Genomic DNA, 53670 nt, shown 5'->3' on the forward strand with positions numbered 1-53670 from the left:
CCGTCGGCTCAGGGGCGAGCACCGCGCGGGCGGTCTCGGCGGTGGTCAGGCCGCCGAACAGGCGCAGCGTGAGCGCGACGCGGGCCTCGGCGGAGAGCACCGGGTGGCAACTCATGAAGACGAGGCGCAGGAGGTCGTCGTCGATGTCGTCCGGATCGGCGGCGACCGGCGCCTCGTACGCGAACTCCGTTGCCCTGCCCACCTCCTGGAGTTTGCGGGCGTAGTTCTCGCGCCGGCGCACCAGGTCGACGGCGCGGCGCCTGGCGACGGCGGTGAGCCAGCCGCCCGGGCTGTCGGGGACACCGGTCCCTGGCCACTGCTCCAGGGCGGCGACCAGCGCGTCCTGCGCCAATTCCTCCGCGATGCCGACGTCGCGCACGACGCGGGTGACGGCCGCGATGATGCGCGGCGCCTCCATGCGGAAGACCGTCTCGATGGCGCGGGTCGTGGCGGTGTCCGCTCCGCCCGCGGGGCGTTCGGCCGGGGCGGGGTGAGTGGTGCGGTGGGCTGGGGAGCGTGGCTCTGTCACAGCCCACCATCAGACACCGCCGAGGCCTCGCGGCCAAGGTCCGGAGCCCTTCGGTCGAGGTCCGGGGCATCGCGGCCGGGACCCGAAGCCACGCGGCCGGGGCCACGGTCCCACGGCCGGGGCCCTTCGGCCCTCAACTCTCAGCTCTCAGCTCTCAGCTCTCCGCTCTCAGCCCGGAACGTTCACCCCTCGGCCCCCGAACGCTCAGCCCTCGGCGATCTCGCGAACCTCGGAGGTGATGGTCCAGTGCTCCTCGTGGACCTTGAGGAACCGCTTGGTCCACTCCAGGACCTCGGCCTCGTCCTTCGCCTGGATGATCGCGTAACCGCCGACGACCTCCTTGGACTCGGTGAAGGGGCCGTCTGTGACGGTGATCTCGCCCTTGTCGTAGTGCACGCGCTTGCCCTGCGCGGTCGGGGTCAGACCCGCCGTGTCGAGCAGTACGCCGGCCTTCGTCATCTCCTCGATGAGGGCGCCCATGCGCTGCATCAGCGCGTCGCTGGGGCCTTCGGCGGGGGCGTTCGTCTCGTCGATCCGGACCATCGTCAGGTAGCGGGGCACGGTCGTCTCCTTCTTCTCCGGCGGGCCGGTGTTCCGGTTCGTTCCCGGCCTCGCACCCCTGCGTCGAACGGGCGGCGCCGGGATCGACACGGCCGCGGAGTTCTTTCCAGGTTTTTCCGCCCGTACGTTTTCCCTCCGCACGCCGAGATGACGCGCCGCCTGCGTCGTCAGCGCAGCGACTCCCAGAGCTCTCCCGCCTCCGGCTCGTCCGCCACCACCCGGTTGGCGTCCGAGGGCGCCTCGACCACCGGCATCACGACGGTCCTGACGGAGTCCGCCGACAGGCCGCCGATGCTCCGTGCCAGGCCGGTCAGTTCGGTGAGCGAGTCGAGCCCGGTGTCCGCGGTGAGGCTGCCGGTGGCCGCGTCGGCGATCTTGTAGAGGCGGGCCGGGTCGGTCAGCAGGCCGTCGGCGGAGACCTTGGCCGTCAGCGCCTTCACCAACTGCTGCTGGAGCTCGATGCGGCCCAGGTCGCTGCCGTCGCCGATGCCGTGCCGGGTGCGGGCGAAGGCGAGGGCCTGTTCGCCGTCGAGGTGGTGGTCGCCCGCCTTGAGATGGAGGTGGCTGAGGTCGTCGTCGATCTTCTCGGCCGTGGTGACGTCCACACCGCCGAGCGCGTCCACGAGCTTCGCGAACCCCGCGAAGTCGACCTCCAGGTAGTGGTCCATGCGGACCCCGGTGAGATGTTCGACGGTCTTCACCGCACAGACCGGACCGCCCACCGCATAGGCGCTGTTGAACATCACGCCGTACGCGACCGCGGTCGTGCCGCCCGACTCCGTGGGGCACGACGGGCGTTCGACGAGGGTGTCGCGGGGGATGCTCACCACCGTCGCCGCGGTGCGCCCGGCGTCGAGGTGCACGACCATCGCGGTGTCCGAGCGGGCGCCGCCGCTGCCACCGCCGCCGAGCGCCTTGTTCTCCGTGCCGGTCCGTGAATCGGAGCCCAGGACAAGGATGTTGAGGACACCCGTCTCGACCGGGCCCGCGGGCGACGACGCCGAGGGAGAGACCGAGGGCGAGGCGGCCACCGGTCTGGCCGGGCGGTCGTCGCCGAGGGCACTGTCGATGTCGACGCCGCGTATGTTGTGGTCGAGGTGCCAGTAGAGCCACCCGGCCCCCGCCCCGCCGACCACGAGGACGCAGCCGAAGGCGATCGCCACCGCCTTCACCACACGCGTGCGGAACCGTTTCTGCTCAGTCACAGAGGGAACTTAAGTCCGAATTATTACAGCGGTAAACCACTTGGCCCGCGATTTCGGAAATCTCAGTCAGTTCTCAGACGCCCGACCTCCGCGGCTGCCGAAGCCACCGGGCAGCAGGGGCGCCGCCGGGCCCGTCAGACGGCTTCGAAGCGCCACCTGTGCACGGCCCGCGTCACCAACTCGTCCCCGGGCTCCGGCAGTTCCGGCAGCTCGGCGTCGTACTCCGCCTCCCACCAGGTGATCACCAGGACCCGGTCCCCCGGCGCCCGCAACGTCTCGCGGCGCACCGGCTCCCGCTCCAGGGCCTGCGCCCGGACCCAGGTCAGCAGCTCCTCGCCGCGGCCCTCGACGGCCCGGGCCTCCCACATCAGCGCGACGCTCACGAGTACAGGTTCTCCTTGCTGACCTCGTGCACGTGATCGTGGCCCTGGTGGTGCCCGTGGTGCTCGTGGCCGGGCACGTGCGGCTCCGTCACCGGCAGCGACGAGTCCGCCGACAGGTCCCAGGACGAGGGCTGCCGGTTCCTGGCCACCATCTCGGCGCCCAGGGCGGCGACCATCGCGCCGTTGTCCGTGCACAGCTTGGGGCGCGGCACGCGCAGCGTGATCCCGGCCCGCTCGCACCGCTCCTGGGCCAGCGCCCGCAGCCGCGAGTTGGCGGCGACGCCACCGCCGATCATGAGGTGGTCGACGCCCTCGTCCTTGCAGGCGCGCACCGCCTTGCGGGTCAGCACGTCGACGACCGCCTCCTGGAACGACGCCGACACGTCGCGCACCGGCACCTCCTCGCCGGCCGCCCGCCTGGCCTCGATCCAGCGGGCGACGGCCGTCTTGAGCCCGGAGAAGGAGAAGTCGTACGCGGCGTCGCGCGGGCCGGTCAGTCCGCGCGGGAAGGCGATGGCGTTCGGGTCGCCCTCCTTCGCGTAGCGGTCGATGACGGGGCCGCCGGGGAAGCCGAGGTTCAGCACGCGCGCGATCTTGTCGAACGCCTCGCCCGCCGCGTCGTCGATGGTCGCGCCGAGCGGCCGTACGTCGGAGGTGATGTCGCTGGAGAGCAGGAGCGAGGAGTGGCCGCCGGAGACGAGCAGCGCCATCGTCGGCTCGGGCAGCGCGCCGTGTTCCAGCTGGTCGACGCAGATGTGCGAGGCCAGGTGGTTGACGCCGTAGAGGGGCTTGCCGAGGGCGTACGCGTACGCCTTCGCGGCGCTCACGCCGACGAGCAGGGCGCCCGCGAGGCCGGGGCCCGCGGTGACGGCGATCCCGTCGAGGTCCTTCGCGGTGACGCCCGCGTCCTTCAGGGCGCGCCGGATCGTCGGGACCATCGCCTCCAGGTGCGCGCGGGAGGCGACCTCGGGCACGACGCCGCCGAAGCGGGCGTGCTCGTCGACGCTGGAGGCGACGGCGTCGGCGAGCAGGGTGGTGCCGCGGACGATGCCGACGCCGGTCTCGTCGCAGGAGGTCTCGATGCCGAGGACGAGCGGTTCGTCAGCCATGGTTCTTCTCTTCAGTTCCTGATACGGGGGTGCCCGGTACGGGGTTCTCCGGTACCGGGTTTTCCAGTGGGGAGGCGCCGGGCGGCACCGGCTCCTGGGTGGTGGTCAGGCGCATCACGAGGGCGTCCACGTTGCCCGGCTGGTAGTAGCCGCGGCGGAAGCCGATCGGCTCGAACCCGAAGCGTTCGTAGAGCCGCTGGGCCCGCGTGTTGTCGACCCGGACCTCCAGCATCACCTCGGCGGCCTCGAAGGCGGTGGCGTGCCGCAGGAGTTCGGTGAGCAGCCGGGCGCCGAGACCGGTGCTCCAGTGGTCGCGGGCGACGGCGATGGTCTGCACGTCGGCGGCGTCGGCGGAGCCGCCGTCGGAGGCGCTCCCGGAGGCGGCGAGCCCGCCGTAGCCGACGAGCCGGTCACCGTCGTACGCGACGACGTAGCGCCGCGTCGAACCGGTGCCGCGCGCGTGGGCCAGCTCGGACCAGAACATGCCGCGCGACCACGCGTCGTCCGGGAAGAGGTCCTTCTCAAGGGCGAGCACGGGATCGATGTCCCACCAGCGCATCTCGCGCAGTTCGGCCGTCCCTGTCACTTGGGGGTGACCACCTTGTAGTTCTTGGGGACCTGGGCGTCGGGGCGGCGCAGGTAGAGGGGGCGCGGCTCCAGGAGCTCCTCGCCGGCCGCGAGCTTCTCGGCGGCGAGCGCGGCGAGCGCGGCGGCGGACACGTGCTCGGGGCCGCGCGGGTCCGTGAACGTGTCGGGGTAGAGCAGCGCGCCCGCGCCGACCGCGGGCAGTCCTGCGACGGCCTCGGCGATGTCGGCGGGCCGGTCGACGGCGGCGTCGGTGGCGCGGGTCCGCGGGTCCTCGTAGCGGGCCCAGTAGACCTCCTTGCGGCGCGCGTCGGTGGCCACCACGAAGGGGCCCTCGACCGCGCCCGCGGCGGCGTACGCGAGCCCGTCCAGCGTGCACAGTCCGTACACGGGGACGCCGAGCGCGAGCCCGAAGGTGTCGGCGGTCATCAGGCCGACGCGCAGTCCGGTGTACGGTCCCGGGCCCACGCCCACGACGATCCCGGTGACGGCGTCGAGCCCCGCGCCGGCCTCGGCGAGCACCCGGTCGACGGCGGGGAGCAGCAGCTCCCCGTGTCTGCGGGCGTCGACCTGGTCCGACTCGGCGACGGTGGCCGTGCCGTCGTGCAGGGCGACGGTGACGGCGGGGGTGGCGGTATCCACGGCGAGCAACAGCACGCAAACAGCCTACGGCTACCCGAGGGGAGCCACGTCCGCTCCGGCGGCAACCCGGGGCCGTGGGTCCTGGCTGCTACCGTCACGTAGAGCCGTCACCGGCGTCGTACATGCGTACATGCGTACTTGAGAGGCAGGCATCTGGTGGCACGGAGCAGCACCGGAATCGTGACCGCGCTGACCGCGGGCGCGCTCGCCGCGGTCGGCTTCCTCGCGTACCAGGCCTCGGCGAACGCGCCGGCGAAACTCGCCGCGCCGAAGGACGGTGCCTCCCCCTCCGCGACGGCGTCCCGCTCCCCCAAGGACAAGGCCGATCCCGCGGCGCTGCCCGCGCGGTCCGGCGGCGGCGAGCGCGTCGTCTACGCGCTGGGCACCGACCGGGTCTGGCTGGTCGGCGGCGACGGCAAGCCGCGGCGCACGTACCGGGTGACGCCCGGCACGGTGGATCCGGCGCCCGGCCAGTACACGGTGACGTCCCGCTCCGGGTCCGTGACCGGCACCGACGGGGTGCCGATCGAGCACGTCGTGCGGTTCGCGAACGCGGGCGGGGTGGCGGTCGGGTTCAGTGCGGCCGTCGACGGTTCCACGCCGTCGCCCGACCCGGCGAAGCAGACCGGCGGCATCCGGGAGTCGCGGGCGGACGGCGCCGCGATGTGGGAGTTCGCCACGCACGGCCGGAAGGTCGTCGTCGTCCGGTGACCCCGGGCGCCCGCGGGCCCTCCCCGGCTCTCCCCGTTGCCCCGCTCCGCGCTGCCCTCAGGCGCTCTTGGGGCACGCCTCGTCTTCGCGGTCGCGAAGAAGTACGGGCTCGCCGTGCTGACCGGCGTCCCGGCCCTGCCGGGGCGGCGGGGTCGACACCGCCCGCGCCGCCGCGCAGGACGCCAGCAGATCCCCCATCGACACCGTGTGCGCGCCGCCTTGCCCCGACGTCGGCGCGGTGCGCCGCACTACACGTTCCGAAGCCGACATGTGCGCCTCCCGAGCAGGCGTGGTTAGGTAGACCTAACTAAGTCCGGTCCCCATGTGAACACGCCGAAGACGCGCCGCGCAACATTTTGCCGACGCGTTGTCGGGATACGCCCGCGATCCACCCGTGATTCGTCCGGGATTCGTCGCGGGCGGGCGCCCCGGGTGGTCCGGAAGCGTTCGGGAAGGGCTCCGGGCAGGTGCGTCTCAGTCGGCGAGCGAGCTCAGGTCCGCCTGGGTCCAGCGCTCCCCGATGCCGTGCAGCGTCACGACGCGCACCTCGTCGGCGGTGTCCCCGGTCGCACGGTCGATGAGGACGTGCAACCGGTCGTCGGAGAGCTCCTCGACCTTGCCCTCGCCCCACTCCACGACGGTGACCGAGTCCGGCAGGGACACGTCGAGGTCGAGGTCCTCCATCTCGTCGAGGCCGCCGCCGAGCCGGTACGCGTCGACGTGCACCAGGGCCGGGCCGTCGGCGAGCGGCGGGTGCACGCGGGCGATCACGAAGGTCGGCGAGGTCACGGCGCCGCGCACGCCGAGCCCCTCCCCGAGCCCGCGGGTCAGCGTCGTCTTGCCCGCGCCCAGCTCCCCGGTGAGCATCACGAGGTCGCCGGGGCGCACTCGCTCGGCCAGGGCCAGGCCCAGCTTCCGCATGAGGTCGGGGGAGGTGACGGTGACCGTGGCGGTCGTGACGGGGGTGGCGGTCTCAGCCGCCGGGCTGTGCGGTGCTGCCGGTGTCTCCATGGCTCCCCACGGTAGCGGCTGCCGGCCCGACACCCGCGCGGGCCAGCAGTTCCACGAGGCGGTCCGTGACGACCTCGGGGTGCTCCAGCATCACCAGGTGCCCGGCGTCCGGTACGAGGACGAGCTCGGCGTCCGGCAGCAGCGCCGCGATCGCCTCGCTGTGCCCGCTCGGCGTCACCAGGTCCTGCTCCCCGGTCAGCACCAGGACGGGCAGCTCCGCGAAGCGTGTCAGGGCGGCCGTCTTGTCGTGCTCCTGGAACGCCGGGTAGAACTCGGCGACCACGTCGATCGGCGTGCCCTCGATCATCCGCTCGGCGAACCGGGCGATCGCCGGGTCGACGTCCCGCGTCGCGAACGAGTACCGCTTGATGATCCCGGCGAACAGGTCCGCGGTCGCCCGCCGCCCGCGCTCGACGAGGTCGGCCCGCTGCCCCAGCGCCTTCAGCACGCCGGGGAGCACCCGGCGCACCGCGTTCATCCCGGCCACCGGCAGTCCGTAGTTGACCTCGCCGAGCTTGCCCGACGACGTACCGACGAGGGCCACGCCCACGACGCGCTCGCGGATCAGCTCGGGGCACCGGTCGGCCAGCGCCATCACGGTCATGCCGCCCATGGAGTGGCCGACCAGCACGAGCGGGCCCTCGGGCGCGGCCGCGTCGATGACGGCCTTGAGGTCGTCGCCGAGCCGGTCGATGGAGACGGGCGTGCCGTCCCCGTCCACCGGGTTCTGCTCCACGCCGCGCCCGGAGCGGCCGTGGCTGCGCTGATCCCAGTACACACTGCGCACGACGCCGCGCAGGGCCGCGCGCTGGAAGTGCCAGGAGTCCTGGTTGAGGCAGTAGCCGTGGCTGAAGACGACGGTGACGGGGGCCTGGGCCCCGCGGCCGAACAGGCGGCGTCTGCGCGGGCCGTCGGCGCTGTCCGGCTCGACCTCGTCGACCTCGTAGTACAGCTCCGTGCCGTCGGCGGCGCGGGCCCGGCCGGGGACGCCGCGCAGCGAGCCGTAGGGTCCTGCGGCGTCGAGGGCCAGCCGCGCCTTGCGGCGCATGCCGCGGCCCACGGTCAGCCGCTCCACGGCGACCCCGGCGGCAGCGCCCGCGGCCACCACGCCTATCGCGGCGCCGGCGAACCCGGCCCGCCGCCAGTTCCCCGACGCGGCCTCGGCGGCCGCCTCGGCGACGGCCACCGTGGCCGGTGCGCTGCTCTCGCTCACGTGCCGCTCCTCCTGGGGACGCCGATCCGTTCCTGGTTCACATAGCCCGGGTGGCGCCCTCGCAACCCATGGGGAGCGTCACGCGCCGCCCTGGGCCGCTCCGTCCCCGCCACCCGCCGCTTCCGGGGTGGCCTTCTCCGCCACTCCGTCGGCCTGCTCGTCCACATAGACGCGCGGTACGCGCGAACCGATGCGCGTCACGATCTCGTATCCGATCGTCCCCGCCGCGGCCGCCCAGTCCTCGGCGGTCGGCTCGCCCGCGTCGCCCGGGCCGAAGAGCACCGCCTCGTCGCCCGCGGCCGGCTCGTCGCCCCCGAGGTCGACGACGAACTGGTCCATCGCGATCCGCCCCGCGACCGTGCGCCGCTTGCCGCCGATCAGGAGCGGGCCGGTGCCGGAGGCGTGGCGCGGGATGCCGTCCGCGTAGCCGAGCGGCACCAGGCCGAGGGTCGTCTCGCCCGGGGTGACGTAGTGGTGGCCGTAGCTGACGCCGAGTCCGCCCGGCGCGTGCTTCACCAGGGCGAGGCTCGCCTTGAGCGTCATGACGGGGCGCAGCCCGAAGTCGGCGGGCGTGCCCAGCTCGGGGCTGGGCGAGATCCCGTACATGGCGATGCCGGGGCGGACGAGGTCGAAGTGGGTCTCGGGGAGGGTGAGCGTGCCCGGCGAGTTCGCGATGTGGCGCACCTCAGGGGTGACGCCCTCCCCCTCCGCGTACGCGACCATCTCGTGGAAACGCGCCAGCTGCGCCGCGGTGGAGGGGTGTCCCGGCTCGTCGGCGCAGGCGAAGTGCGACCACAGGCCGGTGATCGTGACGAGGCCCGCCTCCTGCGCGGCGAGGGCCTCGCGGACCAGCTCGGGCCAGTCGGCGGGCAGGCATCCGTTGCGCCCGAGGCCGGTGTCGGCCTTGAGCTGGACGCGGGCCGTGCGGCCCAGCTCCCGCGCCGCGCCGGTGACCTCGCGCAGGGCCCACAGCCCGCTCAGCGACATGTCCAGATCGGCCTCGACGGCCTCGCGCCAGGGGCCGCCGGGCACCCAGAGCCAGCACATGACGCGCCCGGGCAGCCCCGCGGCGCGCAGCTCCAGGGCCTCCTCTGGGGTGGCGGTGCCGATCCATTCGGCGCCCGCCTCCTTGGCCGCGCGGGCCACGGGGATCATGCCGTGCCCGTACGCGTCCGCCTTCACGACGGCCATGAACGCGGCCCCCGGCGCGTGGGCACGCAGGGACCGCACATTGGCCCTCAGGGCGCCGAGGTCGATCTCGGCGCGGGCGCGGAGCGGGGCAGTCACGTTCTCGTTCATCGTGCGCCCAGTCTCTCAGAGCGGCCCGAGGTGCCCTGCGAGCCTGTGGAAAACCCTCAAGTGCCGGGCTTGCGGCCCCACACGTAGACGCGGTCGTTCTTCTTCAGCACGCGCCACAGCTTCTTGGCGTCGGCGAGCCGCATGTTCACACAGCCACGTGAACCCGGTGGGCTGTGCACATCGCCGTAGATGGCGTGGAAGGCCTGCCCGCGGCTGAAGAACTGGCTGTACGGCATGGAGGTGTTGTAGATCGACGACCAGTGGTTCTTGTGCTTCCAGTAGACCTTGTGCCAGCCGGTGCGGGTCCGGTACCCGGCGCGTCCGCTGCGGATCGGGACGGGGCCGAGGAGGATCTCCTTCCTTCCCTTGCTCACCCACATCCGCTGGCGCTTCAGGTCGACGCAGGCGAGGCGGTACGCGCGCGTGGGGCACTTCTTCGCCGTGTCCGGGTCGCCGGGGCTGCCCGGGACGGGTGCTCCGGCCGGGGCGGGCGCGGCGGGCCGGGGCGGGGCCGGCTCGGCGAAGACCGGTCCCGCCGACAGGACGGCGGCGAGGGCGATCAGCGCGGCGAGCGTGCCGCGCGGAGGGGGGCTGATCATGGGCGAAGGGAACCCGCCCGGGCGCGGGATCGGGGGCAGCCGCGCGGCGGGATCCACCGGAAATCGGTTGATCAGCCCAGCCGTACCTAGGTACCGTAAGTAAAAACCTAGGACCCATAGGCACGGCGGATGCCGGATCCGGGGGCGTGGCCCGGGACCACCGGCAGAGGAGTGACGGCGCACATGATGGCCAGAGCAGGGCTGACCAGGGAGCGGGTGGTGGCGGCAGCCGCCGACCTCGCGGACACCGTCGGCTTCGAGCACATCACCGTCGCGGCGCTCGCCCGCGGCTTCGGCGTGAAGGACGCGAGCCTGTACGCGCACGTGAAGAACCTGTCCGACCTGCGCCTGCGGGTGGCCGTCCTCTCCGGCCTCGACCTCGCCGACCGGATCGCGGACGCGCTCGCGGGCCGGGCGGGCCGCGACGCGCTCGTCGCCTTCGCCGACGCCTACCGCGACTTCGCCCTCGCCCACCCCGGCCGGTACGCGGCGACCCAGCAGCAGGAGCTCGACCCCTCGGTCTACGACGACCACCCGGCCCTGCGCCGCAACCTCACCTGCACGTACGCGCTGCTCCAGGGGTACGGCCTGGCCGAGCCGGACCTGACCGACGCGGGCCGGCTGCTGCGCAGCACGTTCCACGGCTTCGTCAGCCTCGAACTCGCGGGCGGCTTCCGCCACCGGCGCGAGGCGGGCGACAGCTGGACGAGCACGGTACGGGCCCTGCACATCGCCCTCACCAACTGGCCCGAAGGAGAGAGCAGTTGATCACCAGCGGCCGGCTTCGCGTGCCCGGCGCGACGCTCCACCACGAGACGCGCGGCGCGGGCCCGCTCCTCCTCCTGCTGCCCGGCGCGGGCGGCGACGCGGCGGCCCTCGACCCGGTCGCCGACGCCCTGGCCGACACGTTCACGGTGCTCACGCACGACCCGCGCGGATACTCGCGCAGCACCCTGGACGGCCCCCGCGCCGAGCAGCGGGTCGACGTCCACGCGGACGACGCCCTGCGCCTGCTGGACGCGGTCGCGCCCGGCGAACCCGCGTACGTGGCCGGCGCGTCCAGCGGCGCGATCGTCACCCTCGACCTGCTGGCCCGCCACCCGGAGCGGCTGCGCGGAGCCCTCGCGCACGAGCCGCCGTCGTGGAGCGTGCTGCCGGACGCGGCCGAGCAGCTGGCGTTCTTCCAGGAGGTGTACGACACGTTCGTCACCGAGGGGCTCGGAGCGGCGGGCGAGCGCTTCCTGCGGGGCGTCGGCCCGGTGCTGCTCCCCGCGCCCCAGGAGGACCCGCTCCCGGAGCGCACCCGGGCCGCGCGGGAGCGGCTCCTGGTGAACGCGCCCCTCGCGATCCGGTACGAGCACCGCAGTTTCGCGGCGTACGTCCCTGATCTCGCCGCCCTCTCGACGGTCGCCGACCGCCTGGTCCTGGCGGCCGGCGCGGACACCCGGGGCCACCTGCCGTACCGCCCCGCCGCACTGCTCGCCGAGCGTCTCGGGCTACCCCTGGCGGTCTTCCCCGGCGCGCACAACGGCTGGTCCACGCACCCCGCGGAGACGGCCGAGCTGCTTCGCACCCACTTCCTGGGGGAGACTCGATGACATGCGCACTGCCTATGACGTGGAGACCATCCGGGCCGCCGAACGCGCGCTGATGGCGCGACTGCCCGACGGAGCACTCATGCAGCGGGCGGCGGCCGGGCTCGCCGCGGCCTGCGCCGACCTGCTCGGCAAGGTGTACGGGAAACGGATCACCCTGCTGATCGGCTCCGGGGACAACGGCGGCGACGCCCTGTACGCCGGCGCCCGGCTGGCCCGGCGCGGCGCGGGCGTCACGGCGCTGACGCTGGCGCCGGAGCGGGCCCACGCAGGGGGCCTCGCGGCGTTGCGGGCGGCCGGTGGCACCGTGCTGGACGCGGAGTCCGACGCCGCCGCGCGGGCCGTGACCGGGGCGGACCTCGTCCTCGACGGCATCGTGGGCATCGGCGGCAAGGGCGGGCTGCGCCCGCGCGCCGCGCAACTGGCAGCCCTGGCACGGGAATCGGGGGCCCGCACGGTCGCCGTGGACCTGCCCAGCGGGGTGGACGCGGGCACCGGCGAGGTACATGGCGACGCGGTGCGGGCGGACGCGACGGTCACGTTCGGCGCGTACAAGCCGGGGCTGCTCATCGATCCGGCGCACACCTACGCGGGGGCGCTCCGCCTGGTCGACATCGGCCTCGAACCGCCCGCCGACGGGCGGGAGTTGGAGGCTCTGCAACACGGCGACGTGGCGGCGCTGCTGCCGCGTCCCACCGGGGAGAGCGACAAGTACCAGCGCGGCGTGGTCGGCGTCGTCGCGGGCTCGGCCCGCTATCCGGGCGCCGCGGTCCTGGCCACGGCCGGGGCGCTGCACGGCGGGGCGGGGGCGATCCGTTACGTGGGCGCGGCCGCGGACGCGGTGATCGCCCGTTTCCCGGAGACCCTGGTGTCGGCGGGGCCGCCTTCGCAGGCGGGCCGCGTCCAGGCGTGGGTGATCGGCCCCGGCCTGGGGGACGACAAGGGGGGCCTCGCGGACGTTCTGGCATCGGACGTCCCGGTCCTCATCGACGCGGACGGCCTCCGGCTGGCGGACGCGGAGACGGTACGGGGCCGCACGGCGCCCACGGTCCTGACCCCGCACGCCGGGGAGGCGGCGGCGCTGCTGGGCTGCGACCGGGAGCGGGTGGAGCGCGAACGCCTGGCGTCGGTACGGGAGTTGGCCGCGCGGTACCGGGCCACGGTGCTGCTGAAGGGCTCGACGACGCTGATCGCGTCGCCGGACGGGGACGCGGACGGCGTTCCGGTCCGGGTGAACCCCACGGGCACCCCCTGGCTGGCCACGGCCGGCAGCGGCGACGTCCTGTCCGGGCTGACGGGATCCCTGCTGGCGGCGGGGCTACGGCCGATGGACGCGGCATCGGTGGGCGCCTACCTCCACGGCCTGGCGGCCCGCCACGTATCCCAGGACGCCCCGATCTCGGCCCAGGACGTGGCCTCGGCGGTACGCCAGGTCTGGCAGAACATCACACACCCGTAGCCGTCCTACGGGCGGCACCACCATCGCGCCCGCCCGCGCCCCGCTGAGGTGACGCACGAAGTGCACACCTCAGGGGCGCGAGGAACTGCGCGAGAAGCCCCACCGCCCCGCAGCCACCACACGCACGGCCCACGACACCCAGCCCCCTCAGGGGCGCGAGGAACTGCGCAAGAAGCCCCACCGCCCCGCAGCCACCACACGCACGGCCCACGACACCCAGCCCCCTCAGGGGCGCGAGGAACCGCGCGAGAAGCCCCACCGACCCGCGGCCCAAACACGACCTCTAAAGCCCCGCGGCCGACACGACACCCAGCCCCCAGGGGCGCGGGGAACTGCGCACTCAGCACAACCCGGCCGCACCCACCCCGAAAGCGACGCCCCTTACCCCTCCGCCACCACCACCGCGGACGCAACCCCCGCGTCATGGCTCAGCGACACATGGAACCCGGTGACGCCGAGCTCGGCCGCCCGCGCGGCCACCGTCCCCGTCACCCGCATCCGCGGCTGCCCGCTCTCCTCGACGTAGACCTCCGCGTCGGTCCACCGCAGCCCGGCCGGCGCGCCCAGCGCCTTGGCGATCGCCTCCTTCGCCGCGAACCGGGCGGCCAGCGAGGCGACCCCGCGCCGCTCGCCGCCGGGCAGCAACAACTCGTCGCGCAGGAAGAGCCGCCCGGCCAGCCCGGGCGTCCGCTCCAGCGACGCCGCGAACCGCTCGATCTCGGCCACGTCGATACCGACCCCGATGATGCTCATGCCGAGCACCTTACGGTCGACGGCTACGCGGTGGTCAGTTCACACCACACGTACTTGCCCCGGGTCACTCCACCGTCACGGACTTCGCCAGATTCCGCGGCTGATCCACCTCGTTGCCGCGCGCGGTCGCCAGTTCGCAGGCGAAGACCTGGAGCGGCACCGTCGCGACCAGTGGCTGGAGCAGCGTCGGGGTGGCCGGCACGCGGACGAGGTGGTCGGCGTAGGGGACGACGGCCTCGTCGCCCTCCTCGGCGATCACGATGGTCAGGGCGCCGCGCGCCCGGATCTCCTGGATGTTGGAGACCATCTTGTCGTGCAGGACGGAGCGCCCGCGCGGTGAGGGCACCACGACCACCACCGGCACCCCGGCCTCGATGAGCGCGATCGGCCCGTGCTTCAGTTCACCGGCCGCGAAGCCCTCGGCGTGCATGTACGCCAGCTCCTTGAGCTTGAGGGCGCCCTCAAGAGCCACCGGGTGACCGACGTGGCGCCCGAGGAAGAGCACGGTGTCGTGCCCGGCCAGCGAACGGGCCAGTTCCCGTACCGGCTCCATGGTCTCCAGGACCCGTTCGACCTCCTCGCCCATGCGCGCGAGGTCCCGTACGACGGTGAGGATCTCGTCGCCCCACTTGGTGCCGCGCACCTGGCCGAGGTAGAGCGCGACGAGGTAACACGCCACCAACTGCGTCAGGAACGCCTTCGTCGACGCGACCGCGACCTCCGGCCCCGCGTGCGTGTACAGCACCGCGTCCGACTCGCGCGGGATCGTCGAGCCGTTCGTGTTGCAGATCGCGAGGACCGTGGCGCCCTGCTCGCGCGCGTGCCGCAGCGCCATCAGCGTGTCCATCGTCTCGCCGGACTGCGAGATCGCGATCACCAGCGAACGGGCGTCCAGGATCGGGTCCCGGTAACGGAACTCGCTCGCCAGCTCCACCTCGCACGGGATCCGCGTCCAGTGCTCGATGGCGTACTTGGCGATCAGACCCGCGTGGAACGCCGTGCCGCACGCCACGACGACGACCTTGTCGACCATCTTCAGCACCTGGGCGGGGATCCGCAGCTCGTCCAGGGTCAGCCGGCCCCCGGCGCCGATCCGCCCCAGCAGCGTGTCCGCGACGGCCTTCGGCTGCTCCGCGATCTCCTTGAGCATGAAGTAGTCGTAGCCGCCCTTCTCGGCGGCGGAGGCGTCCCAGTCGATGTGGTAGCGGCGCACCTCGGCGGGGCGCCCGTCGAAGTCGGTCACCGTCACCGCGTCCGGGCGCACCTCGACGACCTGGTCCTGGCCGAGCTCGATCGCGGAGCGGGTGTGCTCGATGAAGGCCGCGACGTCCGAGGCGAGGAACGCCTCGCCCTCCCCCACGCCCACCACCAGCGGCGAGTTCCGGCGCGCCCCCACGACCACGTCGGGCGCGTCCGCGTGCACCGCGACCAGCGTGAACGCGCCCTCAAGGCGGCGGCACACCCGGCGCATGGAGGCGGCGAGGTCCCCGCTGTCCGCGAACTCCTCGGCGAGCAGGTGCGCGACCACCTCGGTGTCCGTCTCGGAGGCCGGTTCGTGGCCGCGCTCGGCCAGTTCGGCGCGCAGGGCGGCGAAGTTCTCGATGATGCCGTTGTGGACGACGGCGACGCGGCCCGCGTTGTCCAGGTGCGGGTGGGCGTTCGCGTCCGTGGGGCCGCCGTGGGTGGCCCAGCGGGTGTGCCCGATGCCGGTCGCGCCGGTCGGCAATGGCCGCTCGACCAGCTCTTTCTCCAGGTTGGCGAGCTTGCCGGCCTTCTTCGCGGCGGCGAGCGAGCCGTCGGCGAGCACGGCCGCACCGGCGGAGTCGTAGCCCCGGTACTCCAGCCGTCGCAGCCCGGCCAGCACGACGTCAAGGGCCGACTGCGAGCCCACATATCCCACGATTCCGCACATGTGCCGCAGCCTAGGGTTTGCTCTCGCGTCCCCACAGGAGCCGGTCCCGCGCGTCCTGCACGAGCCCCAGGTACTCGACCTCCTCGCAGCGCGGCTTGCTGCCCATCTCGTAGAAGTCGAGACAGTCGTCGAGGTCCTCGCCGATGTCCTCGTCGGGCAGCTCCAGCGCCAGTTCGCTGCGGACGTGTCCGGCCCAGTCATCAGGGGGTCTCGCGGCATCGGCCAGTCGTCGTACGAAGCCGGGCAAGCGAAGTACGGCCATGACGTCCCCTTCCGCACCGCGGCTGCGGCTGCGGACCACGGGTCCCGGGAAGGTACCGCCCGCCTCCATCCGGAATCCATACCTGTGCGCAAGCTGTGACGATAGGACGGAGGCAGGGCCTCCGTTCGGCCGCGTGACGCACCCCACCCCCCGCGCCGTCCATACAGCCGTAACAATGGACTGTGATCTCTCCGGTCTCCGAGCCCCTGCACTCGACCTCCCGGAGCGCCCACCGGCACAAGCCGGAGGCGACTCCCTACGTCGACCTCACCCGAACCGAGTGGAGCGCCCTGCGTGAAAAGACGCCACTTCCGCTGACCGCCGACGAGGTGGAGCGGGTGCGCGGTCTCGGCGACGTGATCGACCTCGACGAGGTCCGCGACATCTACCTGCCGCTCTCCCGCCTCCTGAACCTGTACGTCGGCGCCACCGACGGCCTGCGCAGCGCCGTCAACACCTTCCTCGGCGACACCGGCGAGAAGGCCGCTCAGTCGGGCACGCCCTTCGTCATAGGGGTCGCGGGGTCGGTCGCGGTCGGCAAGTCGACCGTCGCCCGGCTCCTCCAGGCCCTCCTGTCGCGCTGGCCCGAGCACCCGCGCGTGGAGCGCGTCACCACCGACGGTTTCCTGCTGCCCACCAAGGAGCTCCAGGCCCGCGGCCTGATGGCGCGCAAGGGCTTCCCCGAGTCCTACGACCGCCGCGCCCTGACCCGGTTCGTCGCCGACATCAAGGCCGGCAAGGACGAGGTGACGGCCCCCGTCTACTCGCACCTCATCTACGACATCGTGCCGGACCAGAAGCTGACCGTGCGCCGCCCCGACATCCTCATCGTCGAGGGCATCAACGTGCTCCAGCCCGCCCTGCCGGGCAAGGACGGCCGCACCCGCGTCGGCCTCGCCGACTACTTCGACTTCAGCGTCTACGTGGACGCGCGCGCCGAGGACATCGAGCGGTGGTACCTCAACCGGTTCCGCAAGCTGCGCGCGACCGCCTTCCAGGACCCGTCGTCGTACTTCCGCAAGTACACGCAGGTCTCGGAGGAGGAGGCCCTGGACTACGCGCGCACGATCTGGAGCACCATCAACAAGGTCAACCTGCTGGAGAACGTGGCCCCCACGCGGGCCCGCGCGGGCCTCGTCATCCGCAAGGGGGCCGACCACAAGGTGCAGCGGCTGCGCCTGCGCAAACTCTGAGAGCGGGCCCCGGGCGGCGCCGGTTACCGTACGCGCATGCTGCATCTGCGTCTGATCACCCCGGCCGAGAAGACGGACGCCGTCGTGCGTCTGATCGAGAGCACGGTCGGCACCACGCACCTCGCGGTGCTGCCCGGCGCCGCCCGCGATCCGGCGGGCGACGTCGTGCTGTGCGATGTCGCCCGCGAGGCCGGGGACGAGCTCATCGACGGGCTGCGGAAGCTGGAGATCGACAAGGCGGGCTCGATCGCCGTCGAGAACATCGACCTGTCGCTGTCGCTCCGCGCCGACCGGGCCGAGGACGACGCGCCGGGCGAGGGCGCCGACGCGGTGCTGTGGGAGCACCTGACGGACACCACGCACGAGGAGTCGACACTCACCGTCACCTACGTGGCGTTCCTCGTCATCGCCACCATGATCGCGGCGTGCGGCGTGGTGCTCGACAACGCCATCCTGGTCGTCGGCGCCATGGCGGTCGGCCCGGAGTTCGGCCCGCTCGCCGGGGTCTGCACGGCGCTGGTGCGGCGCGCCCCGCGCCTCGCACTGCGCTCAGTGATCGCGCTGCTCGTCGGGTTCGCCGCGGCGATGGTCGTGACGGTGGGCTTCAGCTGGTTCATGGACGCGGTGGGACTGTTCACCCAGAAGCAGCTGGAGGCGGAGCGCCCCAACACCGGGTTCGTCTACGCGCCCGACTGGTTCTCGTTCGTGGTCGCCGTGCTGGCGGGCGTGGCCGGCACGCTCTCCCTCACCTCGGCGAAGTCGGGCGCGCTGGTGGGGGTGGCCATCTCGGTGACCACGGTGCCCGCGGCGGCGAACGCCGCGGTGGCCCTCAGCTACGGCGACATGGGCCAGACCCGGGGCTCCACCCAGCAGCTCCTGCTGAACCTGCTGGGCATCGTCCTGGCCGGCACGCTCACGCTCCTCGTCCAGAAGTTCCTCTGGGCCAGGCAGCGTGAGCGCGGCGCGCGCGGGGTCGCGCGCGCTTAGCCGAGCGCCGACTTCACGACGTCGGCGAGGCGCTCGGCCACGCCCCGCGCCTGCTCGATGTCGGCGGCCTCGACCATCACCCGGACCAGCGGCTCGGTGCCCGAGGAGCGGAGCAGTACCCGCCCGGTGGCGCCCAGCTCCCGCTCGGCGTCGGCGACGGCCGTGGTCAGCTCGGTGGAGGTGGTGACGCGGGACTTGTCCACGTCCGGCACGTTGATGAGGACCTGCGGCAGCCGCTCCATGACGGCGGCGAGGTCCTTCAGGCTCCGGCCGGTCTGCGCGACCCGCGCCGCGAGCAGCAGCCCGGTCAGCGTGCCGTCACCGGTCGTCGCGTGGTCGAGCACGATGACGTGCCCGGACTGCTCGCCGCCCAACGCGTACCCGCGGCTCTTCATGGACTCCAGGACGTACCGGTCGCCGACGGCGGTCTGTACGCAGGTGATGCCCTCGCGCTCCATGGCCAGCTTGAAGCCCAGGTTCGACATGACGGTCGCGACGACGGTGTCCTCGCGCAGGGCGCCGCGCTCGCGCATCGCGAGGGCGAGGACGGCCATGATCTGGTCGCCGTCGACCTCGGAGCCCGTGTGGTCCACGGCCAGGCAGCGGTCGGCGTCCCCGTCGTGGGCGACACCGAAGTCGGCCCCGTGCTCGACGACGGCGGCCTTCAGCAGGTCGAGGTGGGTCGAGCCGCAGCCGTCGTTGATGTTGAGCCCGTCGGGCTCGGCGCCGATCGTGACGACCTCGGCGCCCGCGCGCGTGAACGCCTCGGGCGAGACGCGGGACGCGGCACCGTGCGCCTCGTCGAGGACGATCTTCAGCCCGTCGAGCCGGTTGGGCAGGACCCCGAGGAGGTGGGCGACGTACTGGTCGAAGCCTTCGTCGTACGCCTTCACGCGGCCGACGCCGGAACCGGTCGGGCGGTCCCAGGGCTCACCGGTGCGGTGCTGCTCGTAGACGTCCTCGATCCGCTCCTCCAGGGCGTCGTCCAGCTTGTGGCCGCCGCGGGCGAGGAACTTGATGCCGTTGTCCGGCATGGCGTTGTGGCTCGCGGAGAGCATGACGCCGAGGTCGGCTTCCAGCGCACCGGTGAGATACGCCACCGCGGGGGTGGGCAGCACACCGACGCGCAGTACATCGACACCGGCGCTGGCCAGGCCCGCGACGACCGCGGCCTCCAGGAACTCGCCCGAGGCCCGCGGATCACGCCCGACGACCGCCACCGGACGGTGCCCCGCGAAGGTGCCCACCTCACCGAGTACATGCGCCGCGGCGACGGAGAGCCCGAGCGCCAGCTCGGCCGTCAGATCCGCGTTGGCGACGCCGCGCACGCCGTCGGTGCCGAAGAGTCGTCCCACTAGATGTCCTCCGAAACGTCACGTCATCCATAAACCGAACGCCCCGGCGGCACGCGAAGTGCCGCCGGGGCGAACGGGAAAGACAAGCAGGCAGCGAGATTTAGCGCTTGCTGTACTGCGGGGCCTTGCGGGCCTTCTTGAGACCGGCCTTCTTGCGCTCGACCGCACGGTCGTCACGCTTGAGGTAACCGGCCTTCTTGAGCGCCGGGCGGTTGTTGTCCACGTCCGCCTCGTTCAGCGCGCGGGCCACGCCGAGGCGCAGGGCACCGGCCTGACCGGAGACGCCGCCACCCGAGATGCGGGCGATGACGTCGTAGCGGCCGTCGAGCTCGAGCACCTTGAAGGGCTCGTTGACTTCCTGCTGGTGGACCTTGTTCGGGAAGTAGTCCTCGAGCGTGCGCCCGTTGACCTTCCACTTGCCCGAGCCCGGGACGATGCGAACGCGCGCGATGGCGTTCTTGCGGCGGCCCAGGCCGGCGGCCGGCTGCGGGTCACCGAAGCGGGCGGGGTTGGACTCCGAGGTGTACTCGCCCTCGACGGGCGCGTCCGACTCGGTGGTGTAGCTCTCGACGTCGACGATCTCTTCTTCGACCGGCGTCTCGGCGGTGGTCTCGGCCACGATGCTCCTCAGATTCTTTTCTGTCTTTGGGGGTGTGGCCGGAACTACTGCGCGACCTGGGTGATCTCGAACGGCACCGGCTGCTGGGCAGCGTGCGGGTGCTGGTCGCCCGAGTAGACCTTCAGCTTCGAGAGCATCTGACGGCCGAGCGTGTTCTTGGGAAGCATGCCCTTGATGGCCTTCTCGACGGCCTTCTCGGGGTTCTTCGCGAGCAGCTCGTCGTAGCGGACGGAACGCAGACCACCCGGGTAACCGGAGTGGCGGTACGCCATCTTCTGGGTCTTCTTGTTGCCGGACAGGTGCACCTTGTCCGCGTTGACAATGACGACGAAGTCGCCCATGTCCATGTGCGGGGCATAGGTGGGCTTGTGCTTGCCACGGAGGAGGGTCGCGGCAGTGGTGGCCAGACGGCCCAGGACGATGTCCTGCGCGTCGATGACGTGCCACTGGCGAGTCACATCGCCGGGCTTGGGGCTGTACGTACGCACTTCGCAGCCTTCTTCTTCAGTGGATGGGTGCTGAAACGTGGCATCACTGAAGCGATCGTGCAGCTGGGGACGACAGTGGCCGGGTTCAGCGCCCGTATGCCGCCCACTGGAAACTGCTCCAGGGAACCTGTGCAAGGCCCCTCACGTGAGAATGAGCAGGCCAATACACACAACGATTAGGCAGAATACCCGTGACGCCCCGGATGGGTCAAAACGCGGTTCGGACCCCGGCTCCGGGACCAGGGGGTGCCCAGTCCCCTCCAGCGTAACGGCATGCCGCTCGCGGGCCGCACCTGGTGTATCCCCGGCCCCGCGGGAGGCGTCTAAGATGCGCCCCATGAGTTTCGGGCAGGGGGGACCCCAGTGGGGTTCGGGTGACAGCGGGGGCGCTCCGGACTGGGCGGCACTGGCCGAGGCGTCCGAGGCCCGCACGCGCAAGAAACGCTGGATGATCATCGGCGGCGCCGTCCTGGCGACGCTCGCGGTCGGTTCGGCCGTCGCCTGGGGCATCGTCTCCGCGAACGGCGACAGCGAGGCCGCGAACAAGCCGGCCGACCAGCTGCCGAGCACCGCGGACATCCCCAGCGCGGGAAAGACGCCGGGCCCCTCCTTCGAGGAGACGACGCCCCCGCCCCCGCTGAACCCGAACGAGTTCATCGACAGCGCGGCCAAGGACAAGGCGCCGCTCGCCGCGGACACGCTCTATCCCGGCCCGTCGCTCACCATCGGCGGCCACGTCTACAAGAGGGGCGCGACGGCCCGTACGACCGACTGCGCCTCGGTGGCCACGAAGGGCCTGCCCGCCGTCCTGAAGAAGAACGGCTGCCGGCAGGTGATCCGCGCCACCTACTACAAGGGCGACGCGGCCGTCACCATCGGCCTCGCGGTCTTCGACACCAAGGCCGCGGCGACCCGGGCCAAGGAGCAGTACGACTTCGACGGCGCGGTCCTGTCACTGCCCGGCTCCGGGGTCCCCACGTTCTGCCGCACGACGGTCTGCCGCCAGACCGCGAACTCCGTGGGCCGCTACGCGTACTTCACCAACGGCGGCCGCACCAACGGCACGGACGCCACCCCCAAGGACGCCGCCATGTACGCGCTGGGCGACGACCTCCAGGAGTTCACGTTCCAGCAGATCAAGCGGCGCGGCGAGGTCCAGGCCTCGGCCGCGGCGACGGCGGGGTGACGGCGCGCAGCGTCAAGGTCTGCTCGACCGACTCGACGAATCCGGCCGTGTCGAACCCGTGGGGAGCCACCGGCACCTGCGGGGCGCTCCTGAACACCCAGGTGCGGTACGACCAGAAGCGGAACAGCGTCGCGACGCCGATGCCCGTGAACTTGAAGAAGTTGCTCCACAGGGCGTCGTGCAGGCCGAGGCCGTACGTCGCCCCGTAGAGCACCCCGTTCTCGATCAGCAGGCCGACGGCGCTGAAGAAGGCGAACAGCGCCATCTCGCGCCGCCGGCCGACGGCCGATCCCCGGTCCCGGTACGTGAAGTACCGGAACCCCACGTAGTTGCCGACGATCGCGACCGCGGTGGCGGCGACACTGGCACGGACCGTCTGCAACTCCGTGGCCCAGCGCAGCAGATTGAAGGCCGCGAGGTTCACGACGATGCCGAGCAGGCCGACCGCACCGAACTTGGCGATCTCTGCGTACAGCTTGCTCAGCGCGGACGGGGCGCCCCCGTGTCGCCCGGACACCGGCGTCACACCCCGCGGTAGCGGCGGCGCAGCCGCAGCGGGATCATGGCCGACTCGACCTGCGTACCGAGGCTCATCTTGGAGACGCCCTCGGTGCGCTCCTCGAACCGGATCGGGATCTCGACGACCTCACAGCCCCCGCGCACCGCCTTGTACTTGAGCTCCACCTGGAAGCTGTAGCCCGCGCTGTCCAGGGACTTCACGTCGACGGCGGCCAGCACGTCAGCGCGCCACATCGTGAACCCCGCGGTGATGTCGGAGATCTGCCGCGTCCCGAGTACCGTGCGCGCGTACCCGTTGGCGAACCTCGACAGGGCCTTGCGGTGCCAGCCCCACTCCTCGTCCAGGGAGCCGCCGTCGACGTAGCGGCTGCCGATGACGAGCCCGGCGTCGTGCGCCAGGGCCGCGTCCAGCATCCGCGGCAGCGCTTCCGCCGGGTGCGAGCCGTCGGCGTCCATCTGCACCACGTACTGGGCACCCTCCTCCAGCGCCGCGCTCATCCCGGCCGCGTACGCCCGCCCGAGCCCGTCCTTCTCCACCCGGTGCAGCACGCTCATCCGCCGCCGCCCGCCCGGCAGATCGGCGTTGTACTTCTCGGCGACCTCCTCGGCGATCCGCCCGGTCCCGTCGGGGCTGGAGTCATCCACGATCTTCAGGTGCAGCCCCGGCACCGGCTGGCCGAGCACCAGTTCGGCGACGCGCGGCAGGTTCGCCGCTTCGTTGTAGGTGGGCATCACCACGGTCACGGCGGTCTCGGATCTCTCCAGATCCCGGTCGCCCCTTGCGTACGTCATCTCTTTCCCTCCCCACCGGGGGCCTCCCCAGCCCCCGGACATCCCAGCTCGCCGCGGCCCATACGGCCGGGTCGAGCGCCCCGCGCCCGTCCACGATGCGTGGCCGGGAAAACCAGTGCCGTGCCTGCTCCGGATCCAGGGCCCGGACCTCGGCCCACTCCGTCAGGTGCGGCACGACATCCGCGCGCCGCGGCGCGTCCCGCGCCGTCTGCTTCAGCTGCTGCCCGCCCCGGGCAACGTCCGCCTGTTGCGGGCCTCCTTGCCCCGGGCCGCCAGCAGCTCGTCGACGGGATAAGCCACTTCCTCCAGCGTCAGCCCATGCGGCCGCACCACATGCACCGCACTGTCCCGCACCCCCGCGTCCAGCACCTTCCGCGGCCACTCGGCGCCCCGGTGCCCGTCCCCCACGAACAGCAGCGCGCCCACCATGGACCGCACCTGGTTGTAGCAGAAGGCGTCCGCGCGCACCTCGATCTCGATGACACCGTCGGGCCGCCGCTCGACCCCGAAGGCGAGGATCTCCCGAATCGTCGTCGCGCCCTCGCGCCGCTTCGCGTACGCCGCGAAGTCATGCTCCCCCACGAGGGACTTGGCGGCGACGTCCATCGACTCGACGTCCAACTCCCAGTCGTGCCACAGCACATGGCCGCGCAACAGCGGATCGACACCGCCCGGCCGGTCGCCGACCCGGTAGATGTAGCGCCGCCACAGGGCGGCGAACCGCGCGTTGAACCCCTCCGGTGCCTCCCCCACCGACCACACCCGCACATCCTTGGGCAGCCGCCCGGCCAGCCGCTTCAACAGCTTCTCCCGGTGCTCCTCCCACACCCCGGCCGGCAGATCCACATGCGCCACCTGCCCCCGCGCGTGCACCCCGGCGTCGGTCCGCCCGGCCACGGTCAGCTCGTACGTCTGCGAGGAGCGGGTCACCGTCCGCAGCGCGTCCTCGATCTCCCCCTGCACGGTCCGCCGGCCGCCGGCCTGCTTGGCCCACCCGGAGAAGTCCTTGCCGTCGTACGACAGATCGAGCCGCACGCGCACGAACCCGTCCGCCACCTCGTCACTCACTGCAACCGTTCCTCTCACACGACCGAACGCGAAAGCGGGCCCGCCCCGTAAGGGCGGACCCGCTCACACAACACGCGAGGCAGAGCCTCAGGCGTCCTTGGACTCCTCAGCGGCGGCCTCGTCGGCCGGCTTGGCGTCCTCGACGACCTCGGCGGCCGGAGCGGCGGCCTCGGCGTCCTTGGCGGAGCGCTTGGTGGCGGCCTCGGCCTCACCGGTGGCCTGCTGCGCGACCGTCAGCGCCTCGACCAGCTCGATGACAGCCATGGGCGCGTTGTCGCCACGACGGTTACCGATCTTGGTGATACGGGTGTAACCACCCGGGCGGTTCTCGTAGCGCGGGCCGATCTCGGTGAAGAGCGTGTGGACGACGCTCTTGTCCGTGATCACCTGGAGCACCTGACGGCGGTTGTGAAGGTCGCCCTTCTTCGCCTTGGTGACCAGACGCTCCGCGTACGGGCGCAGACGACGGGCCTTGGCCTCGGTCGTCGTGATCTTGCCGTGCTCGAAGAGCGACTTCGCGAGGTTCGCGAGGAGCAGCTTCTCGTGCGCGGCGCTGCCGCCCAGACGGGCACCCTTGGTGGGCTTCGGCATGGTGTTTCTCCTTGGTGTCTGCCCCGGCCGTATCAGGTACCGGGGTCAGTGGCCGCGCCCCGACAGGGACGCGGGAAAACTAGTACTGCTCGGTCTCCACGAACCCGGCGTCCGCGTCGTCGTCGGCGCCGAAGGCGTCGGCGGCGGCGGTCGGGTCGAATCCGGGCGGCGAGTCCTTCAGGGCGAGGCTCATACCGGCCAGCTTCGCCTTGACCTCGTCGATCGACTTCGCACCGAAGTTGCGGATGTCGAGCAGGTCCGCCTCGGAGCGTGCGACGAGCTCACCCACGGAGTGGATGCCCTCGCGCTTCAGGCAGTTGTACGACCGAACGGTGAGCTCCAGCTCCTCGATCGGCAGCGCCAGGTCAGCGGCCAGGGCGGCGTCCGTCGGGGACGGGCCCATGTCGATGCCCTCGGCGTCGATGTTCAGCTCGCGGGCGAGACCGAACAGCTCGACCAGCGTCTTGCCCGCCGACGCCATGGCGTCACGGGGACGCATGGCCTGCTTCGTCTCGACGTCGACGATCAGCTTGTCGAAGTCGGTCCGCTGCTCGACACGCGTGGCCTCGACCTTGTACGTCACCTTGAGAACCGGCGAGTAGATCGAGTCGACCGGGATGCGCCCGATCTCCTGACCAGCCTGCTTGTTCTGCACGGCGGAGACGTAGCCGCGACCGCGCTCGACGGTCAGCTCCATCTCCAGCTTGCCCTTGCCGTTGAGCGTGGCGAGGACCAGGTCGGGGTTGTGCACCTCGACACCGGCCGGCGGCGCGATGTCGGCGGCGGTGACCAGACCCGGGCCCTGCTTGCGCAGGTACATCACGACCGGCTCGTCCTGCTCCGAGGAGACGACGAGCTGCTTGATGTTGAGGATCAGGTCGGTGACGTCCTCCTTGACACCCGGCACGGTGGTGAACTCGTGCAGGACACCATCGATACGGATGGACGTGACCGCCGCACCCGGAATCGAGGAGAGCAGAGTCCGGCGGAGCGAGTTGCCGAGGGTGTAGCCGAAGCCCGGCTCCAACGGCTCGATCACGAACCGGGAGCGGAATTCGTCGACGACCTCTTCGGTCAACGAGGGACGCTGAGCGATCAGCATGAAGATAAGTCCTTCAGTTCAGGGGCACCCACTATTTGATGCCCTGACGTGGAACAAGGGTACGGGCGGCACCGCCCAGGAGAGCCGTACCGCCCGAAGACCTCAGACCAAGCGGCCTGCGCTGAGAAAGATCAGACGCGGCGACGCTTGGGCGGACGGCAGCCGTTGTGCGGGGTCGGCGTGACGTCCTGGATCGAGCCGACCTCGAGGCCGGTCGCCTGGAGCGAACGGATGGCGGTCTCACGACCGGAACCCGGGCCCTTGACGAAGACGTCGACCTTGCGCATGCCGTGCTCCTGCGCGCGACGGGCGGCCGACTCGGCAGCCATCTGCGCGGCGAACGGCGTGGACTTGCGGGAGCCCTTGAAGCCGACGTGGCCGGCGGAGGCCCACGAGATCACGTTGCCGCTCGGGTCCGTGATGGACACGATCGTGTTGTTGAACGTGCTCTTGATGTGCGCGTGGCCGTGAGCGACGTTCTTCTTTTCCTTGCGGCGCACCTTCTTGGCAGCGCCCTGACGTCCCTTGGGGGGCATGTCGTTCTCCTACGGGAGGTGGTCGGTCCTACAGCGAAGACCGCTGAAAAGCGTCCGCTGAGGACTACTTCTTGCCCGGCTTCTTCTTACCGGCGATGGCGCGACGCGGGCCCTTGCGGGTGCGGGCGTTCGTGCTGGTGCGCTGGCCGCGGACCGGCAGACCACGACGGTGCCGCAGACCCTGGTAGCAGCCGATCTCGACCTTGCGGCGGATGTCGGCCTGGATCTCGCGACGGAGGTCACCCTCGGTCTGGAAGTTCTGGTCCACGTACTCGCGGATCTTGACGAGGTCTTCCTCGGTCAGGTCGCGAACGCGGGTGTTGCGGTCCACACCGACGGTGTCCAGCGTGAGCTGGGCGCGCGTACGGCCGATGCCGAACACGTAGGTGAGGGCAACCTCGATGCGCTTTTCGCGCGGGAGGTCAACGCCTTCAACGCGTGCCATTCATGGCTCCTGTTGATTTTCGGAGGTCTGCAGCAGAGCCACTCCCCGACGCCGTCCCCGCTGCGATGAGCGGTTCGGTACGACTGGGTCCCCGGCCTCCGACCGAAGGTGTCGCCGCAGTGTTCAGCATCCTGTCCACTGCTGGCGGGCCCTGCATATGTACTCAATGTGTTGCGTGCGTCGCGCGAAACTCTGCGAACGAACTGCAGTCAGTCGTGCGTCAGCCCTGGCGCTGCTTGTGGCGCGGGTTGTCGCAGATCACCATGACCCGACCGTGACGGCGGATCACCCTGCACTTGTCGCAGATCTTCTTGACGCTCGGCTTGACCTTCATGGGTGAGGTTCTCCGGGTCAGTTGCCGGCGTCCCGCCGGAAAGCGGGACCGGGCAAGATCTACTTGTACCGGTAGACGATCCGGCCACGCGTCAGGTCGTACGGAGACAGCTCCACCACGACCCGGTCGTCAGGGAGGATGCGGATGTAGTGCATCCGCATCTTGCCGCTGATGTGTGCCAGGACCTGGTGGCCGTTCTGGAGCTCCACCCTGAACATGGCGTTCGGAAGAGACTCGACGACAGTGCCTTCGATCTCGATGGCACCTTGCTTCTTGGCCACGCTTCGCCCTTCGAATCGACTACCTTGATCAACTCTCGCCACGCATGCGGACATGCAGATACACGAGAGCCGACGAGTCAGTCTACGTCAGCACCCCCGGAAAGACGAATCCGAGAATTCTGCCCTACCAGGGAGATCACTAAGCCCCCCGACGCCACCTCTACGCCAACGGATCAGGCGCCGCCACCACACCCAGCTCCGCCAGCTTGGCCCGCCCACCGTCCGGCGACGTCAGCACCAGCGGGCCCTCCTCCGTCAACGCCACCGAGTGCTCCCAGTGCGAGGACCAGGTCCCGTCCGTGGTGATGACCGTCCAGTCATCCTCCAGGACCTCGGTCCTGGGGGTGCCGAGGGAGACCATGGGCTCGATGGCCAGGCAGAAGCCGGGGACCAGCTTGGGGCCCTTGCCGCGGCGGCGCTCGACGTAGTTCAGCAGGTGCGGGTCCATGTGCATCTCGGTGCCGATGCCGTGGCCGCCGTAGTCCTCGACGATGCCGTACTTGCCGCCGCCCGGCTTGGGCTGCCGGCGGATGTACGTCTCGATCGCGCGCGAGATGTCGACCAGGCGGTTGCCCGTCTTCATGGCGGCGATCCCGGCCCACATCGACTCCTCGGTCACCCGGGACAGCTCGATGAGCTCCGGGGCGTGACCGGAGCCGACGAACGCGGTGTACGCGGCGTCGCCGTGCCAGCCGTCGATGATCGCGCCCGCGTCGATGGAGATGATGTCGCCGTCCTCCAGGACGACCTTCTCGCTCGGGATGCCGTGGACCACGACCTCGTTCTTCGAGGTGCAGATGGTCGCGGGGAACCCGCCGTACCCCAGGAAGTTCGGCTTCGCCCCGTGCTCGGCGATGACCTTGCGGGCCACCTCGTCCAGATCCCGGGTGGTCGCACCGGGCACGGCCGCCTCACGGGTCGCGGCGTGGATCGCCGCGACGACAAGCCCCGCCTCCCGCATCTTGCGAATCTGCTCGGGGGTCTTGATCTGCACCATGGGGGCCTGCGCTCTCCGTCATCCAGTACGAGGTGTACGTAGACCAACACTAAGGCCGCGGCCCCCCGGACAGGGAACCGCGGCCTCAGCCACGTACAGCGGAAGACGGGTCTAGCGGCCCAGGGCCTCCATGGCCCGCGCCGTGACCTCTTCGACCTTGCCGAGCGCGGAGATCGTCTTCACGAGCCCCTGCTCCCGGTAGTAGCCGATGATCGGCTCGGTCTGCGTGTGGTAGACCTCGAGCCGCTTGCGCACGGTCTCTTCCTTGTCGTCGTCGCGCTGGTACAGCTCGCCGCCGCAGGTGTCACAGACACCCTCGGTCTTGGGCTGCTTGTACGCGACGTGGAACACGTGCGCCGATTCGTTACGGCAGATGCGGCGGCCGGCGATGCGCTTGACCACCTCGTCCTCGGGGACCTCCAGGTCCAGAACCGCGTCCAGCTTCACGTCGTCCGCCTTGAGGGCGACGTCGAGCGCCTCGGCCTGCGAGACGTTGCGAGGGAAGCCGTCGAGCAGGAAGCCGTTCACGGCGTCCGGCTGCTCCATGCGGTCCTTGGCCATCCCAATGGTGACCTCGTCCGGTACCAGCTGACCCGCGTCCATGAACGACTTGGCCTGCTTGCCCAGCTCCGTGCCCTTGCTGATGTTGGCACGGAAGAGGTCGCCCGTGGAGATGTGCGGGATCGACAGGTTCTGGGCAAGGAACGCGGCCTGCGTTCCCTTGCCTGCACCAGGCGGCCCGACGAGGACGATTCGCATCAGCGGAGGAACCCTTCGTAATTGCGCTGCTGGAGCTGGCTCTCGATCTGCTTCACCGTCTCCAGACCAACACCCACGATGATCAGGATGCTGGTGCCGCCGAACGGGAAGTTCTGGTTTGCCCCGAAACCAACCAACGCCATCGTCGGTACGAGAGCGATCAGCCCCAAGTACAGCGAACCCGGCCAGGTGATCCGATTGAGTACGTACGAGAGGTACTCAGCGGTCGGTCGGCCAGCCCGGATGCCCGGGATGAAGCCACCATACTTCTTCATGTTGTCCGCGACTTCCTCGGGGTTGAACGAGATCGCCACGTAGAAGAAGGCGAAAAACACGATCAGGAGGAAGTACGTAACGATGTAGATCGGGTGATTTCCCTTGGTCAGGTGGTCGTCGATCCACAGCTTCCACGACGAGTCACCGCCGGCGAACTGGGCGACCAGCGCAGGGATGTAGAGCAGCGACGAAGCGAAGATGACGGGGATCACACCCGCCTGGTTCACCTTGAGCGGGATGTACGTAGACGTACCGCCATAGGACCGGCGGCCGATCATGCGCTTCGCGTACTGCACCGGAATACGGCGCTGGGCCTGCTCGACGAAGACCACCAGGCCGACCATGACGAGGCCGACGAGGATGACGGTGCCGAACTCGATCCAGCCGTCGGCCAGCGAACCACCCTGCTTGATGGCCCACAGCGCGGACGGGAAGGTGGCGGCGATCGAGATGAACATAAGGATCGACATGCCGTTGCCGATACCGCGGTCGGTGATCAGCTCACCGAGCCACATCATCACGCAGGTACCGGCGGTCATCGTGATGACCATGGTGATGGTGATGAAGATCGACTGGTCCGGCACGATCTGGCTCGCGACGGGGCACCCTTGGAACAGGGCACCGGTACGGGCGGTGGCGACGAGGCCCGTGCCCTGAAGGATGGCGAGCGCCACGGTCAGGTACCGGGTGTACTGCGTGATCTTCGCGGTACCGGCCTGACCCTCCTTCTTCAGGGCTTCGAGGCGTGGGATCACCACGGTGAGCAGCTGCAGAATGATGCTCGCGGTGATGTACGGCATGATGCCGAGCGCGAAGACCGTGATCTGCAGCAGCGCGCCACCGCTGAACATGTTCACCAGACCGAACAGGCCGGTGCTGGATTTGGCCACGTCCATGCACGTCTGGACGTTCGAGTAATCCACACCGGGGATCGGGATATGTGCCCCGAGCCGGTAGATCACGACGATGCCCAACGTGAAGAGCAGCTTCTTGCGCAGGTCGGGCGTCTTGAACGCCCGGGCGAACGCGGTGAGCACGGTGCCTCCTGCGACCCCCGCGCGCGTGCGTCAGAGGTGACGGTCTTGAGGTTTCGACGAATGGGTAACGGTCAAGGTCCGGGATTGGTGCCGGGGACACACAACTGGCCCGAAAATTAACAGCGGACGCCACCTTACCGGCGTACATGCTCCCCTAGGAACGACCAACCGGGGATACCCCATATGTGGGGTATCCCCGGTCGGGATCGCTCATGTCATCGAGACGGCGTCTGGACTCAGACGAGCTCGGTGACCGTACCGCCCGCGGCGGTGATCTTCTCCTTGGCGGAACCGGAGACGGCGTCGACCGTCACCTGCAGCGCCACGGTGATCTCGCCCTGGCCCAGGACCTTGACGAGGCTGTTCTTGCGGACAGCGCCCTTCTCCACCAGACCCGCGACGGTGACTTCGCCACCCTCGGGGTACAGCGAGGTGAGCTTGTCCAGGTTCACGACCTGGAACTCGACCTTGAAGGGGTTCCGGAAGCCCTTGAGCTTCGGGAGACGCATGTGGAGGGGCATCTGGCCACCCTCGAAGCGCTCCGGAACCTGGTAACGGGCCTTCGTGCCCTTGGTACCACGACCGGCCGTCTTACCCTTCGACGCCTCACCACGACCAACACGGGTCTTGGCGGTCTTGGCGCCGGGGGCCGGACGGAGGTTGTGGATCTTCAGCGGGTTGTTCTCCGCCATGATCAGACCTCCTCAACCGTCACGAGGTGGCGGACGGTGTGCACCATGCCGCGGAACTCGGGGCGGTCCTCCTTGACGACCTGCGTGTTGATGCCCTTGAGACCAAGGGAACGCAGGGTGTCACGGTGGTTCTGCTTGCTGCCGATGTACGACTTCGTCTGCGTGATCTTGAGCTGTGCCATTACGCAGCACCAGCCCCGGCACGCGCCCGCAGCAGAGCCGCGGGAGCGACGTCCTCGAGGGGCAGACCACGGCGAGCCGCGATCTCCTCGGGACGCTGCAGACCCTTGAGGGCAGCGACGGTCGCGTGCACGATGTTGATCGCGTTCGACGAACCGAGCGACTTCGACAGGATGTCGTGCACGCCGGCGCACTCGAGCACGGCACGCACCGGGCCACCGGCGATAACACCGGTACCGGGGGAAGCAGGCTTGAGCAGGACGACGCCCGCGGCCTTCTCGCCCGTGATCGGGTGCGGGATGGTGCCCTGGATACGGGGGACCTTGAAGAAGTGCTTCTTGGCCTCCTCAACACCCTTGGCGATGGCGGCCGGCACCTCCTTGGCCTTGCCGTAACCGACACCCACGGTGCCGTCACCGTCGCCCACTACGACGAGCGCAGTGAAGCTGAAGCGACGACCACCCTTCACAACCTTGGCGACGCGGTTGATCGCGACAACGCGCTCAACGTACGCGGTCTTCTCGGCGGCGGCGTTGCCACCGTCGCGACCCTTCCGGTCCCGCCGCTCGCCGCCACCGGCACCGCCACCGCGGCGCTGGGGTCCAGCCATTGGAATTACCTCTCTCTTTTTCCGCTAGCTACGCAGTGCACGAACCACTGCGTGGCGGGCGACTCAGAACTTGAGTCCGGCTTCGCGGGCGGCGTCCGCCAGGGCGGCGATGCGCCCGGCGTACTGGTTACCACCACGGTCGAACACGACAGCCTCGACACCGGCGGCCTTGGCGCGCTCGGCAACCAGGGCGCCGACCGACTTGGCCTGCGCGGACTTGTCGCCCTCGCCACCGCGGATCGAGGTGTCCAGGGTCGACGCCGACGCGAGGGTGTGACCCTTAACGTCGTCGATGACCTGGGCCACGATGTTCCGGTTCGAGCGCGTCACGACCAGGCGCGGACGCTCGGCCGTACCCGAGATGTGCTTACGGATACGGATGTGGCGGCGCTTGATGGCCGCACGCTTGTAAGCGTCGCCCTTAGCGATCTTCTGACCGTATGCCATGGCTTACTTACCCGCCTTTCCGACCTTGCGGCGGATGACTTCGCCTTCGTACTTGACGCCCTTGGCCTTGTACGGGTCGGGCTTGCGCAGCTTGCGGATGTTGGCCGCAACCTCGCCGACCTTCTGCTTGTCGATGCCCTCGACCGAGAACTTGGTCGCCGATTCGACCTTGAACGCGATGCCCTCGGGCGCCTCGATCAGGATCGGGTGGCTGTAGCCGAGCGAGAACTCCAGGTTGGAGCCCTTCGCCAGGACGCGGTAACCGACACCGCTGATTTCGAGCTTCTTCACGTAACCCGTGGTCACGCCGGTGATCATGTTCGCCACCAGCGTGCGGGACAGGCCGTGCAGGGCCTTGTTCTGACGCTCGTCGTTGGGGCGGGTGACGTTCAGGACGCCGTCCTCACCCTTGGCGATCTCGATAGGCGCGACGATGGTGTGGCTCAGGTTGCCCTTGGGGCCCTTGACCGAGACCGTCTGGCCCTCGATGGTGACGTCCACGCCGGCGGGAACCGTGATGGGGAGCTTGCCAATACGCGACATAGCTGTTTCCTCCGTTCCCTTCCGCTACCAGACGTAGGCGAGGACTTCCCCACCCACGCCCTTCTTGCCTGCCTGCTGGCCGGTCAGGAGACCGTGCGACGTGGAGATGATCGCCACGCCGAGGCCGCCGAGGACCTTCGGCAGGTTGGTGGACTTCGCGTAAACGCGCAGACCCGGCTTGGAGATCCGCTTGATGCCGGCGATCGAACGCTCACGGTTCGGGCCGAACTTCAGCTCCAGGACGAGGGACTTGCCGACCTCGGCGTCCTCGACCTTCCAGCCGGTGATGAAACCCTCCTGCTGGAGGATCTCGGCGATGTGCGACTTGATCTTGCTGTGCGGCATAGCCACGGAGTCGTGGTACGCCGAGTTCGCGTTCCGCAGACGCGTAAGCATGTCTGCGATCGGATCAGTCATGGTCATGAATTGGCCTTCGGCCTCTCTCGCCGGGGTTTCCTGTATGCGCCATCCCTCTCCCCACACAGGGGCGGGACGGGTGCGGCGCGGGGACCTACGGCGTAGTAAGCATCCATTTGCGGGCTTCGCCCGCGGGCGGTGAGGGCGGCAGAGCACCCCCAACCCTCCTAGCCTAAGCCATGAGAGCAGGAGTCTCTGCCGACCTCTTACTTACCGAGAGATCCAAGCAATCCCAACTAGGGGACTACCAGGAGCTCTTGGTCACGCCCGGCAACTCGCCACGGTGAGCCATCTCACGAAGGCACACGCGGCAGAGGCCGAACTTGCGGTACACGGAGTGCGGGCGGCCACAGCGCTGGCAGCGGGTGTAGGCACGCACACCGAACTTGGGCTTACGAGCAGCCTTGGCAATAAGAGCCTTCTTCGCCATCTCGCTTACGCCTCCTTGAACGGGAAGCCGAGGTGACGAAGGAGGGCGCGGCCCTCGTCGTCGTTGGTCGCCGTGGTGACCACGGTGATGTCCATACCCCGGACGCGGTCGATCTTGTCCTGGTCGATCTCGTGGAACATGACCTGCTCCGTGAGACCGAAGGTGTAGTTGCCACGGCCGTCGAACTGCTTGGGGGACAGACCACGGAAGTCGCGGATGCGCGGCAGCGCGAGCGACAGGGTGCGGTCCAGGAACTCCCACATGCGGTCGCCACGGAGCGTGACGTGGGCACCGATCGGCTGGCCTTCACGCAGCTTGAACTGCGCGATGGACTTGCGGGCCTTGGTGATGGCCGGCTTCTGACCGGTGATGGTGGTCAGGTCGCGGACGGCACCGTCCATGAGCTTGGAGTCACGCGCGGCGTCACCCACACCCATGTTGACCACGATCTTGACGAGACCGGGGATCTGCATGACGTTCTCGTACGAGAACTCTTCCTGCAGCTTGTCCTTGATCTCGTCGCGGTACTTCTGCTTCAGACGCGGGTTCGTGGTGGTAGTCATCAGATGTCCTCACCCGTCCGCTTGGCAACGCGAACCTTGTTGCCCTCGTCGTCGAAGCGGTAACCGACGCGCGTGACGACCTTGTTGCCGTCCTTCTCCACGACCAGCGAAACGTTGGACACGTGGATCGGGGCCTCGGTGGTCACAATGCCGCCGGCCTGCGAGCCGGAAGCCGTGGGACCGGCCTTGGTGTGCTTCTTGACCCGGTTGACACCCTCGACCAGGACACGCTCGTCGCGCGGGTAAGCGGCAATGACCTTGCCCTGCTTGCCCTTGTCCTTGCCGGTGATGACCTGGACCAGGTCACCCTTCTTGATCTTCATGCTTACAGCACCTCCGGCGCGAGCGAGATGATCTTCATGAACTTCTTCTCGCGCAGCTCACGGCCGACAGGGCCGAAGATACGGGTGCCGCGAGGGTCGCCGTCGTTCTTCAGAATGACGGCGGCGTTCTCGTCGAAGCGGATGTACGAGCCGTCCGGACGGCGGCGCTCCTTGACGGTGCGAACGATGACCGCCTTGACGACGTCACCCTTCTTCACGTTGCCACCGGGGATCGCGTCCTTGACGGTGGCGACGATGACGTCACCGATGCCCGCGTAGCGGCGACCCGAGCCACCGAGAACACGGATGGTGAGAATTTCCTTCGCACCCGTGTTGTCGGCGACGCGCAGTCGCGACTCCTGCTGGATCACGTCTATCTCCTGATTGTCTGCCGGTTCCCGGTGCAGAAGCGCTAGTGACTAGCGCTTCTGCACCGAGCCTGGCGGAACGAACTCCGAGGGATACCCCTCAGAGAATTACTTGGCCTTCTCGAGGATCTCGACGATGCGCCAGCGCTTGGTGGCGGACAGCGGACGCGTCTCCATCAGGAGGACGCGGTCGCCGACGCCGGCAGCGTTCTGCTCGTCGTGCGCCTTGAGCTTGTTCGTACGGCGGATGACCTTGCCGTACAGGGCGTGCTTGACGCGGTCCTCGACAGCGACGACGACGGTCTTGTCCATCTTGTCGCTGACAACAAGGCCCTCACGGGTCTTGCGGAAGCCGCGGGCGGCAGTCTCTTCAGTCACAGTCTTCTCGCTCATCAGGCGCTCTCCACCGTCTCGATGCCCAGCTCGCGCTCACGCATGAGGGTGTAGATCCGCGCGATGTCCTTGCGGACGGCCTTGAGCCGACCGTGGTTCTCGAGCTGACCCGTCGCCGCCTGGAAGCGGAGGTTGAACAGCTCTTCCTTGGCTTCGCGGAGCTTGTTGAGAAGCTCCTCGTTGCCCAGTTCGCGCAGCTCCGACGCCTTGGTACCGGTCGACATCACGCTTCACCTGCCTCGCGCTTGACGATCTTGCACTTCATCGGCAGCTTGTGGGCCGCGCGAGTCAGCGCCTCACGCGCGATCTTCTCGTTGGGGTACGACAGCTCGAACATCACGCGTCCGGGCTTGACGTTGGCGACCCACCACTCCGGGGAACCCTTACCGGAACCCATGCGGGTCTCGGCGGGCTTCTTGGTGAGGGGACGGTCCGGGTAAATGTTGATCCAGACCTTGCCGCCACGCTTGATGTGACGCGTCATGGCGATACGAGCGGCCTCGATCTGACGGTTCGTCACGTACGCCGGCGTAAGCGCCTGGATGCCGTACTCGCCGAACGCAACCTGCGTGCCACCCTTGGACATACCGCTGCGCTTCGGGTGGTGCTGCTTGCGGTGCTTGACCCTACGGGGGATCAGCATTTCGGTCAGGCCTCCGTTCCGGTGCTCTCAGCAGCCGGAGCGGCGGCGGCGGGCGCCTCGGCCTTGGGGGCCTCGGCGGCCGGAGCCGACTGCTGCGGCTTACGACCGCGACCGCCACGCTCGCCACCACGGCCACCACCACGGGCCGGGCGGTCGTTGCCGCCACGGGCCGGACGGTTACCGGCGCGGGCCGCGGCGTTCTCGGCGCGAACCTCGGCGATGTTCTTGACGTCGCCCTTGTAGATCCAGACCTTCACGCCGATGCGGCCGAAGGTCGTCTTGGCCTCGAAGAAGCCGTAGTCCACGTTGGCGCGGAGCGTGTGCAGGGGCACGCGGCCCTCGCGGTAGAACTCCGAACGGGACATCTCGGCACCGCCGAGACGACCGCCACACTGGATCTTGATGCCCTTGGCGCCCGCCTTCATCGCCGACTGCATGCTCTTACGCATGGCGCGACGGAAGGAGACGCGGGAGGACAGCTGCTCCGCGACGGCCTGGGCCACGAGCTGAGCGTCGACCTCGGGGTTCTTGACCTCGAGGATGTTCAGCTGGACCTGCTTGCCCGTGAGCTTCTCGAGGTCACCGCGGATGCGGTCGGCCTCGGCGCCACGGCGGCCGATGACGATGCCGGGACGCGCGGTGTGGATGTCCACCCGCACGCGGTCACGGGTGCGCTCGATCTCAACCTTCGAGATGCCGGCGCGCTCCATGCCGGACGTCATCATCCGACGGATGGCGACGTCTTCCTTGACGTAGTCCTTGTACAGCTTGTCGGCGTACCAACGGGACTTGAAGTCCGTGGTGATACCGAGCCGGAACCCGTGCGGGTTTACCTTCTGGCCCATTACCGGGTTCCTTCCTTGCTGCTGACGACCACGGTGATGTGGCTGGTCCGCTTACGGATCCGGTAGGCACGGCCCTGAGCACGCGGACGGAACCGCTTCAGGGTCGGACCCTCGTCCACATACGCCTCGCTGATGACCAGCGAAGAGGCGTCGGGGTGGTCGTAGTTGTGTGCAGCGTTGGCGATGGCGCTGTCCAGCACCTTGCCAACCGGCACGCTCGCGGCCTGCGGGGCGAAACGCAGGACCGCCTGAGCCTCCGTGGCATCCATGCCACGGATGAGGTCCACCACGCGGCGGGCCTTCATGGGCGTGACGCGGATGTACCGCGCCTGGGCCCTGGCTTCCATGGTTGTCCCTTCGGTGTTTGTCATAGTCGATTCCACCCCGCCTTAGCGGCGCTTCGACTTCCGGTCGTCCTTGACGTGACCCCGGAAGGTGCGCGTCGGCGAGAACTCGCCGAGCTTGTGGCCGACCATCGACTCGGTGACGAACACCGGGATGTGGGTCTTGCCGTTGTGCACCGCGATCGTGTGACCCAGCATGCTGGGAATGATCATCGAGCGGCGGGACCAGGTCTTGATGACGTTCTTGGAACCGGCTTCGTTCTGAGCGTCCACCTTCTTCACGAGGTGGCCGTCAACGAAGGGTCCCTTCTTGAGACTGCGCGGCATCTAAACCCGCTCCTAGCGCTTCTTGTTCGTCTTGCGGCGGCGGACGATGTACTTGCTCGAAGCCTTCTTCGGCGAGCGCGTACGACCCTCCTTCTGACCCCACGGGGAGACCGGGTGGCGACCACCGGAGGTCTTGCCCTCACCACCACCGTGCGGGTGGTCGACCGGGTTCATCGCCACACCGCGAACGGTCGGGCGAACGCCCAGCCAGCGCTTGCGGCCGGCCTTGCCCCAGTTGATGTTCGACTGCTCGGCGTTGCCGACCTCACCGATCGTCGCGCGGCAGCGCGCGTCGACCAGACGGATCTCACCGGACGGCATACGAAGGTGGGCCATCGAGCCCTCCTTCGCGAGCAGCTGCACGGAGGCACCGGCGGAGCGGGCGAACTTGGCGCCGCCGCCCGGACGGAGCTCGATCGCGTGGATCGTGGTACCGACCGGGATGTTGCGCAGCGCGAGGTTGTTGCCGGGCTTGATGTCGGCCGTGGGGCCGTTCTCAACCCGGTCACCCTGCGTCAGGCCACGCGGAGCGATGATGTAGCGCTTCTCGCCGTCTGCGTAGTGCAGGAGCGCGATGCGCGCAGTGCGGTTCGGGTCGTACTCGATGTGCGCGACCTTCGCCGGCACGCCGTCCTTGTCGTGACGACGGAAGTCGATCACGCGGTAGGCGCGCTTGTGGCCACCACCCTGGTGGCGAACGGTCACACGACCGGCGTTGTTACGGCCGCCCTTGCTGTGCAGAGGGCGGACCAGCGACTTCTCCGGCGTGGACCGCGTGACCTCGACGAAGTCGGCGACGCTGGAGCCACGACGCCCCGGCGTAGTCGGCTTGTACTTGCGGATTCCCATTTCTCAGTCCTCGTCCGATATTCGGACCAGGGCGCTCCGTTAGGAGGCCTGGCCGAAGATGTCGATACGGTCGCCCTCAACGAGGGTCACGATCGCGCGCTTGGTGTTCGCACGCTGGCCGAAGCCGGTGCGGGTCCGCTTGCGCTTGCCCTGCCGGTTGATCGTGTTGACCCCGGAGACCTTGACCGAGAAGACCGCCTCGACGGCCTGCTTGATCTGGGTCTTGTTGGCACGCGGGTCCACGATGAAGGTGTACTTGCCCTCGTCGAGGAGCGCGTAGCTCTTCTCCGAGACGACCGGCTTGACGAGGACGTCACGGTGGTCCGTGAAGCTCTTGCTCAGCGGCGTCTCAACGGTGTTCTTGCCCTCGGTGGCGTGGCGCTTCGCCTTGGCGACGCGCGCGACCTTCTTGGCCTTGGCGGCCTTCGAGGCGATGCTCGGGTGACGCGTAGCCATCAGGCTTCGCTCCCTTCGGTGTCAGCGTTCCGCTCCGCAGAGGGGGCGCCAGACACGAAGGACTCGAAAGCGGCCTGGGTGAAGACCACGTCGTCCGAGACGAGAACGTCGTACGTGTTCAGCTGGCCCGGCTCCAGGATGTGGACCTGGGGCAGGTTGCGAGCGGAGAGCAGCGCGACCTCGTCGGCACGGTCCAGGACCAGGAGCACGTTCTTGCGCTCACTGATCTTGCCGAGCAGCGACTTGGCGGCCTTGGTGGAGACCTCGCCCTCGACCACGCCGGTGACGACGTGGATGCGAGCGTTGCGGGCCCGGTCGGTGAGGGCGTGGCGCAGGGCCGCGGCCTTCATCTTCTTCGGGGTCCGCTGCGAGTAGTCACGCGGCGTGGGGCCGTGGACGACGCCACCGCCGGCGAACTGCGGCGCACGGGTCGAACCCTGGCGCGCGCGGCCGGTGCCCTTCTGGCGGTAAGGCTTCTTACCGCCACCACGGACCTCGCCACGACGCTTGACCTTGTGCGTGCCCTGACGGGCGGCGGCCAGCTGCGCGACGACAACCTGGTGGAGCAGCGGAATGCTGATCTTCTCTACATCGAAGATCTCGGCCGGGAGCTCAACGGTCCCGGTCTTGTCGCCGGAGGGCGACAGAATGTCAATGGTGCTCATAGTCCTCAGGCCCCCTTGGCCGCGGTGCGGACCAAGACCAGGCCGCCGTTCGGACCAGGAACCGCGCCCTTGATGAGGAGCAGGCCCTTCTCCGCGTCAACGGCGTGAACGGTCAGGTTCTGGGTGGTGACCCGCTCGTTGCCCATACGGCCCGCCATGCGGAGGCCCTTGAACACGCGACCCGGGGTGGCGCAGCCACCGATCGAGCCCGGCGAGCGGTGCTTGCGCTGGGTGCCGTGACCGGCGCCGAGGCCCTTGAAGTTGTGACGCTTCATGACACCGGCGAAGCCCTTGCCCTTGCTCTTGCCGGTCACGTCCACCTTGACGCCGGACTCGAAGGTCTCAGCGGTGATCTCCTGGCCGAGGGTGTACTCGCTGGCACCAGCGGTACGGATCTCGACGAGGTGACGACGGGGGGTGACGTCGGCCTTGGCGAAGTGGCCCTTGAGGGGCTTGTTCACCTTGCGCGGGTCGATCTCGCCGAACGCGATCTGGACGGACTCGTAGCCGTCGGTGTCGTTCGTGCGGACCTGGGTCACGACGTTCGGGCCGGCCTTGACGACGGTGACCGGAACAACGCGGTTGTTCTCGTCCCACACCTGCGTCATGCCGAGCTTCTCGCCCAGGATGCCCTTGATCTGCTTAGTCATCTTCAGATCACCGGCCCTCAGAGCTTGATCTCGATGTCGACGCCGGCCGGAAGGTCGAGTCGCATGAGGGAGTCAACGGTCTTCGGCGTCGGGTCGAGGATGTCGATCAGGCGCTTGTGCGTGCGCATCTCGAAGTGCTCGCGCGAGTCCTTGTACTTGTGCGGCGACTTGATGACGCAGTACACGTTCTTCTCGGTAGGCAGCGGCACCGGGCCCGCGACCGACGCACCAGTACGCGTCACCGTCTCGACGATCTTCTTCGCCGAGGAGTCGATGACCTCGTGGTCGTAGGCCTTGAGCCGGATGCGGATCTTCTGTCCCGCCATGGCTACTTAGTAGTCCTGTCTCTTGTGACGCTCTGGAACCCGATAGGCCCTGTTTCACTCTTCCTCCGCCCCACGCGGTCGGGCGTGTCGCAGTCCCGCTGACAGAAATATCCGTACGGATTTCCCTGCTAAGGGGTCTGCGGCCCGAACCGCATGTGCCGGGGGAAGAAACCCACCGGGTGCCTGGCAAAGAAACCGCACTGCACTTCCCGAAAGATTCCCGTACGTCCGCCCCAGCGCTGCCGCAAGCGACAGATAAGGCGACGAGTACTGTGGGACTCGCTTCCGGTCCTCCCGGCGGGAGGCGCGCAGCATCGGCACTCAACCGAGCAACCCCGACAGTCTGCCACACGGGGCATGCCGGGGGCCAATCGAAGCTGTAGAGGTTACCCGGTGTGTGACCGAGGTCAAACCGCGGTCGGCCGGCCCGGGTGGACCCGAGGGGCTTGCGCCCCTGCCAGGTGCGGCTGTGATGATGGGCGGCATGCCTGAGCACGGGGGTGCGGCGGCCGAACCGCCGCGAACGCCAAGATCACGTCTCGCGGACTACGCGGACCACACGAAACCGACCGACAGACCGGTCACACCTGCCGAGGAGCCGGTTCCCGCGGCCGCGGCGGAGAGCGAGCCGGCCGCCGCGGATCCGCCGGTGGCCGAGGACCCTGAAGTGGCCGCGCGCAAACGGGAGTTCGCCGAACTGCTGGGCGAGTTCCGGCGCACGGCGGTCCTGGTCCCGCTGGGCGCGGACCCGGGCGGCACCGACGGTGGCGACCGCGGCGACGGGGACCAGGCCATGCTGACCGCCGACCTGAACGGGATCCGGTTCATCCTGGCGTTCTCCGACGAGCAGGCCCTGGCCCGCTACGCCCAAGCCCGCGGCGAGTTCAGCCGCGAATGGACCTACCGCACGGTGCTGGGCGCGAAGCTGCTCGATGTCGCGGTGCCCGCCGCCGGCGTGCCCTGCGGGGTGGCGTTGGACTGCGCGGACGGTCCGGACGGCATGGTGTTCCCGCCCGTCATGGGCATCGTGCCGGACGAGGCGGCCGTGGACCGTGACCTCGACGACGACCATGGAGTACGCGCATGACCGGCGGTGCGGGTGGCGGCAAGGACCTGAAGGCCGACGGACTGGGACTGGTGGCCAAGGGCCTGACCGAGGCGCTGGCGGAGCTGAAGGAGCTCGGCATGGTCGGCGAGGCCGGAGCCGGGCGCGGCTTCGGCGACATCGCCCTGTCGGGCCTCGAGCTCGGCCACGAGGGGCTGACCGGCGAATTCAAGAGCTTCTGCGAGCGCTGGGAGTGGGGCGTGCGCTCGCTGGTCAACGAGGGCAACGCGTTCGCGGCCAAGACCGGCCTGTCGGCCGGCACCTATTACGAGACCGAGCAGTACGTCGAAGGCTCCCTCAAGGTCATCACCAACTCCGCGATCGGCAACCCGTACGCCTCGGAGGAGGACGTCACCAAGCAGGGCTGGGGCGACATCGCGAAATCCGGGGCGTACGGCGGCGTGGACTACAGCAAGGACTCCTTCGACCAGGCCCTGGCCAACAGCGGCCAGGGCTGGAAGGACGCCGGCCGTGACGTCATGACCTCCCGCACGATGGGCCCCATGGGCCTCAACCCGGAGAACCTGCACGGCGCGATGGGCGTCTCCGACACCGAGTACGACCAGATGCTCGACGACACCTTCGGCCCCTCCCCGGAGGCCCGCGCCAAGGCCGCCGGAGAGCAACAGGGCGGGGGTGAATGACCGTGGGAGTGTTCGGTGACATCGGCGACGGGCTGAAGAACGCCGGCGGCGCGCTCAAGGACCGCGTCAACGACGGCCTGGGCAAGCTCGAGGACGGTATCGACGAGGGCAAGAGAATCGTCGGCGAAGGCGTCGACTGGGGCACGAACAAGGTCGGCGAGGGCCTGGACAAGGTCGGTCTGCACGACGCCGCGGACGCGGTCGAGGACTGGGGCGACGACGTCGCCTCCGACCTCGGCGCCACCCCCGGCGAGCAGCAGCTCGGCCAGACCGAGGAGGCCGACGAACTCGTCCACGGCAACCCCGAGAAGATCCGCGGGTCGGCCAAGCATCTCAAGGACTTCCACACCGCCTTCGACCACGTCGCCGCCGGTATGCGCAAGGTGGACTCCTCCGGTTGGGCGGGCGAGGGCGGCGACGCCTTCCGCAAGAAGTTCGACATGCACCCCACCAAGTGGGCCCAGGCCTCCGACGCCTGCGACGAGGCGGCCGGCGCCCTGGAGGCGTACGCCGACACCGTCAAGTGGGCGCAGGCACAGGCCAAGGAGGCTGTCGAGCTCTACAAGAAGGGCAAGAAGTCCTCCGAGGACGCGGTCGGCGCCTACAACAAGAAGATCGACGCCTACAACGCCAAGATCAAGGCGGACCAGGACCCCGGCCCGGAACCGGGACCGTTCCACGACCCCGGCAAGGCCGACATCCAAGCCGCCCGGGACAAGCTCGGCACCGCGCGCAAGCAGCGCAACACCGCCGCTTCCGACGCCCAGACCAAGGTCAGGGCCGCCCTCGCGCACGCCCCCGCCGAACCCCCGCCTCTGGACCGCCTCGGCAACAACCTCGTCGACGGCTACCAGGCCTACAACACCGAACTCACCCACGTCGCCGGCGGCGTCCTCAAAGGCACCGCCGGGCTGGTCAACTTCGCCCGCGGCCTCAACCCCACCGACCCCTACAACCTCACCCACCCCGCCGCGTACCTGCAGAACGTCTCCATGACGCTCTCCGGCCTCGTCTCCACCGCCGCCCACCCCGAGCGCATCGTCACCGCGGCCGTCGACGGCTTCAAGAACGACCCGTCGGAGTTCGTGGGGCGCCTCCTGCCCGAACTCGTCGGGACGAAGGGTGCCGGACTCGCCCGCGGCGGAATGCGCATGGCGATGAAGGAGGGCCTGGAATCGGGAGCTTCGAATATCGCGAAGGGCGGGGCGAAATACGCGGACGAGGCGGCGGGGGCGGCGCCGAAGAAATGGGACGACCTGGCGCGGCCCACGGAGCACGTCAAGGAAAAGGCGATCCACGCCGATTCGGTCGACCCGCACAAGGCTCAGCAATTCCTGGACGATCAGTATCCGTGGCTGAAGGACGTCAACAACCGGTGGGCGGACGGATACACCCAGAACTGCGCGCACACCACGGTCACGGTCGACCGTCGCCTCGACGGTGTCGACGTCAGTGCGGCGCCCCGGGAGGGCCCGGGCCACCTGGACGTCGAGCAACTGGGCGTCAAGGATCCGTCGACCGCCTGGCACCGGGCCGACAGCTACGATGACGTGATTCGCGATCTCCAGGCCAGGGGTGAGGGTTCGAGAAGTGCGGTCTTCATCGGCCGCGGGGACTCCGGGCACTTCTTCAACGCGGTGAACACCGAGCACGGAGTGGTCTTCCTCGACGGCCAGAGCGGAAAGCTTGGAATGCTGGAGAAAGACGCGAAGGAAATCATGCACGTCCCGTACAGAAATGGGGCTCCATAAATGCTGAGCAGAGCAGAAGCCGTGGACACGGCCGCCGCGCTCCTCGGAAGGGTCTATCCGGAGAAGGCGGACTCCGTGGTCATGCTTCCGGAGAAGTGTGTCGAGTACCCCTACGGCTGGGCGGTCCGCTTCGACTTCAAGGAGCACATCGAGTCCGGGGACTGGCTGCAGTCGCCGGTCACCAGCGTCGTCGTCGTCCCGCACGACGGCAGCAAGGCCCATTTCCCGCCCAGTGTCTTCCCGGTGGCGGACTACATGAACCGGCGCGCCTCGGGCGACTGGCCACCCAAGGAGTGAGTGTGACAAGCCCTGCCGAGCGGGCCGCGACCTGGCTCCACCACACCTACCGCGGCCTCGTGGAGCTCGCCGCCCCCCACCCCGTGCACGAGTCCGCCACCGCCTGGCTCCTGCCCTGCCGCACCCTGCCCCAGCCCGGCTACCCGGGCACCCCCATGCTCGCGGCCTCTGTGGTCGTGCCCAAGGACGGCAGCAGCCCCTTCCACCCGGCCCCGAGCGCCCCGTTCGCCGACCTCGCGCCCGCGGCGTCGCAGGACGAGGCCGTCGCCCGTGCGGCGAACCAGCCGCGCCGGATCAACGCCCGCGGCTGCCTCGTCACGCTGCACGCGATGATCGACGGCGGGCCGTCGACGCCGCTGCCGTGGCAGCCGTCCGACGAAGCGCCGGGCTGGTGGGACCGGCTGCTGCGGCGCTACTTCCCGGGGTTCGAACCGGTGCCGGTGGGCAGCTGGGACGAGGCCGTCAAGGCGATCGCCGAGCCGGGGCCCGACACCCGGGGCGTGGTGTGGGTGCGCCGCGAGGCCGCAGGTCACGAGGTGACGGGGCAGCTCCTCTACGCCCACAACAACAAGGGTCGGGTCGTCTTCCTCGACGGACTCACCTCCTCGCTGGCCCGCCTGGACACCGAGAACGTGCGCGAGCTGGTCCTCGTACGCGCGGCTCCGGGGGTCTCCCGGGCGCCCTGGGAGCGGGCGGCGCCGGACTTCGAGGCCGCCCGGGACAAGGCGCGGCAGTGGCTGGGGGGCGCGTACGGCGCCGAGGTGGAACTCGTCGAGCCCGGCCCCGGTGACGAGACGCGGCGCGGCTGGGTGTTCTCCTGCGACACCCGGCGCCATCTGCGTACCGGCCGCTGGCAGGAGACCCTGCTGGACGCGACGGTCGTCGTGCCCAAGGACGCGACCGCCCCCTTCCACGTCCCGAACTCCGCGCCGTGGGCCTGGCTCGCCCACTGGGACCAGGGGGGCACGCCCGGCACCGGCGCGTTCCCGGCCCCTCCGGCCCCCGGCCGCGCGTACTGGTTCGAGCCGACGCTGGCCGAGCTCGGGCCGGTCCTGTCGACCTCCGACCACCAGCAGTGGCAGTCGGCGACGGCGGAGATCTCGGCCTTCCCCGTGGGCTCACGCGCGCTGATCTGGGTCCGCCGCACGGACGGGCGGGGCCGGGAGGCGGTGGGCCAGCTCGTGACGGCCCTGACCACCGAGACGGGCGTCCTCCTCTTCGACAACTCGTCCGACGACCCGGTCGCGCTGGACGAGACGGGCGTACGGGCTCTGCACGTGATCCGGTACCGCTGACGACGGCGACCCCACCCGGATGACGACCCACCCCGTCCGGCTGACGACCCGGTCCGGATGACACCCCGTCCGGATGAACAGAACATGTATACGCATGGAACCCGACACCCCGCCCGCCCCTCTAGCCAGGTGAGACACCTGAACACCTGAACACCTGAACAGAGGCGAGCGCACCACCCACCGCTGCCTCGCCAGCGGACGGAGTGAGCGTCACCGTGCGGAACCGACCTGCGATACCCGGGTCCGAAAAGCCCCTTGAGCGTAGAAAGTTCCAGGGGTTCGACCCGGGGATCTCCCGCCGCGGACTCCTCGCCACCGGCGCCGCCCTCGCCGCCGCCGGATCGCTCAGCTCCTGCTCCCGCGCGACCCCCGCTCCCCCGCCGCACACCACCGCCCCCTCGCCCGCGACCGGCCGCGCCGCCGCCCAGGCCGAGCGCGCGCTGCTGCTCCAGGTCCTCGCCCACCCCGACGACGACCTGTACTTCATGAACCCGGACACGCAGCACTCGCTCGCCGCCGGAACCCCGCTCGTCTGCGTCTACGTCACGGCCGGCGAGGCCAACGGCATGAACAAGACGCCGACCGACCGCACCCCCGCCCCCAACAAAGCGGCCTACTCCGCCGCCCGCCACCAGGGCCTGCGCCAGTCCTACGCCACCCAGCTCGGGCTGCCCGTCTTCACCCGCTGGGACAACAGCGTCCTGCGCCTGCGCAACGGGTTCCGGGCCGAGGTCGACTCCCTCGAACACCGGGGCCGCCGCGTCGAGCTGATCCACCTCGACCTCGCGATGCACACCCCGGCCGGACACATGGGCCTGCCCGCCCTCTGGCGCGACCGCGGCCTGCTGCTGCGCACCCTCGTCCCGGAGGGCTCACCGCTGCGCACGGTCCAGACGTACGACTACGAGTCGCTGATCGACGTCCTCGTGGAGCTCTTCGAGCGCTACCGGCCGACCCTCGTGCAGACCCTCGACCCCGACCCCGACATCCAGCTGAGCGACCGGATCACCCAGATCCGCGACAGCGAGCAGATCGGCTACTCCGACCACGCCGACCACACCGCGGTCGCCTCCTTCAGCTGGGCCGCGCTGATCCGCTGGGCGCGGACGGCCAGGGGCGGCCCGCCCGCCTTCCTCGCCACCGCCTTCCGCGGCTACTACAACCACCACTGGCCGAAGAACCTCCCGCCGCGGGTCCTGGACGAGAAGGCCGCGCACCTGGTCCCGTACGGCGCCGCGCCCGACTGGCAGTGCGGCAACCCGTCGGGCTGCGGCGACTACAACGTCGGCGGCGACCGCCCCCTGACCAACCGCAAGGGCTGGGTCCGCGCCACCCATTACCGCTACCCCGGCCCGCGCCTCGCCCTCATGCAGAACACCGACGGCGCGCTCACCGCGTACGGCGTCCTGGGCCTGCGCGCGGTCCGCTACGACGAGCAGAACGGCGCGTTCGGCGCCCCGGTCGACCTCGGCGGCGGCCCGCTCGCCCCGGTGCTCACCAGCGCCACGCTCCCCGGCGGCCGCCACCTCGTCTGCGGGCTGCGCCTCGCCGCGGTCGAGGGCAGGGGCGCCACCGAGCTCCGGGAGATCGTGGTCCTGGAACAGCGCGGGCCGCGCGCGTACGGCTCCTGGACCAGCCTCGGCAACCCGGAGACCGACCCCGACCGCGGCCGCCGCATCGGCGTCCCGGTGACGGTCACCGCCCCCGACGGCCGCGTCCACCTCTTCGTACGCAACGCGGACCAGGGCGTCAGCACCCGCGTGCGCGCCACCTCCGGCACCTGGTCCGCCTGGCGCGACCTCGGCGGCGGGCCCGTCCAGGACGGCCTGACCGCCGTGGTCGGCGACGACCGGCAGGTGCACGTCTACGCTCCGGGCCGCCACACCGTCCACCACTGGACGCCACAGGGAGCGGAGCCGCTTCCCGGCCTGCCCGCCCCCGCGGACGCGATAGCCGCGGCGGGCGGCCGCCTCTACTTCCGCCCGCCGGCCTCCGACCGCCTGCTCTCCCCCGGCGGCCCGGACGTGCGCTTCCCCGGCTACGGCCCGGTGACGGCCGCGGGCGGCTACCTCCTCGGCCTCGACACCACCGGCCGCGTCCAGCTCCTGCACGACGGCCGCATCACCCGCCCGACCGTCGCCCCGGCCACCCTGGCGGGCCCGGCACTGGTCGCGGACCGGCACGGTCCGACCGTCGCGGGGCTCTCCCCTGACGCCCGGCCGTGGCTGTGGCGGCCGACGCAGACCGCGGCGTGACTCCGCGGGAACCGCACACGAAAAGGGCCCGTACGACCGAAGTCGTACGGGCCCTTTCAGAGCTCGCGGGAGCTACCAGGCATCAAGCCCCGAAGGGACTCAACAGGTAAGCGGACTTACTTGTTGATCTTGGTGACCTGGCCGGCGCCGACGGTCCGGCCACCCTCACGGATGGCGAACTTCAGGCCCTCTTCCATGGCGACGGGCTGGATGAGCGCAACGGTCATCTCAGTGTTGTCACCCGGCATGACCATCTCGGTGCCCTCGGGGAGGGTCACGACGCCGGTCACGTCCGTGGTACGGAAGTAGAACTGCGGGCGGTAGTTGTTGAAGAAGGGGGTGTGACGGCCACCCTCGTCCTTCGACAGGATGTACGCCTGCGCCTCGAACTCGGTGTGCGGCGTGACCGAACCCGGCTTGATGATGACCTGGCCGCGCTCGACGTCCTCGCGCTTGATGCCACGGAGGAGCAGACCGACGTTCTCACCGGCCTGGCCCTCGTCGAGCAGCTTGCGGAACATCTCGATGCCGGTGACCGTGGTGGTGGTCTTCTCCTGCTTGATGCCCACGATGTCAACGGTCTCGTTGACCTTGAGGACACCACGCTCGATACGGCCGGTGACGACCGTACCGCGACCGGTGATCGTGAAGACGTCCTCGATCGGCATGAGGAACGGCTTGTCGACGTCACGCTCGGGCTGCGGGATGTTCTCGTCCACGGCCTTCATGAGCTCGAGGACCGAGTTGCCCCACTCCTTGTCGCCCTCAAGCGCCTTCAGAGCCGAGACCTTGACGACCGGAAGGTCGTCGCCCGGGAACTCGTACTCGGAGAGGAGCTCACGGACCTCGAGCTCGACGAGCTCCAGGATCTCCTCGTCGTCCACCATGTCGGCCTTGTTCAGGGCGACGACGATGTACGGGACGCCGACCTGGCGGGCCAGGAGCACGTGCTCCTTGGTCTGCGGCATCGGGCCGTCGGTGGCGGCGACCACGAGGATGGCGCCGTCCATCTGCGCGGCACCCGTGATCATGTTCTTGATGTAGTCCGCGTGACCGGGGCAGTCGACGTGCGCGTAGTGACGCGTCTCCGTCTGGTACTCGACGTGCGCGATCGAGATCGTGATACCGCGCTGGCGCTCCTCGGGAGCCTTGTCGATCTGGTCGAAGGCCGAGGCCTCGTTCAGGTCCGGGTACGCGTCGTGCAGCACCTTGGTAATGGCGGCCGTGAGGGTCGTCTTACCGTGGTCGATGTGACCGATGGTGCCGATGTTGACGTGCGGCTTAGTCCGCTCGAACTTTGCCTTCGCCACTGAATCCTCCTGCGGAGTGGTTCTGTACGCCTTGCTTCATCGGCGCCAGGTGATCTTTGCTGGAAAGCCCGGGCCCCGGGGCATTTCACGACGGTTGCCGGGAAATGCCCCGAGAGGCTCCGGAGTCAAGCCTAAAGCGTGAACTCGGGTGAGTTACTCGCCCTTGGCCTTCGCGATGATCTCCTCGGCGACGTTCCGCGGAACCTCGGCGTAGGAGTCGAACTGCATTGAGTAGCTTGCGCGACCCGACGTCTTGCTACGGAGGTCTCCGACATAGCCGAACATCTCCGAGAGGGGCACGAGGCCCTTCACGACGCGAGCGCCGCTGCGCTCCTCCATGGCCTGGATCTGGCCACGGCGGGAGTTGATGTCACCGATGACGTCACCCATGTAGTCCTCGGGCGTGGTGACCTCGACGGCCATCATCGGCTCGAGCAGTACGGGCTTCGCCTGACGCGCGGCCTCCTTGAAGGCCTGCGAACCGGCGATCTTGAAGGCCAGCTCCGAGGAGTCGACCTCGTGGTAGGCACCGTCGAGAAGCGTGACGCGGACGCCCGTCATCTCGTAGCCGGCCAGGATGCCGAACTGCATGGCCTCCTGAGCACCGGCGTCCACCGACGGGATGTACTCCCGCGGGATACGGCCACCGGTGACCTTGTTCACGAACTCGTACGAGGCCTCGCCGCCCTCGATGGGCTCGATCGCGATCTGCACCTTGGCGAACTGACCGGTACCACCGGTCTGCTTCTTGTGGGTGTAGTCCACGCGCTCGACGGCCCGACGGATCGTCTCGCGGTACGCGACCTGGGGCTTGCCGACGTTCGCCTCGACGCGGAATTCGCGCTTCATGCGGTCGACGAGCACCTCGAGGTGAAGCTCGCCCATACCACCGATGATGGTCTGGCCGGTCTCCTCGTCCGAGTGAACCTGGAAGGAGGGGTCCTCCTCCGAGAGACGCTGGATGGCGACACCCAGCTTCTCCTGGTCACCCTTGGACTTCGGCTCGATGGCGACCTGGATGACAGGCGCCGGGAAGTCCATGGACTCCAGGATGACCTGCTGCTTGTCGTCACAGAGCGTCTCGCCCGTGGTGGTCTGCTTCAGACCCATGACGGCGACGATGTCACCGGCGCCCACCGACTCGATCTCCTCACGCTTGTTCGCGTGCATACGGTAGATCTTGCCGATGCGCTCCTTCTTGCCCTTGACGGGGTTCAGCACCGCGGTGCCGGACTCCAGGCGGCCCGAGTAGACCCGGACGAAGGTGAGCTTGCCGAGGTGCGGGTCGCTCATGATCTTGAAGGCCAGAGCGGCCAGCGGCTCGTCGTCCGACGGCCTGCGCTTGACGACCAGCTCGGGGTCCTTCACGTCGTGGCCCTCGATGGCCTCGACGTCGAGCGGGGTCGGCAGGTAGCGCACGACGGCGTCGAGCAGGGGCTGAACGCCCTTGTTCTTGAACGCGGTGCCGCAGAACACGGGGGTGACGGTGGTGTCGCCGCCCTTGCCCGAGGCGATGGTGATGCGACGCACGGCGGCGTACAGCTGCTCCACGGTGGGCTCGGTGCCCTCCAGGAACAGCTCCATCATCTCCTCGTCGTTCTCCGCGACGGCCTCGAGCAGCTTGCCGCGGTACTCCTCGGCAGCCTCGACGTGCGTGGCGGGGATGTCGACGATGTCGTACGCCTCGCCCTTGGCGGCCTCGGCCGACCAGACGAACGCCTTCATCGTGACGAGGTCGACGACGCCCTGGAAGTCGGCCTCCGCACCGATGGGCAGCTGCATGACGAGCGGGGTCGCACCGAGGCGGTCGACGATCATGTCGACGCAGCGGTGGAACTCGGCACCCGTACGGTCCAGCTTGTTCACGAAGCAGATGCGCGGCACGCCGTAACGGTCGGCCTGACGCCACACCGTCTCGGACTGCGGCTCAACGCCGGCGACGCCGTCGAACACCGTCACAGCACCATCGAGGACACGCAGGGAGCGCTCCACCTCGACGGTGAAGTCGACGTGCCCCGGGGTGTCGATGATGTTGATCGTGTAGTCGTCGTTCTCGAGCGGCCAGTGACAGGTGGTCGCAGCGGAGGTGATGGTGATACCACGCTCCTGCTCCTGCTCCATCCAGTCCATCGTGGCAGCGCCGTCGTGGACCTCACCGATCTTGTACGAGACACCGGTGTAGAACAGGATCCGCTCGGTCGTCGTCGTCTTGCCCGCGTCGATGTGCGCCATGATCCCGATGTTGCGGACCTTGGCAAGGTCAAGTGAAGTGGTAGCCATAAGGCTTCAGTCTTCTCTCGGTCTCGATGTGGGTAGCGACTACCAGCGGTAGTGCGCGAAGGCCTTGTTGGACTCGGCCATCTTGTGCGTGTCCTCGCGCTTCTTGACGGCCGCGCCGAGGCCGTTCGAGGCGTCGAGCAGCTCGTTCGTCAGACGCTCGGTCATCGTCTTCTCGCGACGGGCACGCGAGTAGCCGACGAGCCAGCGGAGCGCGAGGGTGTTGGCGCGACCGGGCTTGACCTCGATCGGCACCTGGTAGGTGGCGCCACCGACACGGCGGGACTTGACCTCGAGGGTCGGCTTGATGTTCTCCAGCGCGCGCTTCAGCGTGATGACCGGGTCGTTGCCCGACTTCTCACGCAGACCCTCCATGGCGCCGTACACGATGCGCTCGGCGGTGGAGCGCTTACCGTTCAGCAGCACCTTGTTGATGAGGGAGGTCACCAGAGGAGAACCGTAGACCGGGTCGATGATGACCGGGCGCTTCGGGGCGGGGCCCTTACGAGGCATTCTTACTTCTCCTTCTTGGCGCCGTAGCGGCTGCGGGCCTGCTTGCGGTTCTTGACACCCTGGGTGTCGAGCGAACCGCGGATGATCTTGTAACGAACACCGGGCAGGTCCTTCACACGGCCGCCACGCACGAGCACGATGGAGTGCTCCTGCAGGTTGTGTCCCTCACCCGGAATGTAGGCCGTGACCTCGATGCCCGAGGTCAGACGCACACGCGCGACCTTACGGAGGGCCGAGTTCGGCTTCTTCGGGGTGGTCGTGAACACACGCGTGCAGACGCCACGGCGCTGGGGCGAACCCTCGAGCGCGGGCGTCTTGTTCTTCTCGACCTTGTCCTGCCGGCCCTTCCGGACCAGCTGCTGGATCGTAGGCACTACTTCTCCGGTTTCTGTGTGCCGAATAGTAAAGCTAACCTGGAACGCCCTCCGACCCACGCGGTCGGGTGTGTCGAATACTGCAGACCCCCGCGAAGAGCGGGAAGGCGGCAGATTGCGGTGACCTTGATCAATCAATGAGAATCAATCGATCGGGACTCGCCGTGCGGTTGAGGACACGCACACGAGCCCAGGCACACCCCAGGCACAAGGTCTGAGCGTACCTATCTCATACGCTGCGGTCAAAACAAATACCCCGCAGCCAGGACACGCCGGACGCAGCTCAGGCGCCCCCCGAGCTCGCGGCCACCATCACGAGGGTGAGGAACAACACCCAGCCGACGACCGAGAGCCACCCGAGAACGATCCCGGCCACGGCCATCCCGTCGCCCTGCTCCCCGCTCCGCCTGATCTCGCCGCGGGACATATGGCCCAGGATCACCGCGGGAATCCCGGTCAGCCCCGCCGAGAAGAAGGTGGAGACCCCGCACACCAGTGCCCCGATGGCCTTGCCATTGGTCGGGGCGGGGAGCGGCGGCGCCGGCAGGAACGTCCGCGGCACGGGGGCCGCCGGGAAGGACTGCTGCGGTACGGGCCCCTGCGGCAGATCCGCGACCAGCGCACTCAGCTCGCCCACGGTGCGCGCCTGGTAGGCCCGCTCGACCCGGTTCTCGTACTCCCCCTGCGGCATCCGCCCCTCGGCGAACCCGGCCCGCAGCACGTCCACCGCCCGCTCCCGGTCCGCGTGCGCGGCCAGCATCGACGGCTGGTGGCTGTGCTGCGGCGGCCAGGGCGCCGGCTGCCACGACGAATTCGACACGAGACCACTCCCCCGGGACCCGGACACTTTGTGCCCTCCATCATGCGTCAACGCGCCGCAGGGCGGCCACCCCGGAACGCTCCGGTGTGACCGCCCTGCGGTTCAAGCAGCTGCTCGCCTACTGGTTGTACGGACCGTAGTCGTAGTCCTCCAGCGGAACGGCCTGGCCGGAACCGGTGCCGAACGGCGAGTAGTCGATGTCGTCGTAGCCGACGGCCGAGTACATCGCGGCCTTGGCCTCCTCGGTGGGCTCCACCCGGATGTTGCGGTAGCGGGACAGACCCGTACCGGCCGGGATGAGCTTACCGATGATGACGTTCTCCTTGAGGCCGATGAGGCTGTCGGACTTGGCGTTGATCGCCGCGTCCGTCAGCACTCGGGTCGTCTCCTGGAAGGAGGCGGCCGACAGCCAGGATTCCGTCGCCAGCGAGGCCTTGGTGATACCCATCAGCTGCGGACGGCCAGAGGCGGGGTGACCGCCCTCGGTGACCACACGACGGTTCTCGGTCTCGAACTTCGAGCGCTCGACGAGCTCGCCCGGCAGCAGCTCCGCGTCGCCGGACTC

At 69.5% G+C, this 53670-nt stretch carries 70 protein-coding genes (2 of these 70 only partly in view); 13 read left to right on the top strand and 57 right to left on the bottom strand.

Translation table 11 applies throughout. The annotated features are described in order from the left end of the window. The 7 genes from ACZ45E_RS17795 to tsaB form a co-directional block, all read right to left on the bottom strand. Positions 1-418, bottom strand: partial view of an RNA polymerase sigma factor gene (locus ACZ45E_RS17795; protein ID WP_468221946.1) — the start only. The gene continues 809 nt to the left of window position 1, outside the view; 418 of the gene's 1227 nt are visible here — the first part of the coding sequence; it begins with the start codon at positions 416-418; its stop codon lies off the left edge, out of view. A gap of 315 nt (positions 419-733) precedes the next feature. Continuing rightward, positions 734-1090, bottom strand: coding sequence for a YciI family protein (locus ACZ45E_RS17800; RefSeq protein WP_468221798.1), 357 nt, complete (start codon positions 1088-1090; stop codon positions 734-736). Between the two features lie 167 nt (positions 1091-1257). Further along, positions 1258-2262 (bottom strand): LCP family protein, encoded by a 1005-nt coding sequence (locus ACZ45E_RS17805; protein WP_468221947.1) that lies wholly within the window; start codon positions 2260-2262, stop codon positions 1258-1260. Between the two features lie 167 nt (positions 2263-2429). Then, positions 2430-2678 (bottom strand): hypothetical protein, encoded by a 249-nt coding sequence (locus ACZ45E_RS17810; RefSeq protein WP_468221800.1) that lies wholly within the window; start codon positions 2676-2678, stop codon positions 2430-2432. Then, positions 2675-3787 carry a tRNA (adenosine(37)-N6)-threonylcarbamoyltransferase complex transferase subunit TsaD gene (gene tsaD / locus ACZ45E_RS17815; RefSeq protein ID WP_468221801.1) on the bottom strand — a complete coding sequence of 371 codons (1113 nt, stop codon included), beginning with the start codon at positions 3785-3787 and terminating at the stop codon, positions 2675-2677. Before tsaD ends, ACZ45E_RS17810 begins: the two co-directional genes overlap by 4 nt. Continuing rightward, a complete protein-coding gene (gene rimI, locus ACZ45E_RS17820) occupies positions 3780-4346 on the bottom strand; it encodes a ribosomal protein S18-alanine N-acetyltransferase (protein WP_468221949.1) in 567 nt (188 codons plus the stop codon). Before rimI ends, tsaD begins: the two co-directional genes overlap by 8 nt. Before the next feature lie 23 nt (positions 4347-4369). Then, positions 4370-5029 carry a tRNA (adenosine(37)-N6)-threonylcarbamoyltransferase complex dimerization subunit type 1 TsaB gene (tsaB, locus tag ACZ45E_RS17825; protein WP_468221802.1) on the bottom strand — a complete coding sequence of 220 codons (660 nt, stop codon included), beginning with the start codon at positions 5027-5029 and terminating at the stop codon, positions 4370-4372. 141 nt (positions 5030-5170) lie between these two features. On the opposite strand from tsaB, the gene ACZ45E_RS17830 reads away from it, so the two are divergent. Then, positions 5171-5725: a hypothetical protein gene (locus tag ACZ45E_RS17830; protein ID WP_468221803.1), complete on the top strand. Its 555-nt coding sequence runs from the start codon at positions 5171-5173 to the stop codon at positions 5723-5725. 57 nt (positions 5726-5782) lie between these two features. Here ACZ45E_RS17830 and ACZ45E_RS17835 read toward each other — a convergent pair whose 3' ends face one another. From ACZ45E_RS17835 to ACZ45E_RS17855, 5 genes are all read right to left on the bottom strand, one after another. Continuing rightward, positions 5783-5995: a hypothetical protein gene (locus ACZ45E_RS17835; protein WP_468221805.1), complete on the bottom strand. Its 213-nt coding sequence runs from the start codon at positions 5993-5995 to the stop codon at positions 5783-5785. A gap of 204 nt (positions 5996-6199) precedes the next feature. Beyond that, positions 6200-6736 carry a tRNA (adenosine(37)-N6)-threonylcarbamoyltransferase complex ATPase subunit type 1 TsaE gene (gene tsaE / locus ACZ45E_RS17840; protein WP_468221806.1) on the bottom strand — a complete coding sequence of 179 codons (537 nt, stop codon included), beginning with the start codon at positions 6734-6736 and terminating at the stop codon, positions 6200-6202. Continuing rightward, complete coding sequence (locus tag ACZ45E_RS17845; protein ID WP_468221807.1) at positions 6699-7949, bottom strand: alpha/beta fold hydrolase; 1251 nt, start codon at positions 7947-7949, stop codon at positions 6699-6701. Before ACZ45E_RS17845 ends, tsaE begins: the two co-directional genes overlap by 38 nt. 78 nt (positions 7950-8027) lie before the next feature. After that, the gene (gene alr / locus ACZ45E_RS17850; RefSeq protein ID WP_468221808.1) at positions 8028-9248 is read right to left on the bottom strand and encodes an alanine racemase; all 1221 of its coding nucleotides are present in this window, start codon (positions 9246-9248) and stop codon (positions 8028-8030) included. Positions 9249-9304: 56 nt separating this feature from the next. Further along, entirely contained in the window at positions 9305-9847 is a 543-nt protein-coding gene (locus ACZ45E_RS17855) for a L,D-transpeptidase (RefSeq protein WP_468221809.1), read from the bottom strand. Positions 9848-10033: 186 nt separating this feature from the next. Here ACZ45E_RS17855 and ACZ45E_RS17860 point away from each other — a divergent pair, with 186 nt between their 5' ends. Genes ACZ45E_RS17860 through ACZ45E_RS17870 form a run of 3 tightly spaced genes read left to right on the top strand, consistent with a single transcriptional unit; the run spans position 10034 to position 12901 of the window. Then, positions 10034-10615: a TetR/AcrR family transcriptional regulator gene (locus tag ACZ45E_RS17860; protein WP_468221950.1), complete on the top strand. Its 582-nt coding sequence runs from the start codon at positions 10034-10036 to the stop codon at positions 10613-10615. Further along, positions 10612-11445 (top strand): alpha/beta fold hydrolase, encoded by an 834-nt coding sequence (locus tag ACZ45E_RS17865; protein WP_468221811.1) that lies wholly within the window; start codon positions 10612-10614, stop codon positions 11443-11445. Before ACZ45E_RS17860 ends, ACZ45E_RS17865 begins: the two co-directional genes overlap by 4 nt. A 1-nt stretch (position 11446) precedes the next feature. After that, entirely contained in the window at positions 11447-12901 is a 1455-nt protein-coding gene (locus ACZ45E_RS17870; RefSeq protein ID WP_468221812.1) for an NAD(P)H-hydrate dehydratase, read from the top strand. A 381-nt stretch (positions 12902-13282) separates the two neighbouring features. Here ACZ45E_RS17870 and ACZ45E_RS17875 read toward each other — a convergent pair whose 3' ends face one another. The 3 genes from ACZ45E_RS17875 to ACZ45E_RS17885 all read right to left on the bottom strand — a co-directional run bounded on the left by ACZ45E_RS17875 (position 13283) and on the right by ACZ45E_RS17885 (position 15828). Beyond that, positions 13283-13654 carry a holo-ACP synthase gene (locus ACZ45E_RS17875; protein ID WP_468221813.1) on the bottom strand — a complete coding sequence of 124 codons (372 nt, stop codon included), beginning with the start codon at positions 13652-13654 and terminating at the stop codon, positions 13283-13285. 64 nt (positions 13655-13718) lie between these two features. Continuing rightward, positions 13719-15566: a glutamine--fructose-6-phosphate transaminase (isomerizing) gene (glmS, locus tag ACZ45E_RS17880; RefSeq protein ID WP_468221815.1), complete on the bottom strand. Its 1848-nt coding sequence runs from the start codon at positions 15564-15566 to the stop codon at positions 13719-13721. Between the two features lie 10 nt (positions 15567-15576). After that, on the bottom strand, positions 15577-15828 hold the full coding sequence (locus ACZ45E_RS17885) for a hypothetical protein (RefSeq protein ID WP_468221816.1): 252 nt from the start codon (positions 15826-15828) through the stop codon (positions 15577-15579). Between the two features lie 182 nt (positions 15829-16010). Between ACZ45E_RS17885 and coaA the strand changes: the two genes are divergently transcribed. Together coaA and ACZ45E_RS17895 are read left to right on the top strand one after the other, a co-directional pair. Beyond that, the gene (gene coaA / locus ACZ45E_RS17890) at positions 16011-17021 is read left to right on the top strand and encodes a type I pantothenate kinase (RefSeq protein WP_468221818.1); all 1011 of its coding nucleotides are present in this window, start codon (positions 16011-16013) and stop codon (positions 17019-17021) included. 36 nt (positions 17022-17057) lie between these two features. Beyond that, positions 17058-18008, top strand: coding sequence for a DUF389 domain-containing protein (locus tag ACZ45E_RS17895; protein WP_468221819.1), 951 nt, complete (start codon positions 17058-17060; stop codon positions 18006-18008). On the opposite strand, the gene glmM is transcribed toward ACZ45E_RS17895, so the two are convergent. The 3 genes from glmM to rplM all read right to left on the bottom strand — a co-directional run bounded on the left by glmM (position 18005) and on the right by rplM (position 20470). Further along, complete coding sequence (gene glmM, locus ACZ45E_RS17900; protein ID WP_468221820.1) at positions 18005-19363, bottom strand: phosphoglucosamine mutase; 1359 nt, start codon at positions 19361-19363, stop codon at positions 18005-18007. The two genes, ACZ45E_RS17895 and glmM, sit on opposite strands and share 4 nt — an antisense overlap. Positions 19364-19463: 100 nt before the next feature. Then, positions 19464-19982, bottom strand: a complete 519-nt coding sequence (gene rpsI / locus ACZ45E_RS17905; protein WP_468221821.1) for a 30S ribosomal protein S9 — start codon at positions 19980-19982, stop codon at positions 19464-19466. A 44-nt stretch (positions 19983-20026) separates the two neighbouring features. Continuing rightward, the gene (gene rplM / locus ACZ45E_RS17910) at positions 20027-20470 is read right to left on the bottom strand and encodes a 50S ribosomal protein L13 (protein WP_338697257.1); all 444 of its coding nucleotides are present in this window, start codon (positions 20468-20470) and stop codon (positions 20027-20029) included. A 337-nt stretch (positions 20471-20807) separates the two neighbouring features. Between rplM and ACZ45E_RS17915 the strand changes: the two genes are divergently transcribed. After that, positions 20808-21656, top strand: coding sequence for a hypothetical protein (locus tag ACZ45E_RS17915; RefSeq protein WP_468221822.1), 849 nt, complete (start codon positions 20808-20810; stop codon positions 21654-21656). On the opposite strand, the gene ACZ45E_RS17920 is transcribed toward ACZ45E_RS17915, so the two are convergent. The 33 genes from ACZ45E_RS17920 to rpsJ all read right to left on the bottom strand — a co-directional run bounded on the left by ACZ45E_RS17920 (position 21607) and on the right by rpsJ (position 40464). Next, positions 21607-22173, bottom strand: coding sequence for a GtrA family protein (locus tag ACZ45E_RS17920; protein WP_468221824.1), 567 nt, complete (start codon positions 22171-22173; stop codon positions 21607-21609). The two genes, ACZ45E_RS17915 and ACZ45E_RS17920, sit on opposite strands and share 50 nt — an antisense overlap. A 5-nt stretch (positions 22174-22178) precedes the next feature. Further along, complete coding sequence (locus tag ACZ45E_RS17925; protein WP_468221825.1) at positions 22179-22967, bottom strand: polyprenol monophosphomannose synthase; 789 nt, start codon at positions 22965-22967, stop codon at positions 22179-22181. A gap of 213 nt (positions 22968-23180) precedes the next feature. Then, positions 23181-24035 carry a tRNA pseudouridine(38-40) synthase TruA gene (truA, locus tag ACZ45E_RS17930; protein ID WP_468221826.1) on the bottom strand — a complete coding sequence of 285 codons (855 nt, stop codon included), beginning with the start codon at positions 24033-24035 and terminating at the stop codon, positions 23181-23183. An 87-nt stretch (positions 24036-24122) separates the two neighbouring features. Beyond that, entirely contained in the window at positions 24123-24626 is a 504-nt protein-coding gene (gene rplQ / locus ACZ45E_RS17935) for a 50S ribosomal protein L17 (protein ID WP_468221827.1), read from the bottom strand. A 79-nt stretch (positions 24627-24705) separates the two neighbouring features. Then, complete coding sequence (locus ACZ45E_RS17940; protein ID WP_468221828.1) at positions 24706-25728, bottom strand: DNA-directed RNA polymerase subunit alpha; 1023 nt, start codon at positions 25726-25728, stop codon at positions 24706-24708. Between the two features lie 131 nt (positions 25729-25859). Further along, positions 25860-26264: a 30S ribosomal protein S11 gene (gene rpsK, locus ACZ45E_RS17945; protein WP_003956432.1), complete on the bottom strand. Its 405-nt coding sequence runs from the start codon at positions 26262-26264 to the stop codon at positions 25860-25862. A gap of 64 nt (positions 26265-26328) precedes the next feature. After that, positions 26329-26709 carry a 30S ribosomal protein S13 gene (gene rpsM / locus ACZ45E_RS17950; protein WP_468221829.1) on the bottom strand — a complete coding sequence of 127 codons (381 nt, stop codon included), beginning with the start codon at positions 26707-26709 and terminating at the stop codon, positions 26329-26331. Positions 26710-26929: 220 nt separating this feature from the next. Beyond that, the gene (gene rpmJ / locus ACZ45E_RS17955; RefSeq protein WP_003974245.1) at positions 26930-27043 is read right to left on the bottom strand and encodes a 50S ribosomal protein L36; all 114 of its coding nucleotides are present in this window, start codon (positions 27041-27043) and stop codon (positions 26930-26932) included. A gap of 59 nt (positions 27044-27102) precedes the next feature. Beyond that, positions 27103-27324 (bottom strand): translation initiation factor IF-1, encoded by a 222-nt coding sequence (gene infA / locus ACZ45E_RS17960; protein WP_004927214.1) that lies wholly within the window; start codon positions 27322-27324, stop codon positions 27103-27105. Between the two features lie 160 nt (positions 27325-27484). Next, positions 27485-28321 carry a type I methionyl aminopeptidase gene (map, locus tag ACZ45E_RS17965; RefSeq protein ID WP_468221831.1) on the bottom strand — a complete coding sequence of 279 codons (837 nt, stop codon included), beginning with the start codon at positions 28319-28321 and terminating at the stop codon, positions 27485-27487. Between the two features lie 111 nt (positions 28322-28432). Beyond that, positions 28433-29080: an adenylate kinase gene (locus ACZ45E_RS17970; protein WP_468221832.1), complete on the bottom strand. Its 648-nt coding sequence runs from the start codon at positions 29078-29080 to the stop codon at positions 28433-28435. Continuing rightward, positions 29080-30393 (bottom strand): preprotein translocase subunit SecY, encoded by a 1314-nt coding sequence (secY, locus tag ACZ45E_RS17975; protein WP_468221833.1) that lies wholly within the window; start codon positions 30391-30393, stop codon positions 29080-29082. Before secY ends, ACZ45E_RS17970 begins: the two co-directional genes overlap by 1 nt. Positions 30394-30629: 236 nt before the next feature. Next, positions 30630-31085, bottom strand: a complete 456-nt coding sequence (gene rplO, locus ACZ45E_RS17980) for a 50S ribosomal protein L15 (protein ID WP_363199137.1) — start codon at positions 31083-31085, stop codon at positions 30630-30632. A 2-nt stretch (positions 31086-31087) separates the two neighbouring features. Next, entirely contained in the window at positions 31088-31267 is a 180-nt protein-coding gene (rpmD, locus tag ACZ45E_RS17985; RefSeq protein ID WP_013001408.1) for a 50S ribosomal protein L30, read from the bottom strand. Then, entirely contained in the window at positions 31267-31875 is a 609-nt protein-coding gene (rpsE, locus tag ACZ45E_RS17990; RefSeq protein ID WP_127912612.1) for a 30S ribosomal protein S5, read from the bottom strand. The genes rpmD and rpsE overlap by 1 nt, the downstream gene beginning before the upstream one ends. 63 nt (positions 31876-31938) lie before the next feature. Continuing rightward, complete coding sequence (rplR, locus tag ACZ45E_RS17995; RefSeq protein ID WP_018528362.1) at positions 31939-32322, bottom strand: 50S ribosomal protein L18; 384 nt, start codon at positions 32320-32322, stop codon at positions 31939-31941. A 3-nt stretch (positions 32323-32325) separates the two neighbouring features. After that, positions 32326-32865, bottom strand: coding sequence for a 50S ribosomal protein L6 (gene rplF, locus ACZ45E_RS18000; protein WP_468221835.1), 540 nt, complete (start codon positions 32863-32865; stop codon positions 32326-32328). A gap of 24 nt (positions 32866-32889) precedes the next feature. Further along, entirely contained in the window at positions 32890-33288 is a 399-nt protein-coding gene (rpsH, locus tag ACZ45E_RS18005; protein ID WP_266713091.1) for a 30S ribosomal protein S8, read from the bottom strand. Positions 33289-33526: 238 nt separating this feature from the next. Next, the gene (locus tag ACZ45E_RS18010; protein WP_003956452.1) at positions 33527-33712 is read right to left on the bottom strand and encodes a type Z 30S ribosomal protein S14; all 186 of its coding nucleotides are present in this window, start codon (positions 33710-33712) and stop codon (positions 33527-33529) included. A 5-nt stretch (positions 33713-33717) separates the two neighbouring features. Continuing rightward, complete coding sequence (rplE, locus tag ACZ45E_RS18015; protein ID WP_468221836.1) at positions 33718-34275, bottom strand: 50S ribosomal protein L5; 558 nt, start codon at positions 34273-34275, stop codon at positions 33718-33720. Beyond that, positions 34275-34598 (bottom strand): 50S ribosomal protein L24, encoded by a 324-nt coding sequence (gene rplX / locus ACZ45E_RS18020; protein WP_468221837.1) that lies wholly within the window; start codon positions 34596-34598, stop codon positions 34275-34277. Before rplX ends, rplE begins: the two co-directional genes overlap by 1 nt. Positions 34599-34600: 2 nt before the next feature. Beyond that, positions 34601-34969: a 50S ribosomal protein L14 gene (gene rplN, locus ACZ45E_RS18025; RefSeq protein ID WP_003974257.1), complete on the bottom strand. Its 369-nt coding sequence runs from the start codon at positions 34967-34969 to the stop codon at positions 34601-34603. Between the two features lie 105 nt (positions 34970-35074). Further along, on the bottom strand, positions 35075-35359 hold the full coding sequence (gene rpsQ / locus ACZ45E_RS18030; RefSeq protein WP_018528358.1) for a 30S ribosomal protein S17: 285 nt from the start codon (positions 35357-35359) through the stop codon (positions 35075-35077). Further along, the gene (rpmC, locus tag ACZ45E_RS18035; protein ID WP_018528357.1) at positions 35359-35583 is read right to left on the bottom strand and encodes a 50S ribosomal protein L29; all 225 of its coding nucleotides are present in this window, start codon (positions 35581-35583) and stop codon (positions 35359-35361) included. Before rpmC ends, rpsQ begins: the two co-directional genes overlap by 1 nt. After that, on the bottom strand, positions 35583-36002 hold the full coding sequence (rplP, locus tag ACZ45E_RS18040) for a 50S ribosomal protein L16 (RefSeq protein WP_059424836.1): 420 nt from the start codon (positions 36000-36002) through the stop codon (positions 35583-35585). The genes rpmC and rplP overlap by 1 nt, the downstream gene beginning before the upstream one ends. 5 nt (positions 36003-36007) lie before the next feature. Next, entirely contained in the window at positions 36008-36847 is an 840-nt protein-coding gene (rpsC, locus tag ACZ45E_RS18045; RefSeq protein WP_468221839.1) for a 30S ribosomal protein S3, read from the bottom strand. Beyond that, positions 36847-37194 (bottom strand): 50S ribosomal protein L22, encoded by a 348-nt coding sequence (gene rplV, locus ACZ45E_RS18050; RefSeq protein WP_026290933.1) that lies wholly within the window; start codon positions 37192-37194, stop codon positions 36847-36849. The genes rpsC and rplV overlap by 1 nt, the downstream gene beginning before the upstream one ends. Before the next feature lie 42 nt (positions 37195-37236). Next, positions 37237-37518, bottom strand: coding sequence for a 30S ribosomal protein S19 (rpsS, locus tag ACZ45E_RS18055; RefSeq protein WP_018528354.1), 282 nt, complete (start codon positions 37516-37518; stop codon positions 37237-37239). A 12-nt stretch (positions 37519-37530) separates the two neighbouring features. Next, positions 37531-38367: a 50S ribosomal protein L2 gene (gene rplB, locus ACZ45E_RS18060; RefSeq protein WP_468221840.1), complete on the bottom strand. Its 837-nt coding sequence runs from the start codon at positions 38365-38367 to the stop codon at positions 37531-37533. Positions 38368-38406: 39 nt separating this feature from the next. After that, entirely contained in the window at positions 38407-38823 is a 417-nt protein-coding gene (gene rplW / locus ACZ45E_RS18065; RefSeq protein ID WP_324772733.1) for a 50S ribosomal protein L23, read from the bottom strand. Continuing rightward, entirely contained in the window at positions 38823-39488 is a 666-nt protein-coding gene (gene rplD / locus ACZ45E_RS18070; RefSeq protein WP_468221842.1) for a 50S ribosomal protein L4, read from the bottom strand. The genes rplW and rplD overlap by 1 nt, the downstream gene beginning before the upstream one ends. A 5-nt stretch (positions 39489-39493) precedes the next feature. After that, entirely contained in the window at positions 39494-40138 is a 645-nt protein-coding gene (gene rplC / locus ACZ45E_RS18075) for a 50S ribosomal protein L3 (protein ID WP_324772738.1), read from the bottom strand. A 17-nt stretch (positions 40139-40155) separates the two neighbouring features. After that, a complete protein-coding gene (gene rpsJ / locus ACZ45E_RS18080) occupies positions 40156-40464 on the bottom strand; it encodes a 30S ribosomal protein S10 (protein ID WP_003948644.1) in 309 nt (102 codons plus the stop codon). A 484-nt stretch (positions 40465-40948) separates the two neighbouring features. Between rpsJ and ACZ45E_RS18085 the strand changes: the two genes are divergently transcribed. The 6 genes from ACZ45E_RS18085 (at position 40949) to ACZ45E_RS18110 (ending at position 47811) form a co-directional block, all read left to right on the top strand. Continuing rightward, entirely contained in the window at positions 40949-41551 is a 603-nt protein-coding gene (locus ACZ45E_RS18085) for an SseB family protein (RefSeq protein WP_468221844.1), read from the top strand. After that, a complete protein-coding gene (locus tag ACZ45E_RS18090) occupies positions 41548-42213 on the top strand; it encodes a hypothetical protein (protein ID WP_468221845.1) in 666 nt (221 codons plus the stop codon). The genes ACZ45E_RS18085 and ACZ45E_RS18090 overlap by 4 nt, the downstream gene beginning before the upstream one ends. After that, complete coding sequence (locus ACZ45E_RS18095; RefSeq protein WP_468221846.1) at positions 42210-43964, top strand: putative T7SS-secreted protein; 1755 nt, start codon at positions 42210-42212, stop codon at positions 43962-43964. The genes ACZ45E_RS18090 and ACZ45E_RS18095 overlap by 4 nt, the downstream gene beginning before the upstream one ends. Continuing rightward, the gene (locus ACZ45E_RS18100; RefSeq protein WP_468221848.1) at positions 43965-44261 is read left to right on the top strand and encodes a YrhB domain-containing protein; all 297 of its coding nucleotides are present in this window, start codon (positions 43965-43967) and stop codon (positions 44259-44261) included. 2 nt (positions 44262-44263) lie between these two features. Further along, positions 44264-45556, top strand: coding sequence for a YrhB domain-containing protein (locus tag ACZ45E_RS18105; protein WP_468221849.1), 1293 nt, complete (start codon positions 44264-44266; stop codon positions 45554-45556). 215 nt (positions 45557-45771) lie between these two features. Continuing rightward, on the top strand, positions 45772-47811 hold the full coding sequence (locus ACZ45E_RS18110) for a PIG-L family deacetylase (RefSeq protein ID WP_468221850.1): 2040 nt from the start codon (positions 45772-45774) through the stop codon (positions 47809-47811). 116 nt (positions 47812-47927) lie between these two features. Here ACZ45E_RS18110 and tuf read toward each other — a convergent pair whose 3' ends face one another. The 6 genes from tuf to ACZ45E_RS18140 all read right to left on the bottom strand — a co-directional run. After that, entirely contained in the window at positions 47928-49121 is a 1194-nt protein-coding gene (gene tuf / locus ACZ45E_RS18115; RefSeq protein ID WP_468221851.1) for an elongation factor Tu, read from the bottom strand. A 153-nt stretch (positions 49122-49274) separates the two neighbouring features. Further along, positions 49275-51401 carry an elongation factor G gene (gene fusA, locus ACZ45E_RS18120; protein ID WP_468221852.1) on the bottom strand — a complete coding sequence of 709 codons (2127 nt, stop codon included), beginning with the start codon at positions 51399-51401 and terminating at the stop codon, positions 49275-49277. Between the two features lie 39 nt (positions 51402-51440). After that, on the bottom strand, positions 51441-51911 hold the full coding sequence (rpsG, locus tag ACZ45E_RS18125) for a 30S ribosomal protein S7 (RefSeq protein ID WP_119286186.1): 471 nt from the start codon (positions 51909-51911) through the stop codon (positions 51441-51443). A 2-nt stretch (positions 51912-51913) separates the two neighbouring features. Next, the gene (gene rpsL / locus ACZ45E_RS18130) at positions 51914-52285 is read right to left on the bottom strand and encodes a 30S ribosomal protein S12 (RefSeq protein ID WP_003948652.1); all 372 of its coding nucleotides are present in this window, start codon (positions 52283-52285) and stop codon (positions 51914-51916) included. 283 nt (positions 52286-52568) lie between these two features. Beyond that, positions 52569-53045 carry a DUF1707 and DUF4190 domain-containing protein gene (locus ACZ45E_RS18135; RefSeq protein WP_468221952.1) on the bottom strand — a complete coding sequence of 159 codons (477 nt, stop codon included), beginning with the start codon at positions 53043-53045 and terminating at the stop codon, positions 52569-52571. Between the two features lie 178 nt (positions 53046-53223). Beyond that, positions 53224-53670: the 3' end of a DNA-directed RNA polymerase subunit beta' gene (locus ACZ45E_RS18140; RefSeq protein WP_468221854.1), read on the bottom strand. The gene runs 3453 nt beyond the window's last position; only the last 447 of its 3900 coding nucleotides appear in the window; the start codon falls outside the window, past its right edge; it ends in the stop codon at positions 53224-53226.

This window comes from Streptomyces sp. NPDC030991 (genome assembly GCF_055571235.1).

Coding starts and splice junctions, on each gene's coding strand:
- tsaD (WP_468221801.1), bottom strand. CDS start 3,787: ATGGCTGACGAACCGCTCGTCCTCGGCATCGAGACCTCCTGCGACGAG.
- rimI (WP_468221949.1), bottom strand. CDS start 4,346: ATGCGCTGGTGGGACATCGATCCCGTGCTCGCCCTTGAGAAGGACCTC.
- ACZ45E_RS17835 (WP_468221805.1), bottom strand. CDS start 5,995: ATGTCGGCTTCGGAACGTGTAGTGCGGCGCACCGCGCCGACGTCGGGG.
- tsaE (WP_468221806.1), bottom strand. CDS start 6,736: ATGGAGACACCGGCAGCACCGCACAGCCCGGCGGCTGAGACCGCCACC.
- alr (WP_468221808.1), bottom strand. CDS start 9,248: ATGAACGAGAACGTGACTGCCCCGCTCCGCGCCCGCGCCGAGATCGAC.
- ACZ45E_RS17855 (WP_468221809.1), bottom strand. CDS start 9,847: ATGATCAGCCCCCCTCCGCGCGGCACGCTCGCCGCGCTGATCGCCCTC.
- ACZ45E_RS17860 (WP_468221950.1), top strand. CDS start 10,034: ATGGCCAGAGCAGGGCTGACCAGGGAGCGGGTGGTGGCGGCAGCCGCC.
- ACZ45E_RS17870 (WP_468221812.1), top strand. CDS start 11,447: ATGCGCACTGCCTATGACGTGGAGACCATCCGGGCCGCCGAACGCGCG.
- ACZ45E_RS17875 (WP_468221813.1), bottom strand. CDS start 13,654: ATGAGCATCATCGGGGTCGGTATCGACGTGGCCGAGATCGAGCGGTTC.
- glmS (WP_468221815.1), bottom strand. CDS start 15,566: ATGTGCGGAATCGTGGGATATGTGGGCTCGCAGTCGGCCCTTGACGTC.
- ACZ45E_RS17885 (WP_468221816.1), bottom strand. CDS start 15,828: ATGGCCGTACTTCGCTTGCCCGGCTTCGTACGACGACTGGCCGATGCC.
- ACZ45E_RS17895 (WP_468221819.1), top strand. CDS start 17,058: ATGCTGCATCTGCGTCTGATCACCCCGGCCGAGAAGACGGACGCCGTC.
- ACZ45E_RS17915 (WP_468221822.1), top strand. CDS start 20,808: ATGAGTTTCGGGCAGGGGGGACCCCAGTGGGGTTCGGGTGACAGCGGG.
- ACZ45E_RS17925 (WP_468221825.1), bottom strand. CDS start 22,967: ATGACGTACGCAAGGGGCGACCGGGATCTGGAGAGATCCGAGACCGCC.
- rplQ (WP_468221827.1), bottom strand. CDS start 24,626: ATGCCGAAGCCCACCAAGGGTGCCCGTCTGGGCGGCAGCGCCGCGCAC.
- ACZ45E_RS17940 (WP_468221828.1), bottom strand. CDS start 25,728: ATGCTGATCGCTCAGCGTCCCTCGTTGACCGAAGAGGTCGTCGACGAA.
- rpsK (WP_003956432.1), bottom strand. CDS start 26,264: ATGCCCCCCAAGGGACGTCAGGGCGCTGCCAAGAAGGTGCGCCGCAAG.
- rpsM (WP_468221829.1), bottom strand. CDS start 26,709: ATGGCACGCGTTGAAGGCGTTGACCTCCCGCGCGAAAAGCGCATCGAG.
- rpmJ (WP_003974245.1), bottom strand. CDS start 27,043: ATGAAGGTCAAGCCGAGCGTCAAGAAGATCTGCGACAAGTGCAGGGTG.
- map (WP_468221831.1), bottom strand. CDS start 28,321: ATGGTGCAGATCAAGACCCCCGAGCAGATTCGCAAGATGCGGGAGGCG.
- ACZ45E_RS17970 (WP_468221832.1), bottom strand. CDS start 29,080: ATGCGAATCGTCCTCGTCGGGCCGCCTGGTGCAGGCAAGGGAACGCAG.
- rplO (WP_363199137.1), bottom strand. CDS start 31,085: ATGGCGGAGAACAACCCGCTGAAGATCCACAACCTCCGTCCGGCCCCC.
- rpmD (WP_013001408.1), bottom strand. CDS start 31,267: ATGGCACAGCTCAAGATCACGCAGACGAAGTCGTACATCGGCAGCAAG.
- rpsE (WP_127912612.1), bottom strand. CDS start 31,875: ATGGCTGGACCCCAGCGCCGCGGTGGCGGTGCCGGTGGCGGCGAGCGG.
- rplR (WP_018528362.1), bottom strand. CDS start 32,322: ATGGCATACGGTCAGAAGATCGCTAAGGGCGACGCTTACAAGCGTGCG.
- rplF (WP_468221835.1), bottom strand. CDS start 32,865: ATGTCGCGTATTGGCAAGCTCCCCATCACGGTTCCCGCCGGCGTGGAC.
- rpsH (WP_266713091.1), bottom strand. CDS start 33,288: ATGACCATGACTGATCCGATCGCAGACATGCTTACGCGTCTGCGGAAC.
- ACZ45E_RS18010 (WP_003956452.1), bottom strand. CDS start 33,712: ATGGCGAAGAAGGCTCTTATTGCCAAGGCTGCTCGTAAGCCCAAGTTC.
- rplE (WP_468221836.1), bottom strand. CDS start 34,275: ATGACTACCACCACGAACCCGCGTCTGAAGCAGAAGTACCGCGACGAG.
- rplX (WP_468221837.1), bottom strand. CDS start 34,598: ATGAAGATCAAGAAGGGTGACCTGGTCCAGGTCATCACCGGCAAGGAC.
- rpsQ (WP_018528358.1), bottom strand. CDS start 35,359: ATGAGCGAGAAGACTGTGACTGAAGAGACTGCCGCCCGCGGCTTCCGC.
- rpmC (WP_018528357.1), bottom strand. CDS start 35,583: ATGTCGACCGGTACCAAGGCGTCGGAGCTGCGCGAACTGGGCAACGAG.
- rplP (WP_059424836.1), bottom strand. CDS start 36,002: ATGCTGATCCCCCGTAGGGTCAAGCACCGCAAGCAGCACCACCCGAAG.
- rpsC (WP_468221839.1), bottom strand. CDS start 36,847: ATGGGCCAGAAGGTAAACCCGCACGGGTTCCGGCTCGGTATCACCACG.
- rplV (WP_026290933.1), bottom strand. CDS start 37,194: ATGGAAGCCAGGGCCCAGGCGCGGTACATCCGCGTCACGCCCATGAAG.
- rpsS (WP_018528354.1), bottom strand. CDS start 37,518: ATGCCGCGCAGTCTCAAGAAGGGACCCTTCGTTGACGGCCACCTCGTG.
- rplB (WP_468221840.1), bottom strand. CDS start 38,367: ATGGGAATCCGCAAGTACAAGCCGACTACGCCGGGGCGTCGTGGCTCC.
- rplW (WP_324772733.1), bottom strand. CDS start 38,823: ATGGCTACGCGTCACCCGAGCATCGCCTCGAAGGCCGCCAAGGCCAAG.
- rplD (WP_468221842.1), bottom strand. CDS start 39,488: ATGAGCACCATTGACATTCTGTCGCCCTCCGGCGACAAGACCGGGACC.
- rplC (WP_324772738.1), bottom strand. CDS start 40,138: ATGACTAAGCAGATCAAGGGCATCCTGGGCGAGAAGCTCGGCATGACG.
- rpsJ (WP_003948644.1), bottom strand. CDS start 40,464: ATGGCGGGACAGAAGATCCGCATCCGGCTCAAGGCCTACGACCACGAG.
- ACZ45E_RS18085 (WP_468221844.1), top strand. CDS start 40,949: ATGCCTGAGCACGGGGGTGCGGCGGCCGAACCGCCGCGAACGCCAAGA.
- ACZ45E_RS18090 (WP_468221845.1), top strand. CDS start 41,548: ATGACCGGCGGTGCGGGTGGCGGCAAGGACCTGAAGGCCGACGGACTG.
- ACZ45E_RS18095 (WP_468221846.1), top strand. CDS start 42,210: ATGACCGTGGGAGTGTTCGGTGACATCGGCGACGGGCTGAAGAACGCC.
- ACZ45E_RS18100 (WP_468221848.1), top strand. CDS start 43,965: ATGCTGAGCAGAGCAGAAGCCGTGGACACGGCCGCCGCGCTCCTCGGA.
- fusA (WP_468221852.1), bottom strand. CDS start 51,401: ATGGCTACCACTTCACTTGACCTTGCCAAGGTCCGCAACATCGGGATC.
- rpsG (WP_119286186.1), bottom strand. CDS start 51,911: ATGCCTCGTAAGGGCCCCGCCCCGAAGCGCCCGGTCATCATCGACCCG.
- ACZ45E_RS18135 (WP_468221952.1), bottom strand. CDS start 53,045: ATGCTGGCCGCGCACGCGGACCGGGAGCGGGCGGTGGACGTGCTGCGG.